This window comes from Peribacillus sp. TH16 (assembly GCF_016651095.1).
GTDB classification, from domain to species: domain Bacteria; phylum Bacillota; class Bacilli; order Bacillales; family DSM-1321; genus Peribacillus; species Peribacillus butanolivorans.
Window position 1 is genome coordinate 2,930,001 of the sequence record NZ_JAEKEM010000009.1, and the last position, 57,671, is coordinate 2,987,671.

58 protein-coding genes, 2 tRNA genes and 2 rRNA genes (2 of these 62 cut by a window edge) are annotated in these 57,671 nt (G+C 39.6%); 59 read left to right on the forward strand and 3 right to left on the reverse strand.

The genetic code is table 11. The features are described from left to right. From JFV29_RS28165 to rsmI, 13 genes are all read left to right on the forward strand, one after another. Positions 1-907 (forward strand): 23S ribosomal RNA (locus JFV29_RS28165); it begins 2,027 nt to the left of the window's first position. Between the two features lie 61 nt (positions 908-968). Continuing rightward, a 5S ribosomal RNA gene (gene rrf / locus JFV29_RS28170) occupies positions 969-1,084 on the forward strand. 185 nt (positions 1,085-1,269) lie between these two features. Next, positions 1,270-1,512 carry a sigma factor G inhibitor Gin gene (locus tag JFV29_RS28175; protein ID WP_376182452.1) on the forward strand — a complete coding sequence of 81 codons (243 nt, stop codon included), beginning with the start codon at positions 1,270-1,272 and terminating at the stop codon, positions 1,510-1,512. 238 nt (positions 1,513-1,750) lie between these two features. Next, on the forward strand, positions 1,751-3,205 hold the full coding sequence (locus tag JFV29_RS28180; RefSeq protein WP_201187774.1) for an aminotransferase class I/II-fold pyridoxal phosphate-dependent enzyme: 1,455 nt from the start codon (positions 1,751-1,753) through the stop codon (positions 3,203-3,205). Between the two features lie 39 nt (positions 3,206-3,244). Next, complete coding sequence (tmk, locus tag JFV29_RS28185) at positions 3,245-3,886, forward strand: dTMP kinase (RefSeq protein WP_201187776.1); 642 nt, start codon at positions 3,245-3,247, stop codon at positions 3,884-3,886. A 110-nt stretch (positions 3,887-3,996) separates the two neighbouring features. Further along, positions 3,997-4,326, forward strand: a complete 330-nt coding sequence (locus JFV29_RS28190; protein WP_053349015.1) for a cyclic-di-AMP receptor — start codon at positions 3,997-3,999, stop codon at positions 4,324-4,326. Between the two features lie 24 nt (positions 4,327-4,350). Continuing rightward, positions 4,351-4,791, forward strand: a complete 441-nt coding sequence (locus JFV29_RS28195; protein ID WP_201187778.1) for a YaaR family protein — start codon at positions 4,351-4,353, stop codon at positions 4,789-4,791. Between the two features lie 14 nt (positions 4,792-4,805). Then, positions 4,806-5,804: a DNA polymerase III subunit delta' gene (holB, locus tag JFV29_RS28200; RefSeq protein ID WP_053349022.1), complete on the forward strand. Its 999-nt coding sequence runs from the start codon at positions 4,806-4,808 to the stop codon at positions 5,802-5,804. A gap of 1 nt (position 5,805) precedes the next feature. Beyond that, the gene (locus JFV29_RS28205) at positions 5,806-6,636 is read left to right on the forward strand and encodes a PSP1 domain-containing protein (RefSeq protein WP_053349013.1); all 831 of its coding nucleotides are present in this window, start codon (positions 5,806-5,808) and stop codon (positions 6,634-6,636) included. Between the two features lie 50 nt (positions 6,637-6,686). Next, positions 6,687-7,025, forward strand: coding sequence for a DNA replication initiation control protein YabA (gene yabA / locus JFV29_RS28210; RefSeq protein ID WP_207196469.1), 339 nt, complete (start codon positions 6,687-6,689; stop codon positions 7,023-7,025). Between the two features lie 178 nt (positions 7,026-7,203). Beyond that, positions 7,204-7,947, forward strand: coding sequence for a tRNA1(Val) (adenine(37)-N6)-methyltransferase (locus JFV29_RS28215; RefSeq protein ID WP_053349011.1), 744 nt, complete (start codon positions 7,204-7,206; stop codon positions 7,945-7,947). Next, a complete protein-coding gene (locus JFV29_RS28220; RefSeq protein WP_056525514.1) occupies positions 7,934-8,194 on the forward strand; it encodes a GIY-YIG nuclease family protein in 261 nt (86 codons plus the stop codon). Before JFV29_RS28215 ends, JFV29_RS28220 begins: the two co-directional genes overlap by 14 nt. Positions 8,195-8,197: 3 nt before the next feature. Continuing rightward, positions 8,198-9,079, forward strand: coding sequence for a 16S rRNA (cytidine(1402)-2'-O)-methyltransferase (gene rsmI / locus JFV29_RS28225; protein ID WP_201187780.1), 882 nt, complete (start codon positions 8,198-8,200; stop codon positions 9,077-9,079). Positions 9,080-9,140: 61 nt separating this feature from the next. Here rsmI and JFV29_RS28230 read toward each other — a convergent pair whose 3' ends face one another. Next, complete coding sequence (locus JFV29_RS28230) at positions 9,141-9,425, reverse strand: AbrB/MazE/SpoVT family DNA-binding domain-containing protein (protein WP_056525508.1); 285 nt, start codon at positions 9,423-9,425, stop codon at positions 9,141-9,143. Positions 9,426-10,069: 644 nt separating this feature from the next. On the opposite strand from JFV29_RS28230, the gene metG reads away from it, so the two are divergent. The 30 genes from metG (at position 10,070) to JFV29_RS28380 (ending at position 40,098) form a co-directional block, all read left to right on the forward strand. Continuing rightward, the gene (gene metG / locus JFV29_RS28235) at positions 10,070-12,031 is read left to right on the forward strand and encodes a methionine--tRNA ligase (protein ID WP_201187782.1); all 1,962 of its coding nucleotides are present in this window, start codon (positions 10,070-10,072) and stop codon (positions 12,029-12,031) included. 206 nt (positions 12,032-12,237) lie between these two features. Then, a complete protein-coding gene (locus JFV29_RS28240; protein ID WP_053349006.1) occupies positions 12,238-13,005 on the forward strand; it encodes a TatD family hydrolase in 768 nt (255 codons plus the stop codon). A 239-nt stretch (positions 13,006-13,244) separates the two neighbouring features. Next, positions 13,245-14,435, forward strand: coding sequence for a G5 and 3D domain-containing protein (locus tag JFV29_RS28245; protein WP_201187784.1), 1,191 nt, complete (start codon positions 13,245-13,247; stop codon positions 14,433-14,435). A gap of 288 nt (positions 14,436-14,723) precedes the next feature. Next, positions 14,724-15,287, forward strand: coding sequence for a ribonuclease M5 (gene rnmV, locus JFV29_RS28250; RefSeq protein ID WP_201188168.1), 564 nt, complete (start codon positions 14,724-14,726; stop codon positions 15,285-15,287). Continuing rightward, entirely contained in the window at positions 15,280-16,158 is an 879-nt protein-coding gene (rsmA, locus tag JFV29_RS28255) for a 16S rRNA (adenine(1518)-N(6)/adenine(1519)-N(6))-dimethyltransferase RsmA (RefSeq protein ID WP_201187786.1), read from the forward strand. The genes rnmV and rsmA overlap by 8 nt, the downstream gene beginning before the upstream one ends. 210 nt (positions 16,159-16,368) lie before the next feature. Beyond that, a complete protein-coding gene (gene yabG / locus JFV29_RS28260) occupies positions 16,369-17,247 on the forward strand; it encodes a sporulation peptidase YabG (RefSeq protein WP_201187789.1) in 879 nt (292 codons plus the stop codon). A gap of 312 nt (positions 17,248-17,559) precedes the next feature. Continuing rightward, positions 17,560-17,811 (forward strand): biofilm formation stimulator Veg, encoded by a 252-nt coding sequence (gene veg / locus JFV29_RS28265; protein WP_034316343.1) that lies wholly within the window; start codon positions 17,560-17,562, stop codon positions 17,809-17,811. 151 nt (positions 17,812-17,962) lie between these two features. Further along, complete coding sequence (locus JFV29_RS28270; RefSeq protein ID WP_053349002.1) at positions 17,963-18,139, forward strand: small, acid-soluble spore protein, alpha/beta type; 177 nt, start codon at positions 17,963-17,965, stop codon at positions 18,137-18,139. Between the two features lie 323 nt (positions 18,140-18,462). Further along, complete coding sequence (gene ispE / locus JFV29_RS28275; protein ID WP_053349001.1) at positions 18,463-19,332, forward strand: 4-(cytidine 5'-diphospho)-2-C-methyl-D-erythritol kinase; 870 nt, start codon at positions 18,463-18,465, stop codon at positions 19,330-19,332. A gap of 61 nt (positions 19,333-19,393) precedes the next feature. Continuing rightward, positions 19,394-20,218 carry a pur operon repressor gene (purR, locus tag JFV29_RS28280; protein ID WP_053349000.1) on the forward strand — a complete coding sequence of 275 codons (825 nt, stop codon included), beginning with the start codon at positions 19,394-19,396 and terminating at the stop codon, positions 20,216-20,218. Positions 20,219-20,230: 12 nt separating this feature from the next. Next, positions 20,231-20,605, forward strand: coding sequence for a RidA family protein (locus JFV29_RS28285; protein WP_053348999.1), 375 nt, complete (start codon positions 20,231-20,233; stop codon positions 20,603-20,605). A 198-nt stretch (positions 20,606-20,803) separates the two neighbouring features. Further along, positions 20,804-21,100, forward strand: coding sequence for a septation regulator SpoVG (spoVG, locus tag JFV29_RS28290; protein ID WP_034316332.1), 297 nt, complete (start codon positions 20,804-20,806; stop codon positions 21,098-21,100). Between the two features lie 687 nt (positions 21,101-21,787). After that, positions 21,788-23,161, forward strand: a complete 1,374-nt coding sequence (gene glmU / locus JFV29_RS28295) for a bifunctional UDP-N-acetylglucosamine diphosphorylase/glucosamine-1-phosphate N-acetyltransferase GlmU (protein ID WP_201187791.1) — start codon at positions 21,788-21,790, stop codon at positions 23,159-23,161. A gap of 15 nt (positions 23,162-23,176) precedes the next feature. Further along, positions 23,177-24,130 carry a ribose-phosphate diphosphokinase gene (locus JFV29_RS28300; RefSeq protein WP_053348997.1) on the forward strand — a complete coding sequence of 318 codons (954 nt, stop codon included), beginning with the start codon at positions 23,177-23,179 and terminating at the stop codon, positions 24,128-24,130. Positions 24,131-24,468: 338 nt separating this feature from the next. Next, positions 24,469-25,449 (forward strand): sulfonate ABC transporter substrate-binding protein, encoded by a 981-nt coding sequence (locus tag JFV29_RS28305; RefSeq protein ID WP_201187793.1) that lies wholly within the window; start codon positions 24,469-24,471, stop codon positions 25,447-25,449. Between the two features lie 13 nt (positions 25,450-25,462). Further along, entirely contained in the window at positions 25,463-26,635 is a 1,173-nt protein-coding gene (gene ssuD / locus JFV29_RS28310; RefSeq protein ID WP_201187796.1) for an FMNH2-dependent alkanesulfonate monooxygenase, read from the forward strand. Next, positions 26,604-27,383 carry an aliphatic sulfonate ABC transporter permease SsuC gene (gene ssuC / locus JFV29_RS28315; protein ID WP_201187798.1) on the forward strand — a complete coding sequence of 260 codons (780 nt, stop codon included), beginning with the start codon at positions 26,604-26,606 and terminating at the stop codon, positions 27,381-27,383. Before ssuD ends, ssuC begins: the two co-directional genes overlap by 32 nt. Before the next feature lie 13 nt (positions 27,384-27,396). Then, positions 27,397-28,149, forward strand: coding sequence for an ATP-binding cassette domain-containing protein (locus JFV29_RS28320; protein WP_201187800.1), 753 nt, complete (start codon positions 27,397-27,399; stop codon positions 28,147-28,149). Between the two features lie 179 nt (positions 28,150-28,328). Continuing rightward, complete coding sequence (locus JFV29_RS28325; RefSeq protein WP_201187802.1) at positions 28,329-28,967, forward strand: 50S ribosomal protein L25/general stress protein Ctc; 639 nt, start codon at positions 28,329-28,331, stop codon at positions 28,965-28,967. Between the two features lie 262 nt (positions 28,968-29,229). Continuing rightward, positions 29,230-29,790 carry an aminoacyl-tRNA hydrolase gene (gene pth / locus JFV29_RS28330; protein WP_201187804.1) on the forward strand — a complete coding sequence of 187 codons (561 nt, stop codon included), beginning with the start codon at positions 29,230-29,232 and terminating at the stop codon, positions 29,788-29,790. Between the two features lie 98 nt (positions 29,791-29,888). Then, positions 29,889-30,119, forward strand: coding sequence for an anti-sigma-F factor Fin family protein (locus JFV29_RS28335; protein WP_056525473.1), 231 nt, complete (start codon positions 29,889-29,891; stop codon positions 30,117-30,119). A gap of 170 nt (positions 30,120-30,289) precedes the next feature. Further along, positions 30,290-33,826 (forward strand): transcription-repair coupling factor, encoded by a 3,537-nt coding sequence (gene mfd / locus JFV29_RS28340; protein ID WP_201187806.1) that lies wholly within the window; start codon positions 30,290-30,292, stop codon positions 33,824-33,826. A gap of 190 nt (positions 33,827-34,016) precedes the next feature. Further along, positions 34,017-34,553, forward strand: coding sequence for a stage V sporulation protein T (gene spoVT / locus JFV29_RS28345; RefSeq protein ID WP_053348988.1), 537 nt, complete (start codon positions 34,017-34,019; stop codon positions 34,551-34,553). A gap of 222 nt (positions 34,554-34,775) precedes the next feature. Continuing rightward, positions 34,776-36,386, forward strand: coding sequence for a putative polysaccharide biosynthesis protein (locus JFV29_RS28350; protein ID WP_201187808.1), 1,611 nt, complete (start codon positions 34,776-34,778; stop codon positions 36,384-36,386). Positions 36,387-36,390: 4 nt separating this feature from the next. Further along, a complete protein-coding gene (gene mazG, locus JFV29_RS28355; RefSeq protein WP_201187810.1) occupies positions 36,391-37,863 on the forward strand; it encodes a nucleoside triphosphate pyrophosphohydrolase in 1,473 nt (490 codons plus the stop codon). Positions 37,864-37,886: 23 nt separating this feature from the next. After that, the gene (locus tag JFV29_RS28360) at positions 37,887-38,150 is read left to right on the forward strand and encodes an RNA-binding S4 domain-containing protein (protein ID WP_034316386.1); all 264 of its coding nucleotides are present in this window, start codon (positions 37,887-37,889) and stop codon (positions 38,148-38,150) included. A gap of 75 nt (positions 38,151-38,225) precedes the next feature. Next, positions 38,226-38,534, forward strand: a complete 309-nt coding sequence (yabP, locus tag JFV29_RS28365; RefSeq protein ID WP_053348985.1) for a sporulation protein YabP — start codon at positions 38,226-38,228, stop codon at positions 38,532-38,534. Then, the gene (yabQ, locus tag JFV29_RS28370; RefSeq protein WP_201187812.1) at positions 38,531-39,163 is read left to right on the forward strand and encodes a spore cortex biosynthesis protein YabQ; all 633 of its coding nucleotides are present in this window, start codon (positions 38,531-38,533) and stop codon (positions 39,161-39,163) included. Before yabP ends, yabQ begins: the two co-directional genes overlap by 4 nt. A 37-nt stretch (positions 39,164-39,200) precedes the next feature. Further along, the gene (locus JFV29_RS28375) at positions 39,201-39,563 is read left to right on the forward strand and encodes an FtsB family cell division protein (protein WP_309446321.1); all 363 of its coding nucleotides are present in this window, start codon (positions 39,201-39,203) and stop codon (positions 39,561-39,563) included. A gap of 79 nt (positions 39,564-39,642) precedes the next feature. After that, positions 39,643-40,098 carry a S1 domain-containing RNA-binding protein gene (locus JFV29_RS28380; RefSeq protein ID WP_201187814.1) on the forward strand — a complete coding sequence of 152 codons (456 nt, stop codon included), beginning with the start codon at positions 39,643-39,645 and terminating at the stop codon, positions 40,096-40,098. A gap of 200 nt (positions 40,099-40,298) precedes the next feature. Here JFV29_RS28380 and JFV29_RS28385 read toward each other — a convergent pair. Both JFV29_RS28385 and JFV29_RS28390 read right to left on the reverse strand, forming a co-directional pair. Beyond that, positions 40,299-40,370 (reverse strand) — tRNA-Glu (locus JFV29_RS28385). An 18-nt stretch (positions 40,371-40,388) separates the two neighbouring features. Then, a tRNA-Met gene (locus JFV29_RS28390) sits at positions 40,389-40,462 on the reverse strand. A gap of 327 nt (positions 40,463-40,789) precedes the next feature. On the opposite strand from JFV29_RS28390, the gene spoIIE reads away from it, so the two are divergent. From spoIIE to lysS, 16 genes are all read left to right on the forward strand, one after another. Next, positions 40,790-43,264, forward strand: coding sequence for a stage II sporulation protein E (spoIIE, locus tag JFV29_RS28395; protein ID WP_201187816.1), 2,475 nt, complete (start codon positions 40,790-40,792; stop codon positions 43,262-43,264). Between the two features lie 208 nt (positions 43,265-43,472). Further along, the gene (locus JFV29_RS28400; RefSeq protein WP_053348980.1) at positions 43,473-44,210 is read left to right on the forward strand and encodes a VWA domain-containing protein; all 738 of its coding nucleotides are present in this window, start codon (positions 43,473-43,475) and stop codon (positions 44,208-44,210) included. Then, positions 44,176-45,159, forward strand: a complete 984-nt coding sequence (locus tag JFV29_RS28405; protein WP_397329228.1) for a protein kinase domain-containing protein — start codon at positions 44,176-44,178, stop codon at positions 45,157-45,159. The genes JFV29_RS28400 and JFV29_RS28405 overlap by 35 nt, the downstream gene beginning before the upstream one ends. A 94-nt stretch (positions 45,160-45,253) precedes the next feature. Then, positions 45,254-46,648: a tRNA lysidine(34) synthetase TilS gene (gene tilS / locus JFV29_RS28410; RefSeq protein WP_201187818.1), complete on the forward strand. Its 1,395-nt coding sequence runs from the start codon at positions 45,254-45,256 to the stop codon at positions 46,646-46,648. Positions 46,649-46,680: 32 nt separating this feature from the next. Next, positions 46,681-47,220, forward strand: coding sequence for a hypoxanthine phosphoribosyltransferase (gene hpt, locus JFV29_RS28415; RefSeq protein ID WP_053349019.1), 540 nt, complete (start codon positions 46,681-46,683; stop codon positions 47,218-47,220). Between the two features lie 117 nt (positions 47,221-47,337). Beyond that, entirely contained in the window at positions 47,338-49,398 is a 2,061-nt protein-coding gene (ftsH, locus tag JFV29_RS28420) for an ATP-dependent zinc metalloprotease FtsH (RefSeq protein WP_082612830.1), read from the forward strand. A 182-nt stretch (positions 49,399-49,580) separates the two neighbouring features. After that, on the forward strand, positions 49,581-50,360 hold the full coding sequence (locus JFV29_RS28425; RefSeq protein ID WP_201187820.1) for a type III pantothenate kinase: 780 nt from the start codon (positions 49,581-49,583) through the stop codon (positions 50,358-50,360). Between the two features lie 33 nt (positions 50,361-50,393). Next, positions 50,394-51,275, forward strand: a complete 882-nt coding sequence (hslO, locus tag JFV29_RS28430; protein ID WP_057217165.1) for an Hsp33 family molecular chaperone HslO — start codon at positions 50,394-50,396, stop codon at positions 51,273-51,275. Positions 51,276-51,294: 19 nt separating this feature from the next. Then, positions 51,295-52,191, forward strand: a complete 897-nt coding sequence (locus JFV29_RS28435; RefSeq protein ID WP_098177756.1) for a peptidyl-prolyl cis-trans isomerase — start codon at positions 51,295-51,297, stop codon at positions 52,189-52,191. 129 nt (positions 52,192-52,320) lie between these two features. Then, entirely contained in the window at positions 52,321-53,247 is a 927-nt protein-coding gene (gene cysK / locus JFV29_RS28440; protein WP_201187822.1) for a cysteine synthase A, read from the forward strand. Positions 53,248-53,409: 162 nt separating this feature from the next. Continuing rightward, positions 53,410-54,255, forward strand: a complete 846-nt coding sequence (folP, locus tag JFV29_RS28445; protein ID WP_201187824.1) for a dihydropteroate synthase — start codon at positions 53,410-53,412, stop codon at positions 54,253-54,255. After that, a complete protein-coding gene (folB, locus tag JFV29_RS28450; RefSeq protein WP_201187826.1) occupies positions 54,248-54,607 on the forward strand; it encodes a dihydroneopterin aldolase in 360 nt (119 codons plus the stop codon). The genes folP and folB overlap by 8 nt, the downstream gene beginning before the upstream one ends. 2 nt (positions 54,608-54,609) lie before the next feature. After that, positions 54,610-55,137, forward strand: a complete 528-nt coding sequence (folK, locus tag JFV29_RS28455; RefSeq protein WP_201187828.1) for a 2-amino-4-hydroxy-6-hydroxymethyldihydropteridine diphosphokinase — start codon at positions 54,610-54,612, stop codon at positions 55,135-55,137. Beyond that, a complete protein-coding gene (locus JFV29_RS28460; protein ID WP_098177753.1) occupies positions 55,089-55,301 on the forward strand; it encodes a helix-turn-helix domain-containing protein in 213 nt (70 codons plus the stop codon). Before folK ends, JFV29_RS28460 begins: the two co-directional genes overlap by 49 nt. 24 nt (positions 55,302-55,325) lie before the next feature. Then, positions 55,326-56,324 carry a tRNA dihydrouridine synthase DusB gene (gene dusB, locus JFV29_RS28465; protein ID WP_053348971.1) on the forward strand — a complete coding sequence of 333 codons (999 nt, stop codon included), beginning with the start codon at positions 55,326-55,328 and terminating at the stop codon, positions 56,322-56,324. Positions 56,325-56,518: 194 nt separating this feature from the next. Continuing rightward, a protein-coding gene (gene lysS / locus JFV29_RS28470; protein ID WP_201187830.1) for a lysine--tRNA ligase crosses the window boundary here: on the forward strand, positions 56,519-57,671 show its 5' portion. It continues 341 nt past the right edge of the window; only the first 1,153 of its 1,494 coding nucleotides appear in the window; it begins with the start codon at positions 56,519-56,521; the stop codon falls past the right edge of the window.

Genomic DNA, 57,671 nt, shown 5'->3' on the forward strand with positions numbered 1-57,671 from the left:
CTCAACGAGAGACTCGGTGAAATTATAGTACCTGTGAAGATGCGAGGTTACCCGCGACAGGACGGAAAGACCCCGTGGAGCTTTACTGCAGCCTGATATTGAATTTTGGTACAGCTTGTACAGGATAGGTAGGAGCCTGAGAAGCCGGAGCGCTAGCTTCGGTGGAGGCGTTGGTGGGATACTACCCTGGCTGTATTGAAATTCTAACCCGCGCCCCTTATCGGGGTGGGAGACAGTGTCAGGTGGGCAGTTTGACTGGGGCGGTCGCCTCCTAAAGAGTAACGGAGGCGCCCAAAGGTTCCCTCAGAATGGTTGGAAATCATTCGTAGAGTGTAAAGGCACAAGGGAGCTTGACTGCGAGACCTACAAGTCGAGCAGGGACGAAAGTCGGGCTTAGTGATCCGGTGGTTCCGCATGGAAGGGCCATCGCTCAACGGATAAAAGCTACCCCGGGGATAACAGGCTTATCTCCCCCAAGAGTCCACATCGACGGGGAGGTTTGGCACCTCGATGTCGGCTCATCGCATCCTGGGGCTGTAGTCGGTCCCAAGGGTTGGGCTGTTCGCCCATTAAAGCGGTACGCGAGCTGGGTTCAGAACGTCGTGAGACAGTTCGGTCCCTATCCGTCGCGGGCGCAGGAAATTTGAGAGGAGCTGTCCTTAGTACGAGAGGACCGGGATGGACGCACCGCTGGTGTACCAGTTGTCTTGCCAAAGGCATAGCTGGGTAGCTACGTGCGGACGGGATAAGTGCTGAAAGCATCTAAGCATGAAGCCCCCCTCGAGATGAGATTTCCCATAGCGCAAGCTAGTAAGATCCCTGAAAGATGATCAGGTTGATAGGTCAGAGGTGGAAGCGTGGCGACATGTGGAGCTGACTGATACTAATAGATCGAGGACTTAACCACGCTTTAAAAAATGAAATACCTTCTTATTATCTAGTTTTGAAGGAACAACGTTCCTTTATTGTTTGGTGGCGATAGCGAAGAGGTCACACCCGTTCCCATTCCGAACACGGCAGTTAAGCTCTTCAGCGCCGATGGTAGTTGGGGGTTTCCCCCTGTGAGAGTAGGACGCCGCCAAGCCATTTTGAAAAGATCAGCCATCCTGGCTGATCTTTTTTGTTTAATGAAAAAAAAGTCATTAATAATAAAGTGTTTATCAATTATGGAAACTTTTATAGAGACATACACGTATTGAAAACCTTCATCATACATTGTTAAAAGCAGCCCCGGTTCTCTTAAACTATCTAAAGTTATGTATGCGAACAATGGTTTTTGGGGAGAATGCAGGTATGGAGGTGGAGATGTTGGGGACAACAACAACCAAAACAACGGCAGGGGAATCGTGCGTGGTTTGTGAACAGATAAAAGGTATGGGGATACACTTATATACGACTTTTATTTGTGAGGAATGCGAAAGGGATATGATTGGGACGGATACAAACGATCCTAGGTATAAATATTACTTGAAACAATTAAGAAAAATCACCAATCCTGAAATTTGTTCTTAAGCAATAGTAGTTTATAGAAAGTTGAAGAGTTAGAGAATAAAGAAATGGAATGTTTCTTATTCTCTAACTCTTTTTTTGCTTTAGAAGAATAGTTGCAGACAGCAGGTGCTTGTTTCAGAATTACAAATATACGGAGCGTAGTCCTACATAATTGCTATCCCGCTCGTCTCAATAAGAGATTAAATCGAACTTTTTTGATAAAATGAAAAAATACTATGATTTGAGGGAAGAGAGAGAAATGAATCAATTACAGACGCCATTGTTCGATGCAATGAGTGCATTTAATAAAAAGAATCCGATATCTCTGCATGTCCCAGGGCATAAAAATGGACGGGTGTTTAGTAATAAAGGCCAAGCAGTATATAACTCCTTACTGGGAATAGATGCTACGGAACTAAGCGGTTTAGATGACTTACATGCCCCTGAAGGTGCTATTTTGAGATCTGAGGAATTACTCGCTGATTTATATGGTGTTCAGAAGAGTTATTTTCTAGTCAATGGCTCAACTGTTGGGAACCTTGCGATGATCCTTGCCACCTGCCGGGAAGGAGATAAGGTGCTTGTCCAAAGGAACTGTCATAAATCAATTTTACATGGACTGATGTTAGCGAATGTACAACCGATTTTTTTACAACCGATTTTTTATGAGGAATGGGGGGTTGCAGGTGGTGTCAGAATGGAACTACTTGAAGAGGCCCTGGAAGTTCATTCAGATGTAAAAGCTATCATTGTAACATATCCAAATTATTATGGTCTTGGTGAAGATCTTTCTGAAATGGTGAAGCTGGCACACCAAAGAGGAATTCCAGTGCTGGTAGACGAGGCACATGGTGCTCACTTTCAGTTAGGAGGTCCCTTTCCTAGAACAGCAATTTTAGCTGGGGCGGACGCCGTTGTTCACTCGGCTCATAAAACACTGCCAGCAATGACGATGGGTTCCTATCTCCATATTAATACAACCTTATTAGATATAGATCAGGTGTCATTCTATTTGCAAATGCTCCAATCAAGCAGTCCATCTTATCCGATTATGGGATCTCTAGACTTAGCCAGGTCTTATTTAGCCTCATTTACATTAGAAGATCAAAACCGCCTTATTAAAAGGATATCGGATTTCAGAAGGGAATTAGCTAGTATCCAATCGGTACGGGTGTTAGAAGCACCACCGGGAACGTCAGCAGACCCTTTAAAAGTAGTCATTCAATCAACAAAGGGTTTAAGTGGGTTTGAGTTACAGCAGTTGTGTGAAGCAGAAGGTATTTATTCAGAATTAGCTGATCCCTATAATTTGTTAATGATTTTGCCGTTATTAAAGAAAAATGACTATTTTCCTTTTCATAAAATTGTTCAAAAAATAAAAAATGTAACTGAAGAAAAAACTGGAAGACGGGAGGGCAATCAAGCAGTGAGCTGGCAAGCTGAGAATTCAATGACAGGCCTTGCACTGCCATATTCTGTAATGGGTCAAAGGAAATCGAGACACGTAGTATTAAGTCAAGCTGTTGGAGAGGTATCTGCTGAGATGGTCATCCCTTATCCGCCGGGGATCCCTTTAATTATGTCCGGGGAAATGATTACCTCGAAGCATATATTCGACTTAAAAAGACTGCTTGACCTGGGATCAAGATTTCATGGCGGTACCTCCCTTTCAAACGGAGAGCTAATCGTTTATGAAAGCGGGCAGGTTGGTTAAAATGATATACTACAAACAAAGAACCTTGGAGGTACACCGATGAACCGTGGTATTTTTATAACAATGGAAGGACCTGAGGGAGCTGGGAAAACAACAATTATCCAAATGCTCGGTAAGGCTCTTCAAGAAGAAGGTTACCAAGTCCTATTAACACGAGAACCAGGAGGCGTTCCCATTTCCGAGCAAATTAGGGAGGTTATCCTGAATAAAGCCAATACAGCTATGGACCCAAGAACAGAGGCTTTATTATATGCAGCTGCAAGGCGTCAGCATTTAGTTGAGATAGTTATTCCAGAGCTAGAGCGAGGAGGTATCGTTCTGTGTGACCGTTTTATAGATAGTTCTCTGGCCTATCAAGGGTATGCAAGAGGCTTAGATATAGAAGAAGTATACAATATCAATAAATTCGCAATTGGAGATATGATGCCGGATGCTACGTTCTTTTTTGATATCGATCCAGAAGAAGGGTTGAGACGTATTCAGTCTAATGGGGACCGGGAAGTGAACCGACTAGACCTGGAAGCCATAGATTTTCATAGAAAAGTATGTGAGGGGTATCAGTTAATAATAAATAGATGGAAAGATCGGTTCATTATCGTGGATGCGGGCCGGACAATTGAGGATGTTTTTGAGGAAACGAAAGCCCGCTTACTGACGTTTTTGGAAAAAACAGAACAGTAACTACTTGAATTTCCATATTATTCAACCGAACACTATTCCAAGCAAAGACTAATTGCTATAATAGAGATAATAGAGTTAGGAAAATTCAGAGTAACCGGAGGATGATGAGAATGAAAATGATCATTGCTGTCGTTCAAGACAAGGATAGTCATCGGCTGCTGAATGAATTAGTAGAAAATAATTTCGGGACAACCAAGCTTGCCAGTACGGGCGGGTTTTTAAAATCAGGAAATACAACCTTTATGATTGGTACAGAGGATGCACGTGTTGACCAAGCCATTCAGATTATCAAACAGAATTGTCAATCACGATCCCAGTTAGTGTCACCGGTTTCACCGATGGGTGGGAATGCCGAATCCTATGTACCTTATCCAGTGGAAATTCAAGTAGGCGGTGCAACCATATTTGTTCTGCCGGTTGAAAACTTTTTACAATTTTAACGGTTAGTTGTATGGAGGTTCATTGTGAAAATCAACCATGATATCCCAATTAAGTTGGATAAAGCGCGGCAGGATACCAAACATACTCAAACGGGCAATGGAAGGTTTCAACAAATGGTCCAAACACAGGATCAAAAGATGCAAATCCAAACATTAAACCGTTTAATAGGTGATATTGAAGGGGCGGGCCAGCGATTGGTTCGGTCACGTACCTTTAGAGAATTGGCGAAATATAAAGCGTTAGTGAAGCGGTTTGTCCGAGAAGCTGTTGAATATGGTCTAGAATTGAAGCAGTCTACGACCTGGAACCAATACGGTCAAAGCCAACCATTGAAAACCGTGGAAACGATCGATGCGAGATTAGTTGAATTAAGCGAGGAAATTCTGAATAAAGAGAAGAGCTCGCTCGAAATATTAGAAATGATTGGTGAAATTAAAGGACTTCTGATTAATTTATATACTTAAGTGAGTTGATAGTGTTGGATAAAACATGGCAAGACATGAGTCAAATTCAGCCACAGGTTATGACGATGCTACAAAACAGCATAACGAAAAACAGAGTGGCTCATGCGTATATATTTGAAGGGGAAAAAGGGTCAGGTAAGCAGGATATAAGTAAAACCTTCGCTAAAAGCTTACTTTGTGAGGCCCTGACAGCAGGTTACAAGCCATGCGAGCAATGTCGGAATTGCAAACGAATTTCAAGTGGGAATCACCCTGATGTTCATTTGATTGAGCGGGATGGGCTGTCGATCAAAAAGGAACAAATTAAGAGTCTTCAAGAAGAATTCTCGAAGAAAAGTGTAGAGGCAGATCGGAAAGTTTATATGATTGCCGATGCGGATAAAATGTCAGTCGGGGCAGCAAACAGCCTATTGAAATTTTTAGAAGAGCCTTCAGCTGATACTGTGGCCATTCTGATGACCGAACAGCTTCAGAGAATTCTTCCAACGATATTATCAAGATGCCAAGTGATTTCGTTTAAGCCGTTATCCCCGGAAAATGTAAAGCGGAAGCTGATAGAACAGGATTTAGATCCGCAGCTTGCCTCGGTTATCTCACATTTAACACAGAATGTGGAAGCTGGAATCGAACTTAGCCATGATGAATGGTTTGTACAAGCTCAAAAAATAGTGGTAAAATTATATGAAGTGCTAAAACAGAATTCCTTGAAGGCTTTGTTATACCTTCAGACGGATTGGTTTTCACACTTTAAAGAAAGAGAACAGGTTGATAGAGGTCTTGATTTGTTACTTCTTATATATAAGGATTTATTATACATTCAGTTGGACAAGAAGGACCTAGTTGTATTTCAAAGTAAACTGAAGGAATTTGAAACTCACGCTCTTCATCTTTCTCCGAGACGCCTCGCTGAACATATGGGGTATATTTTGGAAGCAAAAAGGAAGCTGATGTCCAACACAAATCCACAGCTGTTAATGGAACAGCTTGTGCTGAATTTGCAGGAGGGATCATGATTTGTATGATGTTGTAGGTGTCCGTTTTAAAAAAGCGGGCAAAATATACTACTTTGATCCGGGTGAATTCGCTATTCCTAAGGACGATTTTGTAATAGTGGAGACTGTCCGCGGTGTTGAATTCGGTAAAGTTGTTACAGCCCGTAAACAAGTAGATGAAAATGATGTTGTCCTGCCATTGAAAAAGGTACTTCGGGTTGCCGATGCAAAAGATAAGTTAATTGTTGACGAAAACAAGGCAGCTGCAGAAGAGGCTTATTCTATATGTTGTCAAAAGGTCGATGAGCATAAGCTGGATATGAAGCTTGTAGATGTGTCATATACGTTCGACAGAAATAAAGTTGTATTTTATTTTACAGCGGATGGTCGCGTGGATTTCCGAGATTTAGTCAAAGATTTAGCTGCCATATTCAGAACACGGATTGAACTGCGCCAAATTGGGGTCAGGGATGAGGCAAAAATGCTTGGAGGAATCGGGCCATGTGGCAGAATGCTATGTTGCTCAACGTTTCTTGGTGATTTTGAACCTGTTTCAATCAAAATGGCGAAGGATCAAAATTTATCATTGAACCCTACAAAAATCTCAGGATTATGCGGTCGATTGATGTGCTGTCTGAAATATGAAAATGATGAGTATGAAAGTGCGAAGGAAATGCTTCCTGATTTAGGTGAAATGATTAATACGCCTGGTGGCAAAGGCAAGGTAGTGGGGCTTAATATTCTAGAACGCGTACTTCAGATTGAACTAATCGAGCAGGAAAGAGTATTAGAGTATACTTTAGATGAGATTCTAAAAGAGGGAGCCGTTTCTATTCAAGCCACAGATTATTAAGGTGGTGGGAGAGCGTGGATAAGAAAGATATTTTTGAGTCGGTGACCAATATGGAAACGCAGATAGGCCAATTATATAAACAGCTTGGTGAATTGAAGCAGAATCTAGCGGAAATTCTCGAGGAAAATCAGTCGCTCAAGTTGGAAAACGAGCACTTACGTCATCGATTAGGCCTTGTGGAAGTCGAGAGTGCACCTGCTTCTGTAAAGGTTAAACAAAAAGTAAAAAATCGTACTGCGAGTGCGGAAAAGGTTATGGATATCGGGGAAGGCTATGACAATCTAGCCCGTATCTATCAAGAAGGCTTCCATATTTGTAATCTGCATTTTGGGAGTTTACGAAAAGAAGGAGATTGCCTGTTCTGTTTATCTTTTTTAAACAAGAAGTGAAAATGGAATAATATAAAAGAATGTTCCATCTCTTTTACGTGATAGATAGACCGTTTACAATATATAGTGATTCGGGGTCTGACGCTTACTATGAGTCAGACCCTTTTTGTACGATAGATATGTTAAAGCATGGGCCCTAAACATGCTTTTTCTATACATATATAGGAGGGTAACAGCATTGGTAGAACTTAAAGGAGATGAACGCCTCGATTATCTATTGGCTGAGAATTTAAGAATCATCCAAAGCCCATCGGTGTTTTCTTTCTCATTAGATGCCGTTTTATTATCAAGGTTCGTAAACGTGCCGATTCAAAAAGGAAAACTCGTCGATCTTTGCTCAGGAAATGGGGTTATACCATTGCTGTTGAGCACAAGAACGAAAGGAACAATTAAAGGTATCGAGATTCAAGAGCGGTTATATGACATGGCTCAGAGAAGCGTAGATTATAATGACGTATCCTCCCAGATTGAGATGATTCATGGAGATATAAAAGAGATTCCAAAACAGATAGGGTATAGTAAATATGACGTGGTAACATGTAATCCACCCTATTTTCCTACTCCATCGATCGAGGAAATAAATAAGAATGAGCATTTTGCAATTGCTCGGCATGAAATTATGTGTAACCTTGAGGACGTAATGCGTGTCTCAAGTCAGTTATTACGTCAGGGTGGCAAAGCAGCATTCGTTCATAGGCCTGGCCGTTTAATGGATATTTTACATTTAATGAGAGTGTACAGGATTGAACCAAAGCGACTACAATTTGTTTATCCAAAAAGCACAAAAGAAGCAAATACGATTCTTATTGAAGGGATAAAGGACGGAAGCCCTGATTTAAAGATTCTCCCACCTCTTGTTGTGTATAATGAACAAAATGAATATAATCCGGAAATCAGAAGGATTTTATATGGAGAAGAATAGGCATTATTTTTATGTGTTGAAATGCAAGGATGGCAGCTATTATGCAGGGTATACAAATAACTTAGATCGTAGGGTCGACACACATAATCAAGGCAAGGGGGCGAAGTATACACGGGGACGTACCCCGGTTGAACTGATTTATCATGAAACGTTTGAATCTCAGACATTAGCCATGCAGGCAGAATACCAGTTTAAGCAATTAACAAGAAAACAAAAACAAAAGTGGATGGCAAAGGAGGATAAGTAACCTATGTGGCAGCAAAAGAGTTTTGAAAAAGAAGGATTGGAGCCGGCCCTATATCTAGTTCCTACACCAATCGGAAATCTTGAGGATATGAGTTTCCGGGCTTTGAGAATTTTAAAGGAAGCGGATGTTATTGCTGCTGAGGACACGCGAAACACGAAGAAACTATGTAATTACTTTGAAATTTCGACCCCTATCGTTAGTTACCATGAACATAATAAGGAATATAGCGGGAAGCAGATGCTTGAGAGGCTTCGTTCAGGAGAAGTAATAGCCTTAGTCAGTGATGCTGGTCTGCCGACAATTTCTGACCCTGGATATGAACTGGTTAAAGATGCAATTGCTGAGCGGTTTAAGGTCATCCCATTGCCGGGTGCTAATGCTGCATTAACTGCGTTGATTGCTTCGGGTCTTGTGCCACAGCCTTTTTACTTTTATGGCTTTTTACAGCGGGGAGCAAAAGAAAAAAAGCAAGAGCTAGAGAAGTTGAAAAAAATGGAAGCGACATGGATTGTCTATGAATCGCCACATCGTTTAAAAGAAACATTAAAACATATGCATGAAATTCTAGGAGACCGCCGTATTGTATTATGCCGTGAATTAACGAAGAAGTTTGAAGAGTTCATTCGTGGGACGGTAAGTGAGGCATTGGCGTGGGCAGTGGAATCCGAGATACGCGGTGAGTTCTGTTTGATAATAGAAGGGGCGCAATGGTTGGAGGAAGAGCCTGAAGAAGCATGGTGGATGGCCTTTGACATTGTTGGTCATGTCAATTATTATATAGAAACCAAACAGGTTACCTCCAAGGATGCTATCAAGCAGGTCGCAAAAGACCGTAATATACAAAAACGCGACGTATACCAGGCGTACCACATTGATGAACAATAATATGTTTAAGTAAGCAATAAAAAAAACTTCCGAAAATCGGAAGTTTTTTTATTTATATCATTTATTTAGAAGTTGAAAAGTTTTGTTGAATTTCTTGGATAAGTAATTCAGCGCCTTCACGACTAAGAATTAATTTACCGTTTGCAAGTGTAAGATTATTATCAGAAACTTCACCAGTAACTTGGCAAGTCATGTTTGGTTTGTATTTTTTCAAGATGATGCGCTCGTCATCAACATAGATTTCAAGAGCGTCTTTCTCAGCGATTCCCAATGTACGGCGAAGCTCGATTGGAATAACCACCCGGCCTAACTCATCAACTTTACGAACGATTCCTGTAGATTTCATTTTTGAAAATTCTCCTCTCAGTTTACAATCTAGTACCCATTTTCTATTTTTTTCGCCAATATTCGACAAATTTTTTTATAAATTTATAATACCAGCCATTCCCAAATTCGTCAATGATTTATTTTCATTTTTTTGTAAGAAGAGAGTATAGCTTTTCTTCCCAAGGAAGCAAAAAGGCTGGGAAAGAGAAAAATCCAGCAATTTCGTTTTATGCGAAGATTAAATCAGTAACAAGGAACTACTTACTTCAGCATGATTCGACAAACTACGCATGAAGAACACGCTTCTCTATTATATGATTAAATCCAATTTAGTTTCAAAGTATAAGTTCTGAATTAAGGATAATTTTCTTGGAAAAGACTTTAAATTATGTGATTTGTTGCACAAAAAATAAATATTAGGTATATTTTGTTGAGGTAAGAGGTAATGCTTACATAATATGGGGGCGTGTGTCCTGATATCGAAGGTTTAACTGGGGTATCTACTTATAATATTTTTTATTCTATTATCAAGATAATTTGATTAATGATTCTTGTCGCGTAGAATAGTATATAGAGTTAAAATAGAGATAATAGTTTTAAAGTAGTCTCATTGGCTTGGCCAAGTCCTAAAGCCAGTTTTTTAAAAGTTGAGGAGGGAATAAAGTGCAGGATAAATTAAAAACATTTTATATTACAACACCCATATATTATCCTAGTGGTAATTTACATATAGGGCATGCGTATACGACAGTGGCAGGGGATGCTATGGCTCGTTATAAAAGGATGCGTGGCTTTGATGTGATGTACTTAACAGGAACAGATGAACACGGTCAAAAAATCCAGCGTAAAGCGGCGGAAGAGGGAATTACTCCGCAGCAATATGTAGATAATATCGTATCAGGAATTAAAGAGCTTTGGCAAAAGCTTGATATCTCTTATGATGATTTCATTAGGACAACCGAAGATCGTCATAAAGATGTGGTAGCCAAAATCTTCAAGAAGTTACTTGATCAGGGCGATATATACTTGGACGAATATGAAGGATTATACTGTACACCTTGCGAATCTTTCTTCACGGAACGTCAGGTTGAAGAAAGCAATGGAAACTGTCCAGATTGCGGAAGACCTGTTGAAAAGGTAAAAGAAGAGTCTTATTTCTTCAAGATGAGTAAGTATGCAGATCGGTTGCTAAAGTTTTATGAGGAAAACCCAGAGTTCATACAACCGGAATCCCGTAAAAATGAAATGATTAATAACTTCATTAAACCAGGATTGGAAGATTTGGCTGTTTCCCGTACAACGTTCGATTGGGGTATTAAAGTACCAGGAAATCCAAAGCATGTTATTTATGTCTGGATTGATGCGTTGACTAATTATATTACAGCTTTAGGGTATGGAACGGATAATGATTCTAAATACCTGAATTATTGGCCGGCGGATGTGCATCTAGTCGGAAAGGAAATTGTTCGTTTCCATACGATTTACTGGCCTATTATGTTAATGGCTCTGGACATACCGCTTCCTAAGAAAGTTTTTGCCCACGGATGGCTGCTCATGAAAGACGGTAAGATGTCGAAATCAAAGGGAAATGTAGTCAACCCTGTTACATTAATTGATCGATATGGCTTGGATTCATTACGCTATTACCTTCTACGCGAAGTTCCATTTGGTTCAGATGGAGTATTTACGCCGGAAGGATTTGTAGAAAGAATCAATTTTGATCTGGCGAATGATTTAGGGAACTTATTAAATCGAACAGTAGCAATGGTCAATAAGTATTTTGACGGTGTAATTCCAAGTTACAGAGGTTCGAATAATGAGTTTGAAAAGGCACTGTTAGAAATGAATCAAGATACTGTGGGCAAGTATGAGGAAGCCATGGAGAACATGGAATTTTCAGTTGCTTTAACATCTATTTGGCAGCTTGTCAGCAGAACAAATAAGTTCATCGATGAAACTCAGCCATGGATGCTTGCAAAAGATGAAGCAACAAAAGAAGAGCTTGCGAGTGTTATGGTGCATTTGGCAGAATCTTTACGCCGGACGGCTATCCTTCTGAAACCATTTTTGACACAAACACCGGAAAAAATCTTTGCTCAGCTTAACATCCAGGATGAAATTTTAAAGTCGTGGGATAGCTTAGCGGACTTCGGTCAGATTCCTTCTGAAACAAAAGTGCTAAAGGGAGATCCAATCTTCCCTCGTTTAGACATGGAAGAGGAAGTTTTATATATTAAAGAACAAATGCAGGGTGGAACACCTAAGGTTGCAGAAAAAGTAGAAGAGACTATTCCAGAGGTTGATGAAATTACTATTGATGACTTTACAAAAGTAGAGCTTCGTGTAGCTCAGGTCATAGAAGTAGTGCCAGTAAAGAAAACAGATAAGCTTCTTAAATTGCAGCTTGATTTAGGATATGAAAAGCGGCAGGTTGTCTCAGGTATTGCTCAACACTATAAACCTGAAGATTTAGTAGGGAAAAAAGTGATTTGTGTAACGAATTTGAAACCTGTGAAGCTTCGTGGCGAGCTTTCTCAGGGGATGATTTTGGCTGGTAGCCAGGATGGTGTTCTCTCTGTTGCTACAATAGATGCCTCCATTCCAAATGGTTCGAAGGTAAAATAAACTCAAAACATAAAAGTGTTTCATATGAAACACTTTTATGTTTTTTCTTTATACTTTTGGAAAACATAACTATTATAGGGTCTATGTTTTTAGTCATATATTTGGTGTTGATACATAAAGGGAATATTTGTAATATTTTTGTTACCTAAATGTGAAACATAAAACTCTCATTTTTTTATAAAATAGTGCTAGAAAGGAAGAAAAGTATGTTATTTGATACACATGTGCATGTAAATGCGGAGCAATTCAACGAGGACCTCGAAGACGTCATCGAAAGAGCACAGGAAGCAGGAGTGAATAATATGGTTGTCGTCGGGTTTGACCGACCAACTATAACTAGAGCGATGGAATTAATAGAAACTTATGATTTTATGTATGCTGCAGTCGGTTGGCATCCTGTAGATGCGATAGATATGACAGAAGAAGACTTAAAATGGATTGAGGAACTATCCTCTCATCCTAAGGTTGTGGCTATAGGAGAGATGGGACTTGACTATCATTGGGATAAATCACCGAAAGCTATCCAAATGGAGGTGTTCAGGAAGCAAATCCGATTGGCTAAAAAGGTAGGTCTACCCATTATCATCCATAATCGGGAAGCGACCGCGGATATCGTGAACATATTAAAGGAAGAAGAGGCATCAGAAGTAGGAGGCATCATGCATTGCTTTAGTGGTAGTGCTGAAACGGCAATGGAATGTATTGATATGAACTTCTATATTTCATTGGGAGGTCCTGTAACCTTTAAAAATGCGAAAAAGCCAAAAGAGGTGGCAGCTGCAGTACCTTTAGATCGTCTACTAATCGAAACAGACTGCCCCTATTTAGCACCACACCCTTATAGAGGAAAGCGTAATGAACCGTCCTATGTGAAGCTTGTCGCTGAACAAATCGCTGAAATTAAACAACTTTCAGTAGAGGAAGTTTCTCAAGCGACGACGGATAATGCTAAGAAATTATTCGGCATTAACTGACAGCATTTTTGACACTATCTCCCGGGGTCTGCTAACTAAAATCGCATTTTTTAAGGTTTCTACAAATCTCACTCCTATCATAGGCATATTATGTCGAGAATTCGCCCTTTCCTTTTCAATAGAGAATATGCATAATAGGTAGTAATTTCCTGAATGAGAAGTGAATGGGTTGACAGCTTGATAACTATGTCTATATAATCACCGGGAGGAAGGAGGAGTTTTTCATTCTATTAAAAACTATGAAAAACCTTATTCCCAAGCTAGGAAAGAAGAGAATGGTAATTGCAATATGCAGTGCGATTCTTGTTTCTACGGCACTGGGAATACTAATCCATCAAGGAACAAAGCATACTGTTACAATAATGCTGGACGGAAAAAAAGAGGTAGTGCGGACACACGCAGCTACTGTAAATGATATGTTAAAAGATTTAGAGATTACCGTACAAGCTGCGGACTATGTCCACCCTTCAGGAGACAGTAAGGTAGAGGATAATCTAGAAGTTGTCTGGAAGCCTGCTCAAAAAATTACTTTGGTACAAGATGAAGAGACTGAGGAGGTTTGGTCAACAGCCGATACGGTGGAAGAATTTTTAAAGGAACAAGACCTTGAAGTGAATGAGAAGGATAAAATCACACCTTCAAAAAACACGAAGATGGAAGCGAATATGGAAGTTGCCATCGATAAGGCTTTTTCACTAAAATTAGTGGTAGGTGGAAACGAAAAGCAGGTATGGTCAACTTCGACTACTGTCGCTGACTTTTTAAAGCAACAAGGTGTAAAGCTCAATGATTTGGATCGAGTTGAGCCGGGATTAGTCGAAAAAGTTGAAGCTAAGAATACGGTAAACGTTATTCGAATTGAAAAAGTCACCGATGTAGTGGAAGAACCAGTGGACTTTGCTGTCATAACTAAAAAAGATGACTCCTTATCGAAAGGGAAAGAGAATATCGTCAAAGAAGGAAAAGACGGACTCATTTCTAAGGAATATGAAGTTATTAAGGAGAATGGCAAAGAGGTCAAAAGAAAATTACTTTCAGAAAAAGTCGTAAATAAAAAGCAGGATAAGGTTATAACGGTCGGAACAAAAACGACGGTTGCTCAGGCATCACGCGGAGCGAGTAATGTTAATTCTACAAGTGGAAAAGAGATTTATGTTTCATCAACGGCTTATACAGCAAGTTGTAAGGGCTGTTCAGGTGTTACTTCAACGGGTGTGGACCTTAAGAGTAATCCTGATGCCAAAATTATTGCGGTCGATCCAAGTGTAATTCCAATGGGTTCGAAAGTATATGTAGAAGGTTATGGCTATGCAGTAGCTGCTGACAAAGGCGGAGCGATAAAGGGAAATAGGATAGATGTCTTCTTTTCCTCAAAAAATGATGCATATCGCTGGGGTGTAAAGAAAGTAAAGATTCGCGTATTGAACTAATAAGGTTTCTCTCGCAGGAGATAAATTGTCTCCTGTTTTTTGACGTTTTATTTTCCATTTGTTGAAAACCCCAGTGTAAAACTGTTTTAATAAGATAGACGATTCAATAAGTCATAGGGTTTCCACAATAAGCGGTAAAATTATTTTTATTTAGCAATGGTGTCTAGTTCTAGATTCTAACTCATGGGAAAAACGATGACTCAAAAGGTAATTGTCTATCTGAGTAAAGTCCGTTTTAAAGAGCTAATCAAAGTGCTTGCGCTTGCGCTTTTCTGTATGGAGGAAAACATGAAAAAAATCAAAGAAATAATTGTTGTAGAAGGTAAAGATGATACGGTAGCGATAAAAAGGGCTGTTAATGCTGATACAATAGAAACGAATGGTTCTGCGGTGAATGAATCCTGCATTGAGCAGGTAAAGCTTGCACAAGAGACACGAGGAGTTATCATTTTTACAGATCCGGACTTTCCTGGACAAAAAATCAGGAATATAATTTCAGAACAAGTAAAAGGCTGTAAACACGCCTTTTTAACGAAAAAAGAAGCACTTCCTAAGTCTGGGAGAGGGATAGGTGTGGAGCACGCTTCCCCTGAAGCAATTCGTAATGCCTTGAAAGACGCTCAATTAATGGATGAAGAGGCTTCAGAAGAGATTTCACAGCAGGATTTAATAGATGCAGGTTTAATCGGAGGATCAGGTGCCAAAGAGCGAAGGGAAAGACTTGGCTCTATCTTGAAGATTGGTTTTACAAATGGGAAACAGTTATATAAGAGATTAAAAATGTTCCAAATATCAACTGAGGCTTTTTATGAAGCAATTGTACAGATAAATCAGGAGGAAAAACATGAATAAGGATATTGCAACCCCTGTCAGAACGAAAGAAATACTAAAGAAGCACGGATTCTCTTTTAAAAAGAGCTTAGGCCAAAACTTCTTAATTGATACGAATATTTTGAAACGTATTGTCGATCATGCTGAGTTGACCGAGGAAAGCGGCGCCATTGAAATTGGGCCGGGAATAGGCGCCTTGACGGAACAACTAGCGAAAAGTAGCAAAAAAGTCACGGCTTTTGAGATTGATCAGCGTTTGCTGCCGATTTTATCGGATACACTGTCACCTTATAACAATGTGAACATCATTCATGAGGATATTCTAAAAGCGGATGTAAAAAAGGTCATTGAAGAGGAATTCGCTGATATCTCAGACTTGATGGTTGTTGCAAATCTACCTTACTATGTCACAACACCTATTATTTTAAAGCTTTTGTCTGAGAACCTTCCCATAAGAGGCATTGTGTGTATGTTGCAAAAAGAAGTGGCTGATCGAATTGCTGCTAAACCTGGGACAAAGGAATATGGTTCTTTATCCATCGCCATCCAATATTATACCGAAGCAGAAACAGTGATGATTGTGCCGAAAACGGTTTTCATGCCGCAACCTAATGTCGATTCAGCGGTAATACGTCTGACTAAGCGGGTTAAGCCGATTGTTGAAGTACAAGATGAGGATTTCTTATTTATTGTTACCCGGGCTAGTTTCGCGCAACGTCGGAAAACGATTTTAAATAACTTAACAAGTCAACTACCAGATGGGAAATCGAAAAAAGAACTTATCCTTGACGCTCTCGAAGCCTCAGACGTGGATCCAACAAGACGTGGTGAAACACTAAGCATTAAGGAATTTGGCCGCTTGAGTGATGCGTTATTACCGAATTTCAAATAAGGTAAATGTTAGAAAAGTTTTAGTCGGAACGGGTCTACTCCCAGCTTCCGGCTTTTTTTTATCTAAGCATAGCCTTAGGGGAATAGACTTCTTCTTCCAATAGATATATGTAGTCTCCTTTACTTTCACCTTTCAAGAATGGTTCGCATAACTTAAGAATGAAAATAATCTAGGGCGGGCTGAAAATAAGTCTTCTCATGGGGTGAGGCCATGAATATTCAAATAAACGATATTGTTGGTCGGGTTTCTTATAAATGCGACGTGTTGTTTCGAGTAATCGATATCCGTGATATTGATGGAAGACGTGAAGCGATTCTTTATGGGGAAGATATCCGATTGATTGCAGATGCACCTTTTCAAGACTTAATGATAATAAATGATAATGAGAGAAATGTCCGACAAAGGTCCAATGAGGTACTTCAGGAACAATCTTACCGCTTATTAACACAGGACTTAGAGCTGCAGCAACAAAAAAGCGGCTATCTATCCAGTAATGGGTACCGCTATAGTGGCGAATATTTTCAGATACCAGGCAGGGTGCTTCATGTGGACGGTGATGCTTCCTACCTTAGGAAATGCCTGGATTTATATCAGAAATTCGGTATTCCAGTTAACGGTGTCTATTGCAACGAAAAGGAAATGGCCCAGCGAATAGGGGGGTTATTGGACCATTACAGGCCGGATATCCTTGTTGTCACTGGTCATGATGCCTATTCTAAATCAAAAGGACCAATGAGCGATATCAATGCCTATCGTCACTCAAGGGACTTTGTACAGACCGTACGAGAGGCGAGGAAGAAGGTATCTCATTTGGATCAATTGATTATATTTGCAGGAGCTTGTCAATCCCATTTTGAATCCCTTATCCAAGCTGGGGCCAATTTCGCAAGCTCACCTTCACGTGTTAATATACATGCTCTTGATCCAGTATATATTGTCGGGAAGGTAAGCTTTACGCCTTTTATAGAACATATCCATGTATGGGATGTTCTTCGGAATACGTTAACGGGAGAGAAAGGTTTAGGTGGAGTTGAAACAAAAGGGGTGCTGCGGACAGGGCTTCCCTTTAAGCCATTTCAGGAAGAATAAACGAGCTGCATTTTGAAAGAATGCAGCTCGCTTTTATCATGTTAGAATTCGGATATCATAACAAATAATCTGCTTTTTCTAGATGAAAAGAGCCTAGAAGTGGATTTATTTACGAAAATTCGGCATATTTTATAATGAATAGTTCGTTTACATATTTTCTCATTTACCAGGATATAATAAAAATGTTCGCGATTTTGCCGAATTTCAGGTAAAAATATATTGACTACATTTTTAAGTGCTGATATAATTTATTATTTTGTTTGCGTATATTTACAATTTGTGATATACTAAACTTAGTGAGGTGGACCGAAAATGCCAAAAACTCTAGCTGATATTAAAACTGCACTTGATTCAAACCTAGGTAAAAGATTGCTTTTAAAAGCAAACGGTGGAAGAAGAAAGACTGTAGAACGTTTTGGAACTTTGGCGGAAACTTATCCGGCTGTTTTTGTAATTGAGCTCGACCAAGATGAAAATGCGTTTGAAAGAGTATCTTACAGCTATGCGGATGTTTTAACGGAAACCGTGGAACTAACATTTTTAAACAAACAACAAGAGATGTAACTTAGAGGAGGCAGCGAACAATTATGTTTGCTGCTTTTTGTTTTGTGTTAAATATCTAATACTAACTAGTTTAGGATGAAAAAGGGTGTTATGAAATAGCGTATGATGCAAACACTAGGCATGTGACAGCATGTGAAAGGGGTTGTTTCGCTTGAGTAGAAAAAAAGGGATTATGTCAGAAGGCTTTAAAGAGGAATTGGCAAAAGAACTTGGATTTTACGATGTTGTCCAGAAAGAGGGCTGGGGAGGAATTCGAGCTCGGGACGCAGGAAACATGGTAAAACTAGCTGTCGAAAAAGCACAACGTCAATTGGTGGATAAAGAGTAAGACAAACACTAAATGGAATCATGCTGTCCTTATAAACAAGGCCAGACTCTTTCTACAATGTATAGCCATATTCATTTATGCTTACATTGTAGATATGGAGTCTGGTTTTTTTATGCATGGATCAATACAAATCGGCTGCATATTCACACTTTTTGTGGAGTAGGAGCGATCCCTTCTTCCAAGTGTCTATAGGTGACTATTCCCCTCTATAGTTCAATCTCCACTTCAATACATTGAAATTACGATGAAAAAACCTTTAGAATATAAACAAATATGATAAAATAGGACAAGAACTTTTAAGAACGTTAAAGTAGGTGGACATATTGAAGCTTATGGAAAAAGCCCCGGCTAAGATTAATTTGGCTTTGGATGTGCTTTTCAAACGGCCTGATGGGTATCATGAGGTAGAAATGATCATGACGACAGTCGACCTTGCCGATAGAATTGAACTAAAAGAAATAAAGGGAAATCACATTCAGATTCTATCCCATAATCGATTTGTTCCGGATGATCATCGGAATTTAGCTTATCAAGCTGCATTTATCCTAAAGGAACGTTTTGGAATTAATAAAGGTGTTTCTATTACTATAGAGAAAAATATACCTGTAGCAGCAGGACTTGCAGGTGGAAGCAGTGATGCCGCTGCTACATTAAGAGGTTTGAATAGACTGTGGAAGCTTGGACTTTCTATGGATGAGCTTGCGGAAATTGGAGCTGAGATTGGCTCTGATGTGTCATTTTGTGTGTATGGGGGTACGGCGTTGGCTAGGGGCCGTGGGGAAAAAATCACGCATCTTCCTGCACCTCCAAAATGCTGGGTTATTTTAGCTAAACCGACAATCGGTGTATCGACTGCTGATATTTACAAAAGGCTGCAAATTGCAAAAATGGAACATCCTGATGTCCCTAGTATGATTTCAGCCATTAAGGAAAGCAGCTATCAAGATGTTTGCCAAGGTTTGGGGAATGTACTTGAGCAAGTGACGTTGCAGTTATATCCCGAGGTTGCGAATATTAAAGATCAAATGAAGACATTTGGAGCAGATTCTGTCTTAATGAGCGGAAGCGGTCCGACCGTTTTTGGTTTGGTGGAACATGATTCCCGCATGCAAAGAATTTATAATGGTCTTCGCGGATTTTGTGATCAAGTCTATGCAGTGCGCTTGTTAGGTGATCGAAACGACCTTGAATAGATACGTACATTAATGGTATAGTTGCAATATAATATTCGGAATTTACAAAGGGGGTGTTTCAATGAAATTTCGTCGCAGCGAGAGGCTAGTCGATATGACAAATTATTTATTAGAACATCCAGGGGAACTTGTTTCGCTGACCTACTTTGCTGAAAGGTATAGTTCTGCCAAATCTTCGATAAGTGAGGATTTAACAATCATTAAAGATACCTTTGAACAACGCGGTATAGGGTCTTTAACGACCGTGCCAGGTGCCGCGGGTGGAGTGAAATATATTGTTTCCATCAAGGAAGATGAAGCCAATGCCTTTATAGATGAACTATGCGATACAATCGCTAGTCCTGAAAGGCTACTTCCGGGCGGCTATCTGTATATGACCGACATATTAGGACATCCGCAAACGGTGAATAAGGTTGGCAGAATAATCGCTTCCATGTATGCTAAAAAAAATGTCTCAGTCATCATGACAATGGCAACCAAAGGGATATCATTAGCATACGCAGTGGCAAATTATTTGAATGTTCCTGTTGTCATAGTAAGAAGAAATAATAAAGTAACAGAAGGTTCTACAGTGAGTATTAACTATGTTTCTGGCTCATCAAAGAGAATTCAGACAATGGTGCTCTCAAAAAGAAGTCTGGTAGAGGGTTCGAATGTATTGATTGTTGATGATTTCATGAAAGCTGGAGGTACGATTAATGGTATGGTCAGCTTGCTGGATGAATTTAAGGCTACCGTTGCCGGAATTGCCGTGCTAGTGGAATCCGAACATACAGAAGAATGTCTCGTAGAGGACTATGTTTCATTAATTAAATTGACGCAGGTAGTTGAAAGAGATAAGAAAATAAATGTCAGTCGTGGCAATTATCTTACGAAAAAGAATTAGGGGGAATTTTTCATGAAAACGATACATACGAATGAAGCACCAGCTGCAATTGGTCCATATTCACAAGGCGTGATCGTAGATAAGTTATTTTTCAGTTCAGGTCAAATTCCTCTTACTGCTTCTGGTGAAATGGTAACAGGAGATGTTAAAGAACAAACACATCAAGTGTTTAAAAATCTTCAGGCTGTATTGAAAGAAGCAGGCGCCTCTTTAGAAACAGTCATTAAAGCTACAGTATTTATTAAAAGTATGAACGATTTCAGTTCAATTAATGAGGTATACGGGGAATATTTTTCAAGTCATAAGCCTGCACGCTCTTGTGTAGAGGTTGCACGTCTTCCTAAAGATGCACTAGTGGAAATAGAAGTGGTTGCGCTCGTTAAATAAACGGGCGTTTTTTATTTTGTCTTCTTTTAGGGGGAATTCGTCATGGGCATTTTCCCTGAAATTTAAGGGGGATTTTTATTTTTTTGAAAACTAGGCTGAATTTTCTAAAAAACTTACAGATAATAGAAGGAGTTCACGTTTTTTTGTTGAATATGTACTTTAAGTTTTAACAACAACAAAAAGGGATGGTGAGCTTAAATGGAAGTAACTGACGTAAGATTACGCCGTGTGAATACGGATGGTCGTATGAGAGCTATCGCATCAATTACACTGGATAATGAATTTGTGGTTCATGATATTCGTGTAATCGACGGAAACAATGGTTTATTTGTAGCAATGCCAAGTAAACGAACTCCAGATGGAGAATTCCGAGATATCGCACATCCAATCAATTCCTCTACACGCGGGAAAATTCAAGAAGCTGTCTTGACAGAATATCATCGATTAGGAGAACTTGAAACTGAATTAGAGGAAGCGGGAGCTGGAGCTTCTTAATCACTCTTAATTTTGAACTTTAAATTTAAAATTCGTGCATCTAGAGCCTACTTCATAAGTAGTGCTCTTTTTTATTGTTTCAAAACAGAATAGTTTTTTTACTTAACAACTTTAATCGCTTTTTGTTCCACTATTGTATTATTTTGTATTATTTATGTTAATATCTTCAAAAATTTAAATACCCCCTCTTTTTATTTTTTAAACATTTTTGGACACACTAATTTTTTATTATTTTTAGTTAAAAGGCATTTTAACTATTTTGTAAAAATGTTAACGTAACCTGTGAAAGTCTGAATGTGAAATGACTAGGTAACTCGGATTCGGAATGGAAGTTTACAACAGTGGTTGTGCTTCTAAATGATGTTTACATAGGGCAAAATGCAATTGTAGCAATGCTTTAACATAAGGAGTGGAACGTATTAAAAAGGGTGAGGAGATATCATTTGTGTACTTCTAGCCATTAAGGGGATAATGAAAAAATCTCATTTTTGTAGGCAAATAATTAATATGTAAAGGATTTAATAAATACTAAAACATCAAAAATAAAGTTTGCAAGTAGGTAGAAAATTGAACTTTTTCTTGAATTAGCTGTTGACAATAATATGTACTTTTAATTGTTACCTTGAAATGAATCACTATTTGAGATAATATTTTTAGTGGATAAAAAGGTGAAAATGGAGGCCTGTTATGAGTAATCGCTATGCAATAATTTTGGCCGCTGGGCAAGGTACTAGGATGAAATCTAAGCTTTACAAGGTTTTACACCCTGTTTGCGGAAAACCAATGGTACAACATGTTATCGATCAAGTCAATCAACTTCAGATAGAAGATATTGTAACAGTTATCGGCCATGGAGCTGAAAAAGTTCAAGAACAGCTTGGTGATTCTTGCAAGTATGCATTACAAGAGCAGCAATTAGGCACGGCACATGCTGTAATGCAAGCGGGAGACGTTTTATCCGATAAGAGTGGAATTACCCTTGTTATTTGCGGAGATACACCGTTAATCAAAGCAGAGACGATGGAAGCGCTTATAACATTGCATGAGCAAAGTAAGGCGAAAGCAACGATTCTGACAGCATATGCGGATAATCCGGATGGCTATGGAAGAGTTCTTCGCAGTGAGAACGGCCTGGTTGAAAAGATCGTCGAGCATAAGGATGCATCAGATGAAGAAAGATATGTTAAGGAAATAAATACCGGTACATATTGTTTCGATAATCAGGCATTATTTAGCGCGCTGAAAAAAGTTTCAAATGATAATGTCCAAGGTGAATATTATTTGCCGGATGTTATTGAAATTTTAAAAGAAGAAGGCGAATCGGTGACAGCCTTTCAATCAAGTGATTTTGATGAGACATTGGGTGTAAACGACCGAGTGGCTTTATCGCAGGCTGAGCAAACTCTACGGAGTCGTATCAATGAATCACATATGAGAAATGGTGTAACGATTATCGATCCACTTACAACGTTTATTGAAGCTGATGTGAAAATTGGGCAGGATACGGTTATTTATCCTGGGTCATTGATTAAAGGGAAAAGTATTATCGGGCAGGATTGCCTGATTGGTCCTAATTCGGAGATTAGTGATTGTGAAATTGGTGATGGAACTGAAATTCACCAATCGGTTGTACACGAAAGCAGTATTGGAAGTTTAGTTAAAATCGGTCCTTTTGCACATGTTCGACCTCAATCCGATATTCAGGATTCTGTAAAAATCGGTAATTTTGTCGAAATTAAAAAAACCGTTTTTGGTAAAGGAAGCAAAGCCTCTCATTTGAGTTATATTGGGGATGCAGAGGTTGGAGAGAATGTTAATATTGGCTGCGGATCTATTACCGTGAATTATGACGGTACAAATAAACATTTGACGAAGATTGAAGACGATGTTTTTATAGGCTGTAATTCTAATCTTGTTGCACCTGTAACGATAGGAAAAGGGGCATATGTAGCTGCTGGGTCAACCATCACTCAAGATGTACCGCAGGAAGCTTTATCTGTTGCTCGTGCTCGTCAAGTAAACAAAGAAGATTATGTGAAAAAGTTAAAATTTAATAATTAACCCACGGAGGTCATCATGTCAAATCAGTATTTAGATCCTAATTTAAAAGTATTCTCTTTAAATTCAAACTTTGATTTAGCTCAAGAAATTGCTGCTGCAATCGGTGTTGAACTTGGGAAATGTAGCGTAACAAGTTTCAGTGACGGTGAAGTTCAGATTAATATTGAAGAAAGTATTCGTGGTTGTGACGTTTACGTAATCCAATCAACAAGCCAACCAGTCAATGAAAATTTAATGGAACTTTTAATTATGATCGATGCTCTAAAACGTGCTTCAGCTAAAACAATCAATATAGTAATGCCTTATTACGGTTATGCTCGACAAGACCGTAAAGCACGTGCTCGTGAACCAATTACAGCTAAACTTGTAGCGAATCTTTTAGAAACAGCTGGTGCCCATCGTGTCATCACATTGGATCTACACGCGCCACAAATCCAAGGTTTCTTTGATATTCTAATTGATCACCTTGTTGCAGTTCCAATTTTAGCTGATTTCTTCAAAGAAAAAGATCTAAGTGACATTGTCATCGTTTCTCCGGATCACGGTGGAGTAACGCGTGCCCGTAAAATGGCAGATCGCTTAAAAGCACCGATTGCTATTATCGATAAGCGTCGTCCAAGACCGAATGTGGCTGAAGTCATGAACATCATCGGTAATATTGAAGGTAAAACGGCAATCCTGATTGATGACATCATCGATACAGCAGGTACTATTACACTTGCAGCTAATGCACTTGTAGAGAATGGTGCGAAAGCAGTCTATGCTTGTTGTACACACCCAGTCCTGTCGGGCCCTGCTATCGAACGGATTCAAAATTCAACTATCAAGGAACTGGTCGTAACAAATTCGATTGTTCTATCTGAAGACAAGAAAATCGATAAAATTGTTGGGCTTTCTGTAGCTCCTTTGATTGCGGAAGCAATTATTCGTGTTCATGAAGAACAATCTGTTAGCACATTATTTGATTGATAAAAAATAAAGAAAACATGGTGGGCCTAGTGTCCGCCATGTTTTTTTATATAAAATATTTGAATTATTCCGAAAATAAATTAATTCTTAGTTGACAGGTGCGAATACTGATATTAATATGTATACATATTCAATTTATATTTTATGAATCTAAAGAAAAAACTCTCTTTCTGGTTCTGAGTAAGAAAAAAGCTCACAAATTAAATGGCCGATCGGGCTACCGAAGGCTCCTTTTCACTTACCATCTCACATTAGGCATCTTTTTGACCTATTGTACTTTTGGTGAAGAAAAGGAGCTTTTTATTTTATACAAATCAGTTTTATGAGGGGTGTAGAGTATGGAAAAAAAACGCAATGTGTGGATACTGAGTATTCTTAGCATCATTATGCTGGTATTAGGAGCATGTGGGCAGGAAAAAAGCAGTACAAAGAGTGCTAACGCAAAAGAAAGTGATAAGACTATCAGAATCGGCTATCAAAAATTCGGGACATTAAATATTTTAAAATCAAAAGGAGAGCTGGAAACACGTTTAAAAGAAGTGGGTTATACCGTTAAGTGGACTGAATTTCCTGCTGGGCCTCAGCTGCTTGAGGCTTTGAATGTTGGAAGTCTTGATTTTGGGCACACAGGAGAGGCACCACCGATATTTGCACAGGCTGCTAAGGCCCCACTTGTCTATGTGGCTAATCAGCCAGCAAACCCCTCAGGAGAAGCCATAGTCGTGCAAAAGGATTCGCCTATAAAGAGTGTGGAAGATTTAAAAGGCAAGAAAGTAGGCTTGAATAAAGGGTCCAATGTTCATTATTTATTAGTTAAAGCATTAGAGGAGGCGGATCTTACTCTTGACGATATTCAGCCCGTCTACTTGCCACCGGCTGATGCGAGGGCTGCTTTTGAAGGAAATCAGATTGATGCTTGGGTAATATGGGACCCATTTTTATCTGCAGCGGAACTAGAACTTGAAACAAAAACGATTCAGGATGGAGAAGGATTAGTGGCGAATCGAGAATTCTTTTTGGCAACGGATACATTCGCAGAGAATAAAGAAGTCTTGAAAATTATTAAAGAGGAATTGAAAAAAGTAGATAAGTGGATTGAAGAAAACCCAAAGGATGTTGCAGAGTTCTTAGCTCCAGAGATTGGGATGAGTGTTGAGGCATTAGATAAAACATTAAAAAGAAAAGAATATGGACTAGAGGAAATTTCAAAAACGGCTCTGAACGACCAACAAAAAATTGCTGATACATTTTACAATCTTAAATTAATTCCAACCGAAGTAAATGTTTTCGATGCATCAATAGATGTTAAAAAAAATTAAGGGGGAAATAAAAATGAAAGTATTTTGGTTTATTCCATCACATGGAGAAAGTCGTTATTTAGGGTCAACTAAGGGTGGGAGACCTATTACACTTCCTTATTTGAAGCAAATTGCTCAGGCAGTTGACCATCTTGGGTTTGAAGGAGCATTACTTCCAACTGGACGGTCTTGTGAAGATGCCTGGGTAGTGGGATCTTCGTTAATATCTGCAACGGAAAGAATGAAATTTTTAGTAGCCATTCGTCCAGGTTTAATGTCACCGACCTTGGCAGCCCGGATGGCTGCGTCCTTTGACCGGCTGTCGGGTGGTCGCCTTCTAATCAATGTAGTAACTGGAGGAGATCCTGTCGAATTGGCTGGTGATGGTGTATTTCTGAACCATACGGATCGTTATAGGTTAACAGATGAATTTTTGGATATTTGGAGAGCGGAAATGTCTGAAGAACAGGTGAATTTTGAAGGGGAGCACTTGAAGGTTGAAGGTGGGAATATTCTGTTGCCTCCGGTACAAAAACCTTACCCTCCACTATACTTTGGAGGTTCATCTGACCCGGCCATTGATATTTCAGGAAAGCATATTGATGTGTATTTAACTTGGGGTGAACCACCAGCACAAGTGGCTGAAAAAATTGAAAAAGTTCGTAAAAAGGCAGCAGAGTACGGCCGCGAAGTTCGATTTGGTATCCGTATGCATGTCATTGTAAGGGAAACAGAAGAAGAGGCTTGGCAGGCAGCAGATGAACTCATTAAATATGTAGATGATGAAATGATCGAAAATTCACAAAAGATTTTCGAGCGGTTTGATTCAGTTGGTCAGAAGAGGATGTCCCAACTTCATAACGGCAGTAGGGATTCCCTTGAAATCAGCCCTAACCTATGGGCAGGTGTAGGTCTTGTGCGTGGTGGCGCCGGTACAGCATTAGTCGGAAGCGCAGAGAACGTTGCTGCACGAATGAAAGAATATGAGGAAATTGGGGTAGAATCCTTTGTTTTATCTGGCTATCCTCATTTAGAAGAAGCATATCGAGTGGCGGAACTGTTATTCCCTATACTCCCTGTTGAACAGCTGCAAGGTCCCGTGTCAAAAGCTACGAGTCCATTTGGAGAAATATTAGCCAACAACCACTACCCTACAAAAGGAAGTGAAAATAAACATGAAGAAAAAGTTAAACAAAAAGTTCAATAAGTTCCCTTTCATAACGTGGCTTGTACCTGTTTTTCTACTGGTAGCTTGGCAGTTGCTGTCATTGTGGGGCATTCTGTCGGAGCGGATATTACCTGCCCCGACTGAAGTACTTAAAGCAGGCATTGCTTTATTGAAAACAGGAGAACTTATAGACTATATCGGCATCAGTGCCCAGCGTGCCTTAATCGGCTTTTTGATTGGTGGGATTATTGGTTTTGTACTTGGTATGTTAAATGGGCTTTCAACCATTGCTGAAACATTATTCGATACTTCGCTTCAGATGTTGCGAAACATCCCACATTTAGCCTTGATTCCGCTCGTAATCCTTTGGTTTGGTATTGAGGAAGAAGCGAAAATATTCCTAGTGGCCTTAGGAGTTCTATTCCCGATCTATTTAAATACGTTTCATGGTGTGAAGTCGGTCGATAAAGGTTTAATTGAAGCGGCGAAGGTTTATGGGTTAAGCGGTTTTTCTTTATTCTGGAACGTGATTCTCCCTGCAGCTTTTCCATCCATTTTAGTGGGCATCCGCTTTTCGCTTGGAATTATGTGGGTCACATTAATAGTCGCGGAAACGATATCCGCCAATTCTGGAATTGGGTATATGGCTATGAATGCCAGGGAATTCATGAGAATGGATATCGTTGTACTCAGTATTCTCTTATATGCTTTATTAGGGAAAATATCAGATGTTTTTGCCAAGGTAATAGAAAAAAGATGCTTGAAATGGCATCCATCATACCAATGAGGAGGCCTTTTATATGAAAAGTGGAAGTTCATTGGAGCTGCAGAATATTAGGAAGGATTTTGGAGGTTTTGAAGTTTTAAAGGGAATAAACCTTACTTTTAAAAAAGGGGAATTCGTAGCTATTGTCGGCAAGAGTGGATGCGGGAAAAGTACCTTACTACGTCTTGCGGCAGGCCTGGATGAACCAACGGAAGGGAAGATACTGGTGGATGGCGAGTCATTAAACGGACTGAATCGATCATCCCGCACGATGTTTCAGGATGGGAGGCTTTTCCCTTGGAAAAAAATTCTTCAAAATGTTGGTGTTGGTTTAAAAGGGGATTGGAAGCCAAAAGCTATAGAGCTACTAGAGCAGGTGGGGCTGGCAGACCGAGCATATGAATGGCCATCGGTTCTATCGGGAGGGCAGAGACAAAGGGTTGCCTTAGCTAGGGCATTGGTGAACGAACCTGACATTCTTCTTTTGGATGAACCATTAGGGGCGCTGGACGCTTTGACAAGAATCGAGATGCAAAGGTTAATTGAAGAATTATGGAGAAAAAGAGACTTTACTGCCTTACTCGTTACACATGATGTGGAAGAAGCGGTTACGCTGGCTGACCGGGTCATATTAATTGAAGAGGGCAAAGTGGTTATGAATAAGGAAATTAATCTACCGAGGCCACGGAAAAAGGACAATATTCTTTACTCATCCTTGGCTGGCCAAATTCTTAATAGAGTCATGCAAGTTGAGGAGCAGGTAGAAAAAAAGGCGATTCATGCATAAAGTCTGTAATTGAATGAGTGAGGAAAAAAGAATTCCATTCGATACTTTTCTTTGTTTATCATTCGTTTAAGTTAATATTAGAGCTTTCTGTCATTCCTTTCATGTTTAATACACCGCTATTTAGGGAACTGTTAATTATAGTGAACCTGTAATTAATATTTTAGGAAGGCGGAGGATGTATGAGTAATTTATTAGCTGCAAAAGAACGTACGGATTTAAAACACTCTAATTTAAGGAACTTGAGAGAAAGCGGAGAAATCCCTGCTATTGTATATGGTAATCAAAACGGCAATACGGCCATCTCAGTCAATAATATTGAACTTCAAAAAATAATGAAAGAAATAGGACGAAATGGTATTATTTCTCTTGACTTGAATGGAACTGAATTTAAAGTCATGCTCTCTGATTATCAAAAGGATCCGATAAAGAATTTCATTTATCATGCTGACTTTTTAATTGTAGATATGTCTGCTCAATTACAGGCACAAGTACGCATCAACCTTACCGGTGTCTGTAAAGGGGTGAAAGACGGTGGTGTTCTACAGCAGTCTCTTCATGAAGTAACGGTTACGGCTAAGCCTAATGATATTCCCGAATCCATTAATGTTGATGTTACTGAGCTTCAGGTCGGCGATACAATCTACATATCTGACATTCAAACAAATCAGCAAGTTACAATTAACAACGATGGTGAAGAAGTCGTTGCCTCCGTATTGGCGCCTCGTCAGGAAGAGGAAATTAGTACAGGTGAACAGCAAGATGGCGGTATTCCTGAAAATGAAGAAGGCAGGGAGACTAAGGCTTCACCAGAGTCATGATGCCGGGATTAAACAAGTAAGTCATGGTATAATAGGCGTAGCTCTTAATGAGTTACGTCTTTTCTACTTCTGTATGCGTCCGTTTACATCTGGTAAAACTATTGGGAATTGATTTCTTTAAATAGAGTTTATTTCTAATTAGTTCTCCGGTCGCTTGCAGGTAAGCTTGAAATTGAGGTACTATTTTTCTAGGGTCATTCTGATCTTAGAATTTTCGTCCACACGTAACTCCCTAAATATCGGTAATGACGGAGTGTGAATCATGAAAATTATTGTAGGGTTAGGGAACCCAGGTAAACAATATGAAAAAACACGGCATAACGTCGGTTTTGAAGTAATAGATGAGTTATCTAAAAAGTGGTCGATCTCACTCGATCAAGCCAAGCATAAGGGAATCTATGGTGTAGGAATGGTACGGGGAGAAAAGGTTTTATTACTTAAGCCGCTAACCTACATGAATTTATCAGGTGAATCGATTTCGGCTGTTATGCATTTCTTTAAGGTGGAAATAGCGGATGTGGTTATTATATATGATGACCTCGATTTACCGCCAGGAAGAATCCGTCTTCGTCAAAAAGGAAGTGCAGGCGGTCATAATGGAATAAAATCTACAATTTCTCACTTGGGTACACAAGATTTTAACCGAATTAGAATAGGTATCGGTCGCCCAATCGGCCATGTTCCAGTACCTGACTATGTATTGGGGCGTTTCTCCCAAGAAGAATGGAATCATGTAGGGGCTACGATTGAAAAAAGCGCCGCTTCTTGTGAAGCTTGGTTGGAAAAACCATTTATACAGGTCATGAACGAATATAACCAATAAGCTAAGAGTAGATATAAGTAAAGAATAAAATCTTTCGCTGAATAAATCCCCCTTACTTTTGTACATACTAACACTATTACAAAATAGGGGGTTACCAAATGGCTCTCCATTATCGTTGCCGACATTGTGGAACTAAGCTGGGTTCTATCGAGGCACACGCACTGAGTACGGAGCAGTTAGGTTTTAATCAACTTACTGATGAAGAGCGTCAAGAGATGATCGTTTATGATTCTGAGGGAGATATGCATGTGAGGGCGATATGTGAAGATTGTCATGAATCGCTGCAAAGAAACCCTGAATTATATGAAAGCGATTATATTATTCATTAGCGGGAGAGGGCTTTGGACAAAATCCAAAGCATTTTTCCGTTTGTTTTGTTTTAAAGATATGAAGATAGAGAATGAACCAGTTAATAAAGAGAGACCTTGGCTGAATATGCCGGGTTAAAAATACAAGGACTTGAAACGGTTTTCGCACGTTAAGAGAGGAGGGACAGATTGTGAATGGATTGCAAAACTTATTCTCCAAACAAGATGATGTTCATTCGTTAATAGCCGGCATTGATGAGGGACTTAAGGAACAAATAGTATCTGGTCTAACAGGTTCTTCGAGATCACTTCTGCTGGCGGCCGTATATGAAAAGACGAACAGGCCGATTTTATTAGTAACCCATAATTTATTGCAAGCACAAAAATTCCATGAGGATTTATCCAGTTTTATCCCAGAGGATGAACTATATATTTATCCCGCCAATGAGTTAATTGCTGCTGATTTGAGTGTAGCCAGTCCTGAATTAAGAGCCCAACGTGTAGAGGCATTGAATTTTTGGACGGAGGGAAAGAAAGGGATTGTCATTGCGCCTATTCCTGGGGTTCGCCGTGTGCTTCCTCCAAAGGATATTTGGAAGAGGCATCAGCTTACATTTAAACTAGGTGAAGAAATTGAACTTGACCCAACGCTTAATAAATTTATTGCAATGGGCTATAACCGGGCGGAAATGGTTGCCTCTCCAGGAGAATTCAGCATTCGGGGCGGTATCATCGATATATATCCGATTACGGAACCTAATCCAATGCGAATTGAGTTATTTGATACAGAAATAGATTCCATTAGAACCTTTTCTACGGAAGATCAGCGATCAATTGAGAAGCTCCAAAAAGTGACAATCGGTCCGGTTAGTGAGGCCTTGCTAGAAGAAAGGCACATTGAAAGAATTATATCGAAACTCGAAAGCGGATTAAGTAAAAGTTTGAAAAAGCTTAAAGATGAAAAAACAAAGGAACAATTGGTTCAAACGATCAGCTCTGAACTTGAACAGCTGAAAATGGGGAATAAGCCCGACCAAATCTTTAAATACTTAAGTTTAGCTTATGAGGAACCAGCTAGTTTAATAGACTATTTACCTGTAAATGGCTTAGTTTTCTTAGATGAAATCAGTAGAATCCAGGAAATCAATGATTCTTTGGAAAAGGAAGAGGCAGGATGGTATACCGACCTTTTAAGTCAAGGGCAGATTATCCATGATATTAAATTGGCTCATCCCATGCATGAATTAATTATGAAATCAAACAGGCCGTTTGTGTATCTTTCATTATTTTTAAGGCATGTACCGCATACAAATCCTCAGAATATCCTGAATTTTGCCAGTAAACAAATGCAAAATTTCCACGGACAGATGAACGTGTTTAAAACTGAACTGGAACGTTGGAAAAAAGGAAAGTATACAGTCGTTATACTAGGCCAGGATGATGAACGGGTGAAAAAGCTGCATTCGGTTTTAGAGGATTATGATATTGAAGCGGCAGAGCTTTTTGATGCGAACAGTATTCTTCCGGGGAAAGTACAGATTTTACGCGGCAGCCTTAACAGTGGCTTTGAATTACCTATGCAAAAATTTAGTATTATTACGGAAACGGAATTATTTAATAAGAAATCTAAAAAATCAATTCGCAGGCAGAAACTATCGAATGCGGAACGAATAAAGAGTTATTCCGAACTGAAAATCGGTGACCATGTCGTTCATGTTAACCATGGTATCGGGAAATATTTGGGGATTGAAACGCTAACCATCAATGGAGTTCATAAGGATTATCTACATATCCGGTATCAGGCGGATGACAAGCTGTATGTACCAGTTGACCAAATTGATCTTGTCCAAAAATATGTCGGTTCCGAAGGCAAGGAGCCGAAGCTTTACAAATTAGGCGGGACGGAATGGAAACGTGTTAAAAGCAAGGTTCAATCATCTGTTGAGAATATTGCGGATGATTTAATCAAGCTGTATGCAGAAAGGGAAGCGGCAAAGGGTTATGCCTTTTCACCTGATGGGGATATGCAGAGGGAATTTGAAACATCATTCGCCTATAACGAAACAGAAGATCAACTGCGTTCTATTGTAGAGATTAAAAAAGATATGGAACGTGAAAGGCCAATGGATCGTTTATTATGTGGTGATGTTGGTTATGGGAAGACAGAGGTAGCTATTCGCGCTGCTTTTAAAGCTATTATGGATGGCAAGCAGGTTGCTTTTCTCGTTCCAACTACTATCCTTGCCCAACAGCATTTTGAAACATTGAGAGAGCGTTTTCAGGACTATCCTATTTCGATTGGGCTTATGAGTCGTTTTCGGACGAAAAAGCAGCAAACGGAAACGATAAAGGGATTAAAAGCCGGAACGGTGGATATCGTTGTGGGTACGCACAGAATTTTATCCAAAGATATTGTGTATCGAGACTTAGGCTTGCTTATTATTGATGAAGAACAGCGGTTTGGCGTAACGCATAAGGAAAAAATCAAACGCTTAAAAACCAATGTCGATGTATTGACTTTGACAGCGACGCCAATTCCAAGGACTCTCCATATGTCCATGCTTGGCGTGCGGGATTTGTCTGTCATCGAAACACCTCCAGAGAACCGTTTCCCAATCCAAACGTATGTAATGGAGTATAATGGCTCGCTGTTAACAGAAGCAATTGAGCGAGAATTGGCAAGGGATGGTCAGGTTTATTTTCTCTATAATCGGGTAGAAGATATAGCAAGAAAAGCAGAAGAAATTTCCATGTTGGTGCCAGATGCCCGCGTCACATATGCACATGGGCAAATGTCTGAGCAGGAACTAGAAGCTGTTATGTTTGGATTTTTAGAAGGCGAATACGATGTTTTAGTAAGTACAACTATTATAGAGACCGGTGTGGATATTCCAAATGTCAATACACTTATTGTGAATGAAGCAGATAGAATGGGACTTTCCCAACTTTATCAGCTGCGTGGTCGTGTTGGGCGATCCAATCGGGTAGCATATGCATTCTTTACTTACAGAAAAGATAAAGTTTTGACGGAAGTAGCAGAAAAACGTCTCCAATCCATTAAGGAATTTACAGAATTGGGATCAGGGTTCAAAATTGCGATGCGTGATTTATCCATCAGGGGAGCTGGGAATATACTAGGTGCTCAACAACATGGCTTCATCGATTCAGTCGGTTTTGATTTGTACTCTCAAATGCTGAAAGAAGCTGTAGAGGCGAAACGTAATGATCAACCAGTTGAAGAAAAGTCTTCACTTGAAATTGACGTTGAAGTAGATGCGTATATCCCTGATGCCTACATAGCGGATGGACATCAGAAAATCGAAATGTATAAAAGATTCAGAGGCATTACTTCTCTAGAAGAAGTGGAAGAATTACAAGATGAAATGCTCGATCGATTCGGTGAATATCCTGATGAAGTCGCCTATTTATTTCTAATTGCTGAAATGAAGGTGTATGCTGAAAAAGCTGGAATTGAAAGCATTAAGCAATTGAAGCAGGAAATCAGCATTCTTCTCAGGGAAAAAGTAAGTAGCGGCGTAGATGGACAAAAGGTATTTGAGCTAGGATCAAAGTACGGCCGTATGGTTGGCTTTGGTATGGATGGCAATCGAATGAAGCTTGTTTTACACATTAAAGGTGTAGAACAAAGCAAGTGGTTAGACATCCTCTTTGAGATGGCTAAAGGCTTACAACATGTAAAAAAAGAAATTCAAGCAACAAAAAATTAAAGAAAATGATTGTCTTTTTGAAGTTGTCTGTTTTTAAGATGTTATGGTAAAAAGGTGTATCAAAAAGAAAAATTTTTTCAAAGTGCATAGAACTTACCATTAGAAAAATACTAAGTACAATAGCTGGTGTTGATTTTGCTACGAAAAGAGGATTTATCAAATCAATTAGAGGAAAGTGAGGCAACATTAGATGAAAGCAACTGGTATCGTTCGCCGAATTGATGATTTAGGAAGAGTTGTCATCCCGAAAGAAATTCGAAGGACTCTCCGCATTCGTGAAGGTGATCCATTAGAGATTTTTGTGGACAGAGATGGAGAAGTCATCTTAAAGAAATACTCTCCTATTAGTGAATTAGGCGATTTTGCAAGAGAATATGCAGAAGCACTTTATGATAGCCTTGGAAACCCAGTTATGATCTGTGACCGGGATACTTACATTGCAGTGGCAGGTGGATCTAAAAAAGAATACTTAAATAAAAGTGTTAGTGAACTAGTAGAAAAAATTATGGAAGAAAGAAATCCCGTTCTGGAATCTCCAAATGGACAGATTTCCTTCGTGGATTCGAATGATGAAGAGATTCAATCATATACAGCAGCTCCGATCATTGCGAGTGGTGACCCGATTGGTGCCGTCTTGATTTTCTCTAAAGAAGGAACATTAGGTGAAGTGGAACAGAAATCGGTTGAAACAGCAGCAAGTTTCCTAGCTAGACAAATGGAACAATAGGTTAGGACATGCCATTATATTTTTGGATGTAAAAAGGGCAGCAATCGCTGTCCTTTTTGTCTTTTAATAAAGACAAAAAAATATAGAGGAACATTTAAAGCGGGGAGGCCCAAGCCTCTTTGTGGAAATTGGAAAATCATTAACAGTATGGATAACCTATGAAAAACAACCACTCAATTATGCTATAATTACTACCACATATGAGTGAAAAGGGGAAAAAAAATGGCTGCAAAGCCTTACAAAACTTCAAAAGAACTTTTCAGGGGTGCGTTAATCCTAAGTGCAGCCGCGATTATCGTAAAGATTTTGAGTGCGGCCTATCGCATTCCTTATCAAAACATAGCTGGAGATATCGGGTTTTATATCTATCAGCAGGTATATCCGTTTTATGGGGTTGCTTTAACGCTCTCTACACTAGGCTTCCCGGTTGTCATATCTAAACTAATTGCAGAACGGGAGTCTTCTAAAAATAGTTTTGCGGTTAAAGATATTTTATTGACCTCGTTTGTCGTCTTATGTTCGTTAGGGATTATCATGTTTATTGCACTGTTCCTAGGGGCAGAATGGATTGCCGGGATGATGAAAGATCCTCAACTATCAGGTCTGCTGAGAATCATTGCTTTTTCCTATTTATTAATGCCGTTTTCTTCTGTTTTAAGGGGCTACTTCCAAGGAATAAACGACATGATTCCTACAGCAAGTTCGCAGGTCGCCGAACAATGTATCCGGGTTTTAACAATACTGGTGTTGTCTACTCTATTGGTGTATTGGGATTACTCTGATTATGATGTCGGTAAGGGAGCAGTCTTTGGTTCGATTACGGGTGGCATAACAGGACTGGTACTGCTTTTTGTTTTCGTTTTCTTAAGAGAAGAATGGAAGCTTTTTTCCCAAATGAAAATCAAACCGTCAATTTTCATCAGGATTTCCAAAGCTTTGATCTTTCAAGGTTTGGCTTTTTGCATCACGGGCCTTATTCTAATCTTGTTTCAGTTCGTTGATTCACTGCACCTGTATTCTCTATTAAGGGAAACGGGGATGGGAGAAATAGAAGCAAAAGAATGGAAAGGGGTTTATGACCGTGGACAGCCCTTACTACAGCTAGGGACAGTCGTGGCGAACTCTTTTGCATTGGCACTTGTACCAGTTATTGCTGGATTCGTTCAGAGGAGAAATAAACAGGAATTGCTTAATAAGATAAAATTAGCACTGCGTGTAAGTGCGACTATTGGAATGGCGGCCGCTATCGGGTTGGTAGTAACAATGAAACCGGTCAATTATATGCTGTTTACTGACGATAAGGGGACAATTACTTTAGCAATTTTCTCCTTATCGATATTATTTACATCGCTCATTATGGCGAAAGCGGCAGTTATTCAAAGTTTAGGGTATTCGATTGCCCCGGTGATCATTACGATTGTAGGGGTGTGCAGCAAATGGGCGTTGAACCTTGTTCTTGTGCCCCGTTACAAAATTGCAGGGGCAGCCTCAGCAACAGTACTTGCCTTTATAATCATGACTGTATTGTTTTATATAGTATTGAAAGTACATATAAAAAAACCTTTAATTGAAAAGAAGCAGCTGTTTATAATTTTAAAGAGTACGGTCTACATGGGTACATCAGTTCTGTTATTCAACACCGTATTTCAGGTGGTGTTGCCAGATGAAAGCCGACTGTTAGCTACAATTCAGGCATTGATTGGTGTGGGAATTGGTGCAGTTGTTTTTGTTATGGCAGTCATTCGGGCAGGTTTATTTAGTCAGGAAGAACTCTCCTTTATACCTGTAGGGTCAAAGCTTAAACGATTTATCATAACGAATAGGAGTAAATGAAATCATGAATGAGATTACTATAATAGGACTCGGGGCAGGCGATTTAGACCAGCTTCCATTTGGGATTTATAAAAAATTAACAAAGACAAAAGAATGCTTCGTCCGGACGATAGATCATCCGGTGATCAGAGATTTAACAATTGAAGGAATTAAGTTCACTGCTTTTGACAAGGTATATGAAAAACACGATCAATTTGAAGAGGTATACGAAGAAATTTCAGAAGCATTATTACAAGAAGCTGTAAATAGTTCTGTTCTGTACGCGGTTCCAGGGCATCCAATGGTTGCAGAAAAAACAGTCCAACTCTTGCTAGAGAAAGGTCCAGCTAGAGGTATTGCTATTAAGCTTGAGGGAGGACAAAGTTTTCTTGACCCGTTATTTCAGGCCGTTCAAATTGACCCAATTGAAGGATTTCAGCTTCTAGATGGAACTGCTCTTTCACCAGATGACCTGCATATTAGACAGCATATGATAATCGGGCAGGTGTATGACGCGTTCAGTGCTTCCAATGTGAAGTTGACTTTGATGGAAAAGCTTCCAGATGACTACGAGGTATATATCGTTACAGCGGCAGGCAGTAGCCAGGAAAAAGTAACAAAATGTGCACTTTATGAACTGGACCGCCAAATGGAGTTAAGTAACTTAACGAGTGTCTATGTGCCACCCGTTAAAGAAGATGCATTACAGTATCGTGAATTTTCTAAGTTGCGACAGATCATCGCGGAACTGAGGGGACCTGACGGATGTCCTTGGGATAAGAAACAAACTCATCAAAGCTTGAAGAAATATCTAATAGAAGAGGCATACGAACTTATTGATTCCATTGATGCCGAGGACGATGAGGGCATGATTGGTGAACTAGGGGACGTACTCCTTCAAGTGATGCTTCATGCGCAAATCGGAGAGGATGAGGGCATGTTCACAATAGATGATGTGATCGAAGGAATTACAGCAAAAATGGTTCGACGCCACCCTCATGTGTTTGGAGATATAGAAGTGACCGGTGAAGAAGATGTTGTAGTGAACTGGCAGAAAATCAAGGAAGAAGAAAAAGGAAGCGAGAAAAATGTTCCACAATCCATTCTAGATGGTATAGAAAAATCGCTGCCAAACTTACTTCGTGCTGAGGAGTATCAAAAAAGGGCTGCGAAGGTCGGATTTGACTGGGATGAGGTTTCTGAAGCGTGGAAAAAGGTTAAAGAAGAAGTGCAGGAACTTGAAGATGAGATACTGAACCCGAATCCGGATATCAACCGGATCAAATCCGAATTGGGAGACCTCTTTTTTGCGATTGTCAACATTTCGCGCTATTATGACATACAAGCAGAAGAAGCTGTCTATAAAGCAAACCAGAAGTTTCACCAGCGTTTTACATATATCGAAGAGCGTATTCAAAGGGAAGACAAGAAGTTTTCTGATTATACATTAGAAGAACTGGATTCATATTGGGATGAGGCAAAAGCTAAAGGACTTTAATTAAAGGAGAGAATTGTATGTCGATGAGATTAGATAAATTCTTAAAAGTATCAAGGTTGATTAAGCGTCGAACTCTTGCTAAAGAAGTAGCGGATAAAGGGAGAATTACAATTAACGGCCAACAGGCTAAAGCAAGCTCGAATGTAAAAGATGGTGATGAATTAACCGTACGTTTTGGTCAAAAGCTAGTCACGGTACGCGTTGACAAAATTCAAGAAACGACGAAAAAAGAAGCTGCTGCCGATATGTATACAATCGTAAAAGAAGAAAAGCTAGCAGAGGAGTAAGGACGGGCTTTGTTCTAATTTCCCTCTTACGGACATACACTTGTACAAAATCAGTGGTACTGTGAGGGATGAAAAATGAGCCAATATATTGATCCGAATGCTGGTTACACAAAGGGAACAATCCAAGAGCATGATGTAACGATGAAAGGCCGCCGTTTATTGGATATTACCGGAGTAAAACAAGTGGAAAGCTTTGATAATGAAGAATTTTTGCTTGAAACGTCAATGGGCTTCTTATCTATACGTGGTCAGAACTTGCAAATGAAGAATTTAGACGTAGATAAAGGGATTGTTTCAATCAAGGGGAAGATTTTTGACCTTGTATATTTAGATGAGCAATCCGGGGAGAAAGCTAAAGGCTTCTTTGGCAAGCTGTTCAAATGACCTTAACGATCCAATTTTATACGTTGCTTGCGATGATAGGCATGGGCAGTTGTTTTGGAGCTGCCCTCGATACGTATAACCGGTTCCTGAAGCGTTCAGTAAGGAAGAGGTGGATTGTCTTCCTCCATGATTTTCTTTTCTGGATTATTCAGGGTCTCCTTATTTTTTATGTTTTGTTTTTAGTGAATGAAGGAGAGTTTCGCCTATATTTATTTTTGGCCTTATTATGCGGTTTTTCAGCATATCAAGCACTTTTTAAAGGAGTCTATCAACGCTTTTTAGAGTTTTTGATTTTACTGGTAATAAAGGTGGTCAGATTTTTAACTAAATCGGTTCAAATGCTGATATTTCTTCCGATAAAATGGGTAATAGTTACTGCAATTTCCATCATCATAGGTATGGGCAGATTTGTTTTAGTCCTTTTAAAATGGATAGGGAAAATAATTCTCTTTATTTTAAATGTTTTTTGGAAACCTTTAAAATGGATACTAATAAGGATATGGAATTTATTGCCGGTTTTTGTTACAAAAAACGTCGGGAAGTTTTATAATAAAGGAAAAGGGATTTTATTGAAAATAAAGAATTCTATAGTTAGCATGGTAATTAGATGGAGAACTAAAAAGAAATGAGGAGTGATAAAACATGAGTAGCCTTCGGAAGAGGAAAGTGGCAAAAATAGAAAATCCCTACGTCGCTCTACAAGAGAAAAAAGTACAAACTGTTGAAAAAAAGAAGCGTGGTCTTATGCGTAGATTAACACTGTATTCAGTTTTCGCCGCTATCTTTTTGATTTTGGCTGTTTCCACCCTCATTACGCAAAATGTTGCACTAGATGAAAAAGTACAGCAGAAAGAAAAATTAGAAGTAAAGTTAGCTAAATTGGAAAAAGGTGAAACCCTTCTTAAAGAAGAAATTGTAAAACTCAATGATGATGACTATATTGCTAAAATAGCAAGACGAGATTATTTCTTATCGGACAATGGTGAAATCATTTTTAATCTTCCAAAAGCAAAGGAAGATAGTGACTAATATTGACACTGTTTTTTTACTTTCGTTATAATATAGTGTGAAGAGATTTTTAACATTTCTAAGGAGGAACATTTTTTTTATGTCAATCGAAGTAGGCAGCAAGTTACAAGGTAAAGTAACAGGCATAACTAATTTTGGTGCATTTGTAGAGCTCCCTCAAGGTTCAACAGGTCTTGTCCATATCAGTGAAGTAGCAGATAACTATGTCAAAGATATTAATGATCACTTAAAAGTGGGCGATACAGTTGAAGTGAAAGTCATCAATGTGAAAGATGGCAAAATTGGCTTGTCCATTAAAAAAGCAATAGACCGTCCTGAAGGCGAGCAAAAACCTGCATACACACCACGTCCGCGCCAAGGAAGAGGGAACGACAACCGTTCCAAAGACTTCCGCTCAAAAGGTAGTAGTTTCCAACCCAAGGAAAACTTTGAGCAAAAAATGGCTAAATTCTTAAAAGATAGCGAAGACCGCTTAACAACCCTTAAACGTAGCACCGAAACAAAACGGGGAGGTCGAGGAGGAAGACGCGGATAAAACTGCTGCTGAAAATAATAGATTAGCAACTTTTCCTGTGAAATTATTCATAGTGTAGATAAAGGCAAGCTTGCTGGCTTGTCTTCTTTTATATATATAAAGGTGTTTCTCTTATTAGATTCGCCTTCAATACCAATAAAAAAAGCACCTCATGTACACTTTCTCGATTGAGTGTGCTGAGGCGCTTTTTTTATATGTGATGACCCGTACGGGATTCGAACCCGTGTTACCGCCGTGAAAGGGCGGTGTCTTAACCGCTTGACCAACGGGCCAAAATTAATATTAAAAGATAGCGGCAGAGGGGATCGAACCCCCGACCTCACGGGTATGAACCGTACGCTCTAGCCAGCTGAGCTACGCCGCCATAATGGTAAGTGCTACTGAAGCACAAGTTATATCTTACATTCGTGAGGAAAGATTGTCAACAAAAAAAAGAAAGATTGTCGGTTTCCATTTTTTAAAGATATATTCGTGTTATTTTCCACAAAAATAACCTAAAAACTTTGCTTTTCCTTTAAAAAAAAAGAACGCCTGTTTCTGTATTTTAAAAAAAGGTATAAAAACCTGTATACAAATGATTGTTCAAGGAGAATTTCGTCGAACGTTTTTCATTTGCGCTTTTAAAATTCTGACAAAAAAATGGTTAAGCCCTCTATATAATAAAAATCACTAATATGAATGGGGTGTTGAAATGGAAAAAGTAGAAAGACCTATGATGGAACCTCTTGGGGATGTTCAGTTAAAAGAAGCAAAGGAGGGAGCCATCAATTGGATCCAACAGCTGCAAACGAAAACAGATGATATCTTTATAAAGAAAGGTATCTCTTTAGCCATTATCGGTTTTTTATTAGGACGAGCATTAATTCTTTCGCAGTTAGCACCATTTGGGCTTCCGTTTTTCGCAGCCGTTTTTCTCATGAGACGTGACCGAGCTCCACTCGCACTGTTTGGCTTAATCGCTGGGGGGCTCACCGTTCACTATTCTAATAGTTTAGTCATCTTTACATCGGCGTTCCTGCTTCTCTTATTTCATAAAATCAAGAAGCCGGCCGTAGAAGGGCAATTTAAGACGATGTCGATGTACGTCTTTGCTTCACTCTTCCTGGTAAACCTGGCCGAGCAATATCTTGTGTTTCGAACGATTCAGCTGTACGACCTGATGATGATAGGAGTAGAGGCGGGGCTCGCCATGATTTTAACTTTAATTTTCATACAGTCCATCCCGCTGCTATCAATACGGACAAAGTCACAATCTTTAAAGACAGAAGAGATCGTCAGCATTATCATTCTACTCGCGTCGGTGATGACCGGAACAATTGGGTGGATGATATATGACCTGTCACTCGATCATATATTTTCACGGTACCTTGTCCTCCTATTCGGGCTGGCGGGAGGGGCCGCCATAGGCTCCACTGTAGGTGTCGTTACCGGATTAATATTCAGCTTAGCGAGTATAGCCAGCCTTTATCAAATGAGCCTCCTCGCTTTTTCAGGCCTGCTCGGTGGTTTGTTGAAGGAGGGTAGGAAGATAGGGGTTGCGGCAGGCCTGTTAATTGCTACGTTACTAATTGGTCTATACGGAGAGGGAACTAATAATATTATGGTTACCCTCTATGAATCACTTATAGCTGTGGTGTTATTTATTTTAACACCATCTTCCATAATCAATAAAATAGCAAAGCATATACCCGGGACCGTAGAGAACTCGGATGAACAGCAACAGTATGCCCGGAAAGTGAGGGACGTTACCGCCCAAAGAGTGGAACAATTCTCTCATGTATTTGAGGCGCTCTCAAATAGCTTTTCCCAAATAGATGAACGAGGAAGATTGGAGGAAGATGAGAAAGAGTTCGATTATTTTTTAAGTAATGTAACTGAAAAAACGTGCCAAATCTGCTTTAAAAAGGAACAATGCTGGGCTAAAAACTTTAATACAACCTATGACGGTATGCAGGAAATTATGCTTCAATTAAGTGAAAATAATGGACAGCTCCCCCAAAAAACTTCAAAAGAATGGGGGAAATACTGTAGTCGTGGGCCGCAGGTCATTGGGGCAATTTCTCAGGAACTTACTTACTTTGAAGCAAACCAAAAGTTAAAAAGGCAGGTGAAAGAAAGCAGGAAGCTAGTGGCGGACCAACTACGTGGAGTTTCTGCAGTGATGGATGATTTCGCGAAAGAAATTCAAAGGGAAAGGAAGAATCATCATTTACACGAGGAATCCATTATGGAGGCCATTCAGGATTTTGGCCTGCATATCGGTTATGTGGAAATATACAGCCTTGAACAGGGAGGTGTTGATATAGAGATGAGTGTCCCATACTGCCAAGGCAGAGGGGAATGTGAGAAGTTGATTGCACCTATGCTTTCAGACATTTTAGGAGAAACGATTGTTGTACATTCCGAAGAGTGTGCAACTTATCCAAACGGGCAATGTGAGGTGATATTTAGGTCAGCAAAAAAATTCACGGTCGAAACGGGTGTGGCTCATGCTGCCAAGGGGGGAGGGCTTGTTTCAGGAGATAGTTATACGACCATGGAAATTGGTTGCGGCAAATTTGCAATAGCCATTAGTGATGGGATGGGTAATGGGGAAAGGGCCCATTTTGAAAGCACCGAGACTTTGAAGCTGCTACAAAAATTTTTACAATCGGGAATAGAAGAAAAAATAGCCATTAAATCCGTAAACTCCGTATTATCCCTTCGCACGACCGATGAAATATTTTCAACTCTTGATCTGGCAATGATTGACCTTCAGGATGCAAAGGCTAAGTTTTTAAAAATATGTTCGATACCAAGTTTCATTAAAAGGGGGGATAAAATCATTAAAATTGAATCAAGTAACCTGCCGATGGGTATCATCCAGGATTTCGATGTTGATGTCGTATCCGAGGAGCTAAAGGCAGGGGATATTTTAATAATGATGAGTGATGGGGTATTCGATGGTCCCTCTCATGTGGAAAATATCGAGTTCTGGCTTAAACGAAAAATCAAGGAAATGGAGACAGATGACCCACAGGAAATATCTGATTTAATATTAGAAGAGGTCATTCGAACAAAAGGGATCATAGATGATGATATGACAGTGGTAACCTCAAAAATTAAACATAATACACCGAAATGGGCATCCATCCCCGTTTCACCAAAACGGAAAAAGGCTCAGTAACGAGAAATCTTTCCATAAATTAAGATAAGGAGGTCGTCTACAAACGAGGTGTTATGTTGGCAGCTATGTAAAGAAATAGTTGGTTAACTCCATGGATCCCCTGCCAAAGTGTATAAGAAATGTGACTTGGTAGTGTGTGTTTTTTGTGTATAAATTATCCCCTTTTAGTCAATTATGGTAATAGATTGAATGGAAGGGAGAGCCAAACATGAAAGCAGGAACATTAAGACAGGTTTTGCTTATTACCGACGGCTGTTCAAATCATGGTGAGGAGCCGGCTGCTATGGCTGCTTTAGCACGGGAGCAAGGCATAACCATCAATGTCATAGGTGTCATGGAAAATGATGTGATAGATGAAAAGGGACTTAAAGAAATTGAGAAGATTGCTGGTTCCGGGGGTGGTGTAAGCCAAATTGTCTATGCACAGCAGTTGTCACAAACCGTCCAAATGGTTACCCAAAAGGCAATGACTCAAACCATACAGGGAGTTATTAATCGTGAACTTCAACAAATATTAGGTGATTCAAGAACAATGGAAGATCTCCCTCCGGATAAACGAGGAGAAGTGATGGAGGTGGTTGATGAGCTTGGGGAAACTAGCAAGCTTGAAGTGCTAATTCTTGTCGATACAAGTGCGAGTATGAAACATAAGCTGCCAACTGTAAAAGAATCCTTATTAGATCTTTCCCTAAGTATGAATGCAAGAATGGGTGACAGCCGATTTTCCGTATTCGTATTTCCTGGGAAAAGAAATGATGTGGAAAAGTTGCTTGATTGGACCCCGAACCTTGAAGCTTTGACGGCAACTTTCCCTAAGCTTAGTACAGGTGGGCTCACTCCAACAGGGCCAGCAATTCGTGAAGCTTTATCTTATTTTAATAAAAAACGTTCATTGAGGGGATTGTTATCACATGATGATGAACAATACTTTGAGGAATCAATGTAAACTCCTTCCTGGCAGCTTAATCACTGGAAAGTGGAATAAAAACCGGTACAAAATTATCAAGGAATTGGGGTGTGGCGCTAACGGGATTGTCTATTTGGTGGAAAGTGAAAATCGTCATTATGCGCTTAAGCTCAGTGATAATGGGACGTCTATTATTTCAGAGATGAATATCCTAAAATCCTTTTCCAAGGTCCAGGGGTCTACCCTTGGACCTTCCTTTTTGGAAGCGGACGACTTTATGGAAACAGGAAAGCAGCTACCTTTTTATGTTATGGAATATATCCATGGGCACGATTTTTTGCGTTTTATTGAAAAAAAAGGATCATCGTGGATTGGTGTCTTAATGCTTCAGTTATTAACTAGTTTGTCAGCTTTGCATACAAATGGCTGGGTATTCGGTGATTTAAAACCTGAGAATTTAATAGTGACCTCTCCAGCCTACAAAGTCCGATGTGTAGATGTTGGTGGGACAACCTTGATTGGTAGATCTGTTAAAGAGTTCACCGAGTTCTTCGACAGAGGTTATTGGGGACTTGGGTCAAGAAAGGCTGATCCACAATATGATTTGTTCGCGGTAGCGATGATAATCATCAATTCTGCCTATCCTGCACGTTTTCACAAGAAAGGGGAGGGGTATCGGCAGCTTATCGACTTGATTAAGCAGAAAAAGGAATTACACCCATATAGAAAGATGCTAGATAAAGCACTACTCGGGAAGTATGATTCAGCATTACAAATGCGGGAGGACCTAGTTACTATGCTAAGTAATCAAAATCATTTAAAGAAAAAGCCCTCGAGTCAAGCTGCGACAAGGCAAGCTACAACGAGACAAGCAAGAAGGTCTCAGAGTCATTCTAAAAAAATGAAGGGAGGTTTTTTTGAAACCTTTTTGCTGGTTGCCATAATATCGATACTCTATGTTCTTTACATATATGAACAGTTGTTATGATATAGTTAAATACGTTACCAACATGGAATATTTGAAACCATTTCATGTTTGAATCGTATAAAATAATACCTGTCCATAAAAGAAGGAAGATTGTATGTTAAAGGAAAAAGTTCTTAAGACCATTTATAGAAACGAATTAATTCAGGAAAAGTCGAAGTTGCTTGTAGGTGTTTCTGGGGGTCCTGACTCATTGGTTCTTCTCCATTTTCTAAAGCAAGTTCAACCTCTTTTTCATTACGAGTTAACTGTAGCGAGTGTTGACCATATGTTCCGTGGCGAGGAATCCTACGAAGATTATAAGTATGTCGAACAAATATGTGAACAGTGGGGCATCGTTTTTGAAGGTAGAAGGATCGACGTACCAGCCTATATAGAACAGACAGGAGAAAGCTCCCAATTAACTTCAAGAAAGTTACGTTTTGCTTTCTATGAAGAAATGATGGCTAAACACCAAACCTCCACTCTTGTTTTAGGGCATCATGGAGATGATCAAATTGAAACGGTGCTCATGCGTTTAACAAGAGGGGCGACAGGTAAGGCCAGAGCGGGCATTCCTCTAAAGAGACCTTTTCATACCGGTTATCTAATAAGGCCCTTTCTTGAACTTACCAAAGACGAAATAATTGAATATGCGGGTATTCATAAACTTGAGCCAAGGTATGACCCGAGCAACGAAAAAGATGACTATGTAAGAAACCGTTTTAGACATGAAGTTCTTCCATTTTTAAAGAAAGAAAATAGAAAGGTTCACGATCATTTTCAACGCTTTAGTGAAGAACTTTATGAAGATGAAGAGTTTTTTCTGAACCTTGTCTCAAGCAAAATGCCTGAGGTTTGGGCTCAACAGGAAAAAGATTATGCAGTAATTCAGATTGATAGGGTTCTGGCGATGCCTAAACCTTTACAAAGAAGAGCGATTCAACTAATATTAAACTATCTTTATTTGGAGAGACCTTCATCGCTTTCAGCATTACATATTGACCAACTTTTAGCTTTGTTTTTAAATCCTCAACCATCTGCAGAATTGCATCTTCCGGAGGGCCTTATTGCGGAAAAATCATATAAAACTTGTACCTTTAGATTTTTTCGGCAAGAAAGCCAAAAATATTCCCTTAAATTACAAATTCCCGGTGAGACTATTCTTCCGAATGGATATAAGATTAAAGCGCACTATATAAAAGAAGAAATTCCCGTTCTTAGAGGAAACTATTCTTTTATTCTTCCCGAATCCGCGGTTCAGTTTCCGCTTACAGTCCGAACTAGGAATGAAGGCGAACGGATGGCAGTTAAGGGATTGGGTGGAAGTAAAAAGTTGAAGGAGATTTTTATTAATGAAAAAATCCCGTTGCTAGAAAGAAATGTATGGCCGGTTATCGTCGATCAGGCAGGAACGGTTATTTGGCTTCCTGGCTTGAAAAAATCGAATGTTGAACCGGATATAATTTCTGATGAAACATCTTTAATCTACTTAGAATATAAAAAAGCTTAATTCTTCATGGGGGGCAATTAATTACAATGACCATGCAAAATGACATTGAAAAAGTTTTAATAACTGAGGAAGAACTTCAAAAAAAAATCAGGGAACTTGGAGCACAGCTTGAAGCTGATTACCAAGGTAAGTTTCCGTTGGCTATCGGTGTGCTAAAAGGCGCCATGCCATTTATGTCAGATTTACTAAAACGTGTGGATACACACCTTGAAATGGACTTCATGGATGTTTCAAGCTACGGCAACTCCACTGTATCTTCTGGTGAAGTGAAAATCATTAAAGATCTTGATACATCAGTAGAAGGCCGTGATATTTTAATTATTGAAGACATTATCGACAGCGGTTTGACCCTGAGCTACCTTGCTGAACTTTTCCGTTATAGAAAAGCAAAATCAATTAAAATCGTTACCTTATTAGATAAACCAACAGGCAGGAAAGCAGATATTACTCCGGACTATTTTGGATTTATCGTACCAGACGCATTTGTTGTCGGATACGGTCTTGATTTTGCAGAAAAATATCGTAATCTCCCGTATATTGGCATATTAAAGCCTGAAATTTACTCGAATTAATAGTACCTGTTTGAAAGAGAAGACCAGATAAAAACAGCGGTGTTAAATTATTGTAATTCATTAATTTTATATGATAGTATTTACTATAGTTTGTTTACCCGTGGGAGGAGGTAAGGGATGAATCGGATCTTCCGTAATACCATATTTTATTTACTGATCTTTTTGGTCATCATTGGGATTGTAAGCATCTTTAATAATAACAATGAACCAACACAGAAAATGACCCAAGATGAATTCTATAAGCATTTGGAGAGTGGGGACGTTACATCACTAACGATGCAGCCCGAAAGCAGTGTGTTTGAAATCACAGGGAAGCTCAAAGGTTATGAGGAAAACAAATACTTTGTGACGTACGTGCCTTTCAGTGAATATTCGCAGAGTCGAATTAATGATGCCGTAACTAAGTTAGGTAAAGACATCATCACTGTTGAACCTCCAGAAAAGACAAGTGGCTGGGTGACATTTTTCACTTCCATTATTCCATTTGTAATCATTTTTATCCTCTTCTTCTTTTTACTTAACCAAGCTCAAGGTGGCGGCGGTGGTCGCGTCATGAACTTCGGGAAAAGTAAGGCGAAATTGTATAATGATGATAAGAAAAAAGTACGCTTCAATGATGTTGCTGGAGCGGACGAAGAAAAGCAGGAACTTGTAGAGGTCGTTGAATTTTTAAAAGATCCTCGCAAATATGCCGAGCTCGGTGCCCGTATTCCAAAAGGAGTACTTTTAGTGGGACCTCCTGGTACAGGTAAAACTTTACTTGCCCGGGCAGTAGCTGGTGAAGCCGGTACTCCTTTCTTCTCAATCAGTGGTTCTGATTTTGTTGAAATGTTTGTAGGGGTCGGTGCATCACGTGTTCGTGATTTGTTTGAAAATGCTAAGAAAAATGCACCATGTATCATCTTTATTGATGAAATTGATGCAGTAGGACGTCAACGTGGCGCTGGTCTTGGTGGCGGACACGATGAACGTGAACAAACGCTAAACCAATTACTTGTAGAAATGGACGGTTTCGGTGGAAATGAAGGTATCATTATTATCGCCGCGACAAACCGAGCTGATGTATTAGATCCGGCACTATTGCGCCCTGGACGTTTTGACCGTCAAATTACGGTTGGCCGCCCGGATGTTAAAGGCCGTGAAGAAGTACTGAAGGTCCATGCACGTAACAAGCCTTTAGCGGAGACTGTTGATTTAAAAGCAATAGCTCAGCGTACACCTGGATTTTCTGGTGCCGATCTTGAAAACTTACTAAATGAAGCAGCTCTTGTAGCAGCACGTCAAGATAAGAAGAAGATCGACATGTCCGATTTGGATGAAGCCTCGGATCGCGTTATTGCCGGACCTGCTAAGAAAAACCGTGTTATTTCTAAAAAAGAACGGAATATTGTAGCATGGCATGAAGCAGGCCATACTATTATCGGATTGGTTCTTGATGATGCCGAAGTGGTTCATAAAGTTACGATTGTCCCTCGTGGTCAAGCTGGTGGATATGCAGTAATGCTTCCGAAAGAAGATCGTTTCTTCATGACGGAGCCTGAACTAAAAGATAAGATTGTTGGCCTTTTAGGTGGCCGGGTTTCCGAAGAAGTTACATTCGGTGAAGTGAGTACCGGAGCTCATAATGACTTCCAACGTGCAACAGGCATAGCCCGTAGCATGGTTATGGAATATGGTATGAGTAAGCTTGGACCTCTTCAATTCGGTAATTCACAAGGTCAGGTCTTCTTAGGCCGCGATTTCAATAATGATCAAAATTATTCAGATGCAATAGCATATGAAATTGATCTTGAAATTCAACGTATCATTAGAGAAGCATACGAAAGATGTAAGAAAATTCTTACTGAAAATCGTGAAAAACTTGATTTGGTTGCCAAAACCTTGCTTGAAGTAGAAACACTTGATGCTGAACAAATCAAAGGTTTATTCCATAACGGTAAATTGCCAGAACGGGATTATACCGCGCTAAATGGGAATTTAACTACTGATGAGAATGTCAAGGTAAACATCAATACGAAGAAGGAAGAAAAAGAAGCTCTTTTAGATCCATTGGATAAGAGAGGACCTGAGGACCTTGAAGTAACGGAGGAAGGATTGAATACTCCTCCAATCAAAGAAGGAACACCTCAAGATCAGCCGCTTTCCTTCCCGAACGAAGATGACAATAAAAAGTCTTAAGTTGACTAATTCAAAAGGGTATTTCCGCCTCGGAAATACCCTTTTCTTAACCCTTAAATAAATATGTGGGGCTAAGAAAAATCTGATTGGATTTTTTTACCTCTCGAAAAGTTTGACTAATAGCGTGGGAAATAACAGTGTGGTATGATGTGGGAGAATAATTTACCGGAGTGATGATTACGATGATTTTTGTATTGGATGTTGGGAATACGAATACTGTATTGGGCGTATACGATGAAGATATTTTAAAATATCATTGGCGAATTGAGACGAGCCGTAATAAGACAGAAGATGAGTATGGAATGGTCATAAAGTCTTTGCTACAACATGAAGGTCTTTCGTTTGATCAATTCGATGGCATCATCATTTCTTCAGTTGTACCGCCAATTATGTTTGCACTTGAACGCATGTGTAAAAAATACTTTGGTATAAAACCGCTTATAGTGGGACCTGGAATAAAAACTGGATTGAATATTAAATACGAAAATCCCCGTGAGGTGGGAGCAGACCGAATTGTTAATGCTGTTGCAGGCATTCAGGAATATGGAAGCCCTCTCATTATCGTGGATTTTGGCACGGCAACGACATATTGCTATATAAATGAGGATAAACAATACATGGGTGGAGCCATTGCCCCGGGTATTAACATTTCTACAGAAGCACTTTATTCAAAAGCAGCCAAGCTTCCAAGAATAGAAATTAATCGTCCTGATGGGGTTATTGGGAAAAATACAGTATCCGCTATGCAGGCAGGCATTTTGTATGGGTATGTCGGGCAGGTAGAAGGAATCGTAAATCGAATTAAAGCACAAAGTAATCTAGAGCCAACGGTAATAGCTACTGGCGGACTAGCGACCTTAATTGCTAATGAGTCTACTGTGATTGACGTTGTTGAACCATTTTTGACCTTAAAAGGATTGCAGCTGATTTATAAACGTAATCGTGAGCAAGTGAAGAAATAAAGAAGGAATCACAGCATGGAAGGAGCACAACAAATGAAGGATTATCTAATAAAGGCGTTAGGCTATGAAGGACAGGTTCGGGCATATGCTGTTTCAACAACGGATACCGTAGGAGAAGCTCAGCGACGCCATTATACATGGCCTACTGCTTCCGCAGCCCTTGGGCGTGCAATGACGGCAGGCGTGATGATGGGCGGCATGTTAAAAGGTGAAGAAAAGCTGACGATTAAAATCGAAGGCGGAGGTCCAATTGGATCAATTCTTGTCGACAGTAACGCTAAGGGCGAAGTGCGGGGATATGTGACAAATCCTCAAACCCACTTTGACCTGAATAAACAAGGAAAGTTAGATGTCAGTAGAGCGGTTGGTACTGATGGATTGTTGACAGTTGTGAAAGATATTGGTCTGCGTGATCACTTTTCAGGACAAGTACCGCTTGTATCGGGAGAATTAGGAGAAGATTTCACTTATTATTTTGTAACTTCCGAACAGGTGCCTTCTTCAGTGGGGGTTGGGGTTCTGGTGAATCCGGATAATTCGATACTTGCAGCAGGTGGATTTATCATTCAACTAATGCCTGGTACATCCGATGACACGATTTCTAAAATCGAGAGTCGACTAAGCACGATAACTCCTGTCTCTAAAATGATTCAAAATGGCCTGACTCCAGAGGAAATCCTAACGGAGATTTTAGGTGAGGGTAATGTGAAAATCTTAGAAAAAATGGATGTCGAGTTCTCCTGTCAATGTTCAAGGGAGAGAATTGCCAATGCATTGATTAGTCTTGGACAAAATGAGATTCGGGATATTATTGAGACAGAGGGACATGCAGAGGCACAATGCCATTTTTGTAATGAGACCTACCAGTTCTCGAAAGAAGACCTTGAGGAATTAGAAGCAGAAACCAAAAAATAATTGACGGGGGAAAAGGGTTTTGCCTAAACAAAAGCTTCGGGCAATTATTGCCGGCCTTGCCTTGTTGAACCTATTGACTATCGTTATCTTTGTTATAAAACCATTAATCATCTCAAAATCCGTTATTGGGGAAGAAACGGTTGCAAAGATTGGATCTACAGATATTTCCCGGGAAGCATGGATTAATGAACTCGAAAAGAGATACGGGGAAGATGTTCTTGAGGAAATGGTCGATAAAGAGGTAGTGAAACAAGCTGCAGAAAAATACAAAGTGAAAACTTCGGATGAAGAGGTTGATCGGGAACTTAAAATGATGAAAACGATGTATGGAACCGCCGGCCAGACTCTTAATAAAAGTACAGATCAATTGAGGCAGGAAATTCAATCGAGTCTCCTGCTTGAGAAGTTGCTTACCAAGGACGTTTCGGTTTCCGAAACGGCGATGCAGAAATATTATGATGACAATAAGGATATATACCGAATCCCTACTACGTATCATATTTCTCATATTACCTCGTCTACAAAAAAGCAAGCAGATCAAATCATTAATGAGTTGGAGAAAGGCGTTTCGTTTGCTGTTTTAGCAATGGAAAAGTCCCTTGATGAATTTACTGCCAATCAAGGGGGCGACTTGGGATATATATCGCAAGATAACGAGCAAGTTTCTAAGGAATACATTACAGCTGCAGAGAAATTAAAGGTAAATAAGTGGAGTGGTCCTGTAGAAACAGATGAAGGGTGGGCTGTTCTCTATTTGCATGAAAAAATAGAGGGCAATCAATATACGTATGATGAAGTTAAAGACCAAATTCACCGCCAAATAGCTCTTGAACAGATTCAGTCACCGGTTTCCGGAAAGATTTTTTGGGACGAATTAGATGTAGAATGGTTTTATGGATTGAAAGAACAGAAATAGGTCAATAGTTGTGAAAGAAAATTTAGAATATAGTAGATAATCATTGACAATGAACTATTAAAACTGGTAACTTTAAATTAATAAAACCAATAAACATACTCGGTATTGGGATGATAAGGAGTGGAGAACATGGCACGTATAGCTAATTCTGTAATAGATTTGATTGGACAAACACCTATTGTAAAATTAAACAAGCTTCAAAGTGAAAACAGTGCAGATATTTATTTGAAACTTGAGTATTTTAACCCGGGCAGTAGTGTAAAAGACCGAATCGCTCTTGCGATGATTGAAGCGGCAGAAAAAAGCGGAGACCTTAAACAAGGTGATACGATCATTGAACCTACAAGCGGAAACACTGGAATAGGGCTTGCAATGGTAGCTGCAGCAAAAGGATATAAATCTATCCTTGTTATGCCAGAAACAATGAGCTTGGAACGTCGTAACTTGCTTCGTGCTTATGGAGCAGAGTTAGTTCTTACACCTGGACCAGAAGGAATGAAAGGCGCAATTGCTAAGGCAACGGAGCTATCTAAAGAAAAAGGATACTTTATTCCACAGCAATTCGAAAACAAAGCAAATCCTGAAGTGCACCGTAACACTACTGGTCCTGAAATTGTAGAAGCTTTTGGTGACGATGGTCTGGATGCATTTATTGCAGGAATCGGTACTGGCGGAACAATTACAGGTGCGGGAGAAGTGCTACGTGAAAAATACCCTGACATTAAAATCTACGCTGTTGAGCCTGCAGATTCTCCTGTATTATCTGGCGGGAAACCAGGGCCACATAAAATTCAAGGAATCGGCGCAGGCTTCATCCCAAGTATTTTAAATACTGATCTTTACGATGAAATCATACAAGTTGATACAGAGGAATCGTTTGATTACGCACGTCGTGCAGCCAAAGAAGAAGGGATCCTTGGTGGAATTTCTTCTGGTGGTGCCATCGCTGCGGCTATTAAAGTAGCTGATAAACTTGGAAAAGGCAAAAAGGTACTTGCTATCATACCAAGTAATGGTGAACGTTACTTAAGTACACCGTTATATAACTTTGAGTAAGATTAACCATTAAACGAGAAGCAAAGTTCCTATAGGGGCTTTGCTTTTCTTTTTTGTAGTAAAGACTAACAGATTTTTTCTATTCTCTAAGGTGCTTGCACTTTACCTATGTAAATAGGTAAACTCGTATATATAGATTTTTTTGGTGAAGGAGAACGCTGGATGTCATTATCTGATACTTTAAAGATTACATGTGGTTCATTTGAATTGGATTACAGCAAGAAGACCTTAATTATGGGGATTTTAAATGTTACGCCAGATTCCTTTTCGGATGGCGGGAAATATAACCGGGTAGATGCTGCTTTGAAGCATGCTGAACAGATGGTTAAGGACGGAGCTGATGTTTTGGACATTGGCGGAGAGTCCACCCGTCCTAATTATGAGCGGATTTCGGATGAGGAAGAGATAGAGAGAGTAGCCCCTATCATTGAGGCTATCTCCCGTAATATTCAAGTTCCAATCTCAATCGATACATATAAGTCTAGGGTTGCAGAGGAAGCAGTAAAAGCAGGAGCGCATATATTAAATGATATTTGGGGGGCAAAGGCTGATACCATGATGGCAAGTGTTGCAGCAAAGTATCAGGTGCCGATTATTTTAATGCATAACCGGGACAAAATGGATTATCGTCATTTTGTCCGGGATGTCCTTCAAGATTTGTTTGAAAGCATCACGATTGTAAAGAAAGCGGGAGTTCAGGATGAAAATATCATTCTCGACCCCGGCATAGGGTTTGCGAAAGACTTAAAGTTAAATTTGGAAATGATGAGGAATCTTGATAAGCTGGTATCATTAGGTTACCCTGTGCTTCTTGCGACATCAAGAAAGTCCATGATTGGACATGTTCTCGATTTGCCGCCTAGTGAGCGAGTGGAAGGTACGGCTGCCACAATCTGTAATGGAATTCAACAAGGCTGTCAAATGGTACGTGTTCATGACGTTAAGGAAATGGCACGCACCGCTAAGATGATGGATGCTCTTTTAGGAAAAGGTGGTTTCAATGGATAAAATTTTTGTGAATAAAATGGAGTTTTATGGTTATCATGGTGTGTTTCCGGAAGAAACGAAGCTTGGGCAGCGGTTTAAAGTGGATTTGATTGTAGAGGCCGATTTAGCCAAGGCGGGGAAGAGTGATGAACTAGAGGACTCAATAAATTATGGAGAGTTATATGAAGTTTGTAAAGGCGTTGTTGAAGGGAAGCCGTTTAAGTTAGTGGAAGCCGTTGCCGAAGAGATTGCCTCAGAATTACTTAATAAGTTTTCTTCAATTGAGAAGTGCACCGTGAAAGTCTATAAACCAGATCCACCTATAGCAGGGCACTATGAATCGGTTGCTGTAGAAATTGTAAGAGGGCGCTGACGGTGGTAAATATTTCGTACCTTTCAATTGGATCGAATCTAGGAGATCGCCTAGTCACCATCCAAAGCGCTTTCCAATTATTGGCTGAAAACGCACACATCGAGTTGGTTGCCTGCTCGTCTTTATACGAAACAGACCCAGTCGGATACGCTGATCAGGATTGTTTTTTAAACGCTGTTTTTAAAGTGAAAACGGATTTAAAGCCAGAGGAGTTACTGCGAACTTGTATGCAGATTGAACAAGGATTAGGAAGAAAAAGGGAAGTTAGATGGGGACCCCGTACTTTAGACCTTGACATTTTGTTATATAATCATGAAAATATTGAGACAGAGATTCTTTCAGTCCCACATCCTCGGATGCAAGAAAGAGCATTCGTGCTCGTGCCTTTAATGGAAGTGGACCCTGATATTAAACTTCCGCAAATGTATACACCTTTGAGCGGCCTGCTTGAACAGATTCCGGATAAAGAAGGAGTTCGATTATGGAAGGCGAAAAATGGGGAAGGCGTATTCGCGCTTTTCGAAAGTTAAAGGGATTTACCCAAGAAGGGTTTGCGAAAGAAATTGGCGTTTCTGTTTCCTTACTAGGAGAAGTCGAAAGAGGGAACCGCAATCCTTCAGAGTCGTTTTTAATAGAAGTGGCGGATGTGCTCCGTGTTTCCATTGAGGAGCTTAGACCGCCTGAGGATAAATGAAAGAATGTTATAGGAGGCCACACCGTGTTAAAAATAGGCGATATTGAAATGAAGAATCCAGTAGTGCTTGCACCGATGGCTGGAGTATGTAACTCAGCATTCCGTTTGACGGTCAAAGAATTTGGTGCTGGATTAGTCTGCGCGGAGATGGTCAGTGATAAGGGAATCGTTCTTCAAAATGCAAGAACGATGAATATGCTTTATATAGATGAAAGAGAGAAGCCGCTAAGCTTGCAAATCTTTGGTGGTGAAAAGAAATCATTGGTAGAAGCTGCACAGTTTGTAGATAAAAATACAAATGCCGACATCATTGATATAAATATGGGTTGCCCTGTTCCGAAGATCACCAAATGTGATGCTGGTGCAAAATGGTTACTAGACCCGAATAAAATTTATGAGATGGTTTCAGCGGTTGTTGATGCTGTTGAAAAGCCAGTTACTGTTAAAATGCGTATGGGCTGGGACGAGGAACATATCTTTGCTATTCAAAATGCTCAAGCTGTGGAACGTGCAGGTGGTAAAGCAGTTTCTCTCCATGGTAGAACTCGAGTTCAAATGTATGAAGGAAAAGCTAACTGGGATATCATTCGTGAAGTGAAAAAATCCATTAATATTCCCCTTATCGGGAACGGTGATGTGGAAACACCTCAGGAAGCAGAGAGAATGTTAAAAGAGACTGGTGTCGATGGAGTCATGATTGGCCGTGCAGCTCTAGGTAATCCTTGGATGATCTACCGTACTGTTAAATATTTAGAAACAGGACAACTGATGGATGAGCCTACAGTTCGTGAAAAAATGGATGTTTGCGTTCTTCACATGGATCGACTAATTGCATTGAAAAATGAAAATGTTGCTGTCCGTGAAATGCGCAAGCATGCTTCTTGGTACCTAAAGGGTGTTAAAGGGAATGCTAATGCTCGTAAAGGCATTAATGATTGTGAGACAAGAGAAGATGTTGTAAGCCTTCTTTATGGACTTGTTGATGATATTGAAGCGAAGCAACAGAATATTCAAATGGTCTGATGTTTGACATTACCTTCCTGTTTTCCTATAATACGCTTATCTAAAACTGCCAGTAATCCTGGCAGTTTTTATATGTACATAAACAAGATTTTAAGATAAAAAGCTGTTGAATTCCTTTACTTTATGTAAGAATAAATACGTATGCAAAAGAAATCCTCAATAATTATATAAGTTTTTTATTAATAGAGATGGAGATGATTTTCGTGAGTCATGAAGAATTAAATGACCAACTGCAGGTAAGACGCGATAAAATGCAGGCCATGATTGATAATGGACAAGACCCTTTTGGGAGCAGATTCGAACGTACCCATAACGCCCAGGAGATTGTAAGCACATATGGTGAATTAGAGAAAGAAGAACTAGAGGAAAAAGAGATCGAGGTTACGATTGCAGGTCGTGTAATGACTAAACGTGGGAAAGGGAAAGCAGGATTTGCTCATATTCAGGATATCAGCGGTCAAATCCAAATCTACGTTCGTTTAGATAAAATTGGTGAAGATTCATACAAGTTATTCAACCAAACGGATCTTGGCGATATCGTAGGGATCACTGGTGTTATCTTTAAAACAAAAGTTGGAGAACTTTCTATTAAAGCTAATGACTTTGTGTTCCTTGCCAAAGCGCTTCGCCCGCTACCTGATAAGTTTCATGGTCTGAAGGATGTCGAAGAACGTTATCGGAAACGTTATGTGGATTTAATTACAAATGAGGAAAGCAAAAACACCTTAATCATGCGCAGTCGAATTGTTCAGGCTATGAGACGTTATTTAGACGATCATGGATATCTGGAAGTGGAAACGCCGCTATTACACTCTGTTGCAGGTGGAGCTGCTGCGCGCCCTTTCCTTACTCATCATAATGCGCTTGATATGCCATTGAACTTGAGGATTGCTATTGAACTTCATCTAAAACGCCTGATTGTCGGTGGGTTAGAGAAAGTTTATGAAATCGGCCGTGTATTCAGAAATGAAGGTGTATCTACAAGACATAATCCAGAATTCACTCTAATTGAATTATATGAGGCCTATGCGGATTATAAGGATATTATGAGTCTGACAGAAAACCTGGTTGCTCATATTGCTCAAGAAGTTCTGGGTACAACAACCATTCAATATGGAGAATATGAGATAGAATTAAAACCAGAATGGAAACGACTTCACATGGTTGACGCTGTAAAAGAATACACAGGTGTAGACTTCTGGACTCACATGAGTAAGGAAGAGGCACAGCAGCTTGCTAAAGACAATGGCATTGAAGTGAAGGAATCCATGGAGTTTGGCCATATTGTAAATGAATTCTTTGAACAGAAGGTAGAAGACAAATTAATTCAACCTACGTTCATTTATG

Bases quoted from the DNA above. Each gene is read 5' to 3' on its own strand.
- JFV29_RS28175 (WP_376182452.1), top strand. From the start codon at position 1,270: ATGGTTTTTGGGGAGAATGCAGGTATGGAGGTGGAGATGTTGGGGACA.
- JFV29_RS28180 (WP_201187774.1), top strand. From the start codon at position 1,751: ATGAATCAATTACAGACGCCATTGTTCGATGCAATGAGTGCATTTAAT.
- tmk (WP_201187776.1), top strand. From the start codon at position 3,245: ATGAACCGTGGTATTTTTATAACAATGGAAGGACCTGAGGGAGCTGGG.
- JFV29_RS28190 (WP_053349015.1), top strand. From the start codon at position 3,997: ATGAAAATGATCATTGCTGTCGTTCAAGACAAGGATAGTCATCGGCTG.
- yabA (WP_207196469.1), top strand. From the start codon at position 6,687: ATGGAAACGCAGATAGGCCAATTATATAAACAGCTTGGTGAATTGAAG.
- JFV29_RS28220 (WP_056525514.1), top strand. From the start codon at position 7,934: ATGGAGAAGAATAGGCATTATTTTTATGTGTTGAAATGCAAGGATGGC.
- rsmI (WP_201187780.1), top strand. From the start codon at position 8,198: ATGTGGCAGCAAAAGAGTTTTGAAAAAGAAGGATTGGAGCCGGCCCTA.
- JFV29_RS28230 (WP_056525508.1), bottom strand. From the start codon at position 9,425: ATGAAATCTACAGGAATCGTTCGTAAAGTTGATGAGTTAGGCCGGGTG.
- JFV29_RS28240 (WP_053349006.1), top strand. From the start codon at position 12,238: ATGTTATTTGATACACATGTGCATGTAAATGCGGAGCAATTCAACGAG.
- JFV29_RS28245 (WP_201187784.1), top strand. From the start codon at position 13,245: ATGAAAAACCTTATTCCCAAGCTAGGAAAGAAGAGAATGGTAATTGCA.
- rnmV (WP_201188168.1), top strand. From the start codon at position 14,724: ATGAAAAAAATCAAAGAAATAATTGTTGTAGAAGGTAAAGATGATACG.
- rsmA (WP_201187786.1), top strand. From the start codon at position 15,280: ATGAATAAGGATATTGCAACCCCTGTCAGAACGAAAGAAATACTAAAG.
- yabG (WP_201187789.1), top strand. From the start codon at position 16,369: ATGAATATTCAAATAAACGATATTGTTGGTCGGGTTTCTTATAAATGC.
- veg (WP_034316343.1), top strand. From the start codon at position 17,560: ATGCCAAAAACTCTAGCTGATATTAAAACTGCACTTGATTCAAACCTA.
- purR (WP_053349000.1), top strand. From the start codon at position 19,394: ATGAAATTTCGTCGCAGCGAGAGGCTAGTCGATATGACAAATTATTTA.
- JFV29_RS28285 (WP_053348999.1), top strand. From the start codon at position 20,231: ATGAAAACGATACATACGAATGAAGCACCAGCTGCAATTGGTCCATAT.
- spoVG (WP_034316332.1), top strand. From the start codon at position 20,804: ATGGAAGTAACTGACGTAAGATTACGCCGTGTGAATACGGATGGTCGT.
- glmU (WP_201187791.1), top strand. From the start codon at position 21,788: ATGAGTAATCGCTATGCAATAATTTTGGCCGCTGGGCAAGGTACTAGG.
- JFV29_RS28300 (WP_053348997.1), top strand. From the start codon at position 23,177: ATGTCAAATCAGTATTTAGATCCTAATTTAAAAGTATTCTCTTTAAAT.
- JFV29_RS28305 (WP_201187793.1), top strand. From the start codon at position 24,469: ATGGAAAAAAAACGCAATGTGTGGATACTGAGTATTCTTAGCATCATT.
- ssuD (WP_201187796.1), top strand. From the start codon at position 25,463: ATGAAAGTATTTTGGTTTATTCCATCACATGGAGAAAGTCGTTATTTA.
- ssuC (WP_201187798.1), top strand. From the start codon at position 26,604: ATGAAGAAAAAGTTAAACAAAAAGTTCAATAAGTTCCCTTTCATAACG.
- JFV29_RS28320 (WP_201187800.1), top strand. From the start codon at position 27,397: ATGAAAAGTGGAAGTTCATTGGAGCTGCAGAATATTAGGAAGGATTTT.
- JFV29_RS28325 (WP_201187802.1), top strand. From the start codon at position 28,329: ATGAGTAATTTATTAGCTGCAAAAGAACGTACGGATTTAAAACACTCT.
- pth (WP_201187804.1), top strand. From the start codon at position 29,230: ATGAAAATTATTGTAGGGTTAGGGAACCCAGGTAAACAATATGAAAAA.
- JFV29_RS28335 (WP_056525473.1), top strand. From the start codon at position 29,889: ATGGCTCTCCATTATCGTTGCCGACATTGTGGAACTAAGCTGGGTTCT.
- spoVT (WP_053348988.1), top strand. From the start codon at position 34,017: ATGAAAGCAACTGGTATCGTTCGCCGAATTGATGATTTAGGAAGAGTT.
- JFV29_RS28350 (WP_201187808.1), top strand. From the start codon at position 34,776: ATGGCTGCAAAGCCTTACAAAACTTCAAAAGAACTTTTCAGGGGTGCG.
- mazG (WP_201187810.1), top strand. From the start codon at position 36,391: ATGAATGAGATTACTATAATAGGACTCGGGGCAGGCGATTTAGACCAG.
- JFV29_RS28360 (WP_034316386.1), top strand. From the start codon at position 37,887: ATGAGATTAGATAAATTCTTAAAAGTATCAAGGTTGATTAAGCGTCGA.
- yabP (WP_053348985.1), top strand. From the start codon at position 38,226: ATGAGCCAATATATTGATCCGAATGCTGGTTACACAAAGGGAACAATC.
- yabQ (WP_201187812.1), top strand. From the start codon at position 38,531: ATGACCTTAACGATCCAATTTTATACGTTGCTTGCGATGATAGGCATG.
- JFV29_RS28380 (WP_201187814.1), top strand. From the start codon at position 39,643: ATGTCAATCGAAGTAGGCAGCAAGTTACAAGGTAAAGTAACAGGCATA.
- spoIIE (WP_201187816.1), top strand. From the start codon at position 40,790: ATGGAAAAAGTAGAAAGACCTATGATGGAACCTCTTGGGGATGTTCAG.
- JFV29_RS28400 (WP_053348980.1), top strand. From the start codon at position 43,473: ATGAAAGCAGGAACATTAAGACAGGTTTTGCTTATTACCGACGGCTGT.
- JFV29_RS28405 (WP_397329228.1), top strand. From the start codon at position 44,176: ATGATGATGAACAATACTTTGAGGAATCAATGTAAACTCCTTCCTGGC.
- tilS (WP_201187818.1), top strand. From the start codon at position 45,254: ATGTTAAAGGAAAAAGTTCTTAAGACCATTTATAGAAACGAATTAATT.
- hpt (WP_053349019.1), top strand. From the start codon at position 46,681: ATGCAAAATGACATTGAAAAAGTTTTAATAACTGAGGAAGAACTTCAA.
- ftsH (WP_082612830.1), top strand. From the start codon at position 47,338: ATGAATCGGATCTTCCGTAATACCATATTTTATTTACTGATCTTTTTG.
- JFV29_RS28425 (WP_201187820.1), top strand. From the start codon at position 49,581: ATGATTTTTGTATTGGATGTTGGGAATACGAATACTGTATTGGGCGTA.
- hslO (WP_057217165.1), top strand. From the start codon at position 50,394: ATGAAGGATTATCTAATAAAGGCGTTAGGCTATGAAGGACAGGTTCGG.
- cysK (WP_201187822.1), top strand. From the start codon at position 52,321: ATGGCACGTATAGCTAATTCTGTAATAGATTTGATTGGACAAACACCT.
- folP (WP_201187824.1), top strand. From the start codon at position 53,410: ATGTCATTATCTGATACTTTAAAGATTACATGTGGTTCATTTGAATTG.
- folB (WP_201187826.1), top strand. From the start codon at position 54,248: ATGGATAAAATTTTTGTGAATAAAATGGAGTTTTATGGTTATCATGGT.
- JFV29_RS28460 (WP_098177753.1), top strand. From the start codon at position 55,089: ATGGAAGGCGAAAAATGGGGAAGGCGTATTCGCGCTTTTCGAAAGTTA.